Annotated in this window: 40 protein-coding genes and 2 tRNA genes (1 of these 42 running past the window's edge); 19 read left to right on the forward strand and 23 right to left on the reverse strand. The window is 63.9% G+C overall.

The features are described from left to right. Positions 1-73 precede the first annotated feature (73 nt). From NLM15_RS27655 to NLM15_RS27675, 5 genes are all read left to right on the forward strand, one after another. On the forward strand, positions 74-1105 hold the full coding sequence (locus NLM15_RS27655) for an LLM class flavin-dependent oxidoreductase (RefSeq protein ID WP_254120645.1): 1032 nt from the start codon (positions 74-76) through the stop codon (positions 1103-1105). A 443-nt stretch (positions 1106-1548) separates the two neighbouring features. Next, entirely contained in the window at positions 1549-3165 is a 1617-nt protein-coding gene (locus NLM15_RS27660; RefSeq protein ID WP_254120647.1) for a TolC family outer membrane protein, read from the forward strand. A 109-nt stretch (positions 3166-3274) separates the two neighbouring features. Next, the gene (locus tag NLM15_RS27665; RefSeq protein ID WP_256565500.1) at positions 3275-5620 is read left to right on the forward strand and encodes a type I secretion system permease/ATPase; all 2346 of its coding nucleotides are present in this window, start codon (positions 3275-3277) and stop codon (positions 5618-5620) included. A 3-nt stretch (positions 5621-5623) separates the two neighbouring features. Further along, positions 5624-6877, forward strand: a complete 1254-nt coding sequence (locus NLM15_RS27670) for an HlyD family type I secretion periplasmic adaptor subunit (RefSeq protein ID WP_254120649.1) — start codon at positions 5624-5626, stop codon at positions 6875-6877. A 213-nt stretch (positions 6878-7090) separates the two neighbouring features. After that, positions 7091-8128, forward strand: a complete 1038-nt coding sequence (locus tag NLM15_RS27675; protein WP_254120651.1) for a transglutaminase-like cysteine peptidase — start codon at positions 7091-7093, stop codon at positions 8126-8128. 91 nt (positions 8129-8219) lie between these two features. Here the strand turns inward: NLM15_RS27675 and NLM15_RS27680 are convergent, their stop codons facing one another. Continuing rightward, complete coding sequence (locus NLM15_RS27680; protein WP_254120653.1) at positions 8220-29501, reverse strand: DUF5801 repeats-in-toxin domain-containing protein; 21282 nt, start codon at positions 29499-29501, stop codon at positions 8220-8222. 180 nt (positions 29502-29681) lie between these two features. Between NLM15_RS27680 and NLM15_RS27685 the strand changes: the two genes are divergently transcribed. Continuing rightward, positions 29682-30155: a hypothetical protein gene (locus tag NLM15_RS27685; protein WP_375166864.1), complete on the forward strand. Its 474-nt coding sequence runs from the start codon at positions 29682-29684 to the stop codon at positions 30153-30155. Between the two features lie 274 nt (positions 30156-30429). Next, positions 30430-30810, forward strand: a complete 381-nt coding sequence (locus NLM15_RS27690; protein ID WP_254120655.1) for a hypothetical protein — start codon at positions 30430-30432, stop codon at positions 30808-30810. 481 nt (positions 30811-31291) lie between these two features. On the opposite strand, the gene NLM15_RS27695 is transcribed toward NLM15_RS27690, so the two are convergent. Further along, a tRNA-Tyr gene (locus tag NLM15_RS27695) sits at positions 31292-31377 on the reverse strand. A 206-nt stretch (positions 31378-31583) separates the two neighbouring features. On the opposite strand from NLM15_RS27695, the gene rlmB reads away from it, so the two are divergent. Next, positions 31584-32414, forward strand: coding sequence for a 23S rRNA (guanosine(2251)-2'-O)-methyltransferase RlmB (gene rlmB / locus NLM15_RS27700; RefSeq protein WP_254120657.1), 831 nt, complete (start codon positions 31584-31586; stop codon positions 32412-32414). Between the two features lie 62 nt (positions 32415-32476). Here rlmB and NLM15_RS27705 read toward each other — a convergent pair whose 3' ends face one another. Then, entirely contained in the window at positions 32477-32983 is a 507-nt protein-coding gene (locus tag NLM15_RS27705) for a hypothetical protein (protein ID WP_254120659.1), read from the reverse strand. A gap of 44 nt (positions 32984-33027) precedes the next feature. After that, complete coding sequence (locus tag NLM15_RS27710; RefSeq protein WP_254120660.1) at positions 33028-33513, reverse strand: hypothetical protein; 486 nt, start codon at positions 33511-33513, stop codon at positions 33028-33030. 311 nt (positions 33514-33824) lie between these two features. Here NLM15_RS27710 and NLM15_RS27715 point away from each other — a divergent pair, with 311 nt between their 5' ends. Beyond that, positions 33825-34316, forward strand: a complete 492-nt coding sequence (locus NLM15_RS27715; protein WP_254120662.1) for a hypothetical protein — start codon at positions 33825-33827, stop codon at positions 34314-34316. Between the two features lie 157 nt (positions 34317-34473). Further along, positions 34474-34548: transfer RNA gene (locus NLM15_RS27720), tRNA-Thr, on the forward strand. Positions 34549-34567: 19 nt separating this feature from the next. On the opposite strand, the gene NLM15_RS27725 is transcribed toward NLM15_RS27720, so the two are convergent. The 5 genes from NLM15_RS27725 to NLM15_RS27745 form a co-directional block, all read right to left on the reverse strand. Beyond that, positions 34568-34987 carry a GFA family protein gene (locus NLM15_RS27725; protein ID WP_254120664.1) on the reverse strand — a complete coding sequence of 140 codons (420 nt, stop codon included), beginning with the start codon at positions 34985-34987 and terminating at the stop codon, positions 34568-34570. 150 nt (positions 34988-35137) lie between these two features. Beyond that, positions 35138-36970: a PQQ-binding-like beta-propeller repeat protein gene (locus NLM15_RS27730; protein ID WP_254120666.1), complete on the reverse strand. Its 1833-nt coding sequence runs from the start codon at positions 36968-36970 to the stop codon at positions 35138-35140. A gap of 102 nt (positions 36971-37072) precedes the next feature. After that, a complete protein-coding gene (locus NLM15_RS27735; RefSeq protein ID WP_254120667.1) occupies positions 37073-37786 on the reverse strand; it encodes a class I SAM-dependent methyltransferase in 714 nt (237 codons plus the stop codon). An 81-nt stretch (positions 37787-37867) separates the two neighbouring features. Further along, positions 37868-38587, reverse strand: a complete 720-nt coding sequence (locus tag NLM15_RS27740; RefSeq protein WP_254120668.1) for a bifunctional 2-polyprenyl-6-hydroxyphenol methylase/3-demethylubiquinol 3-O-methyltransferase UbiG — start codon at positions 38585-38587, stop codon at positions 37868-37870. A 246-nt stretch (positions 38588-38833) separates the two neighbouring features. Next, positions 38834-40531, reverse strand: a complete 1698-nt coding sequence (locus tag NLM15_RS27745; RefSeq protein WP_254120669.1) for a methyl-accepting chemotaxis protein — start codon at positions 40529-40531, stop codon at positions 38834-38836. A gap of 246 nt (positions 40532-40777) precedes the next feature. Between NLM15_RS27745 and NLM15_RS27750 the strand changes: the two genes are divergently transcribed. Continuing rightward, on the forward strand, positions 40778-40969 hold the full coding sequence (locus NLM15_RS27750) for a hypothetical protein (RefSeq protein ID WP_254120671.1): 192 nt from the start codon (positions 40778-40780) through the stop codon (positions 40967-40969). A 3-nt stretch (positions 40970-40972) separates the two neighbouring features. On the opposite strand, the gene NLM15_RS27755 is transcribed toward NLM15_RS27750, so the two are convergent. Continuing rightward, a complete protein-coding gene (locus tag NLM15_RS27755) occupies positions 40973-41137 on the reverse strand; it encodes a hypothetical protein (RefSeq protein ID WP_254120672.1) in 165 nt (54 codons plus the stop codon). Positions 41138-41239: 102 nt separating this feature from the next. Here NLM15_RS27755 and NLM15_RS27760 point away from each other — a divergent pair, with 102 nt between their 5' ends. Beyond that, positions 41240-41632 carry a hypothetical protein gene (locus NLM15_RS27760; protein WP_254120674.1) on the forward strand — a complete coding sequence of 131 codons (393 nt, stop codon included), beginning with the start codon at positions 41240-41242 and terminating at the stop codon, positions 41630-41632. Between the two features lie 294 nt (positions 41633-41926). Next, positions 41927-42181 carry a hypothetical protein gene (locus tag NLM15_RS27765; protein ID WP_254120676.1) on the forward strand — a complete coding sequence of 85 codons (255 nt, stop codon included), beginning with the start codon at positions 41927-41929 and terminating at the stop codon, positions 42179-42181. A gap of 51 nt (positions 42182-42232) precedes the next feature. Here the strand turns inward: NLM15_RS27765 and NLM15_RS43785 are convergent, their stop codons facing one another. The 4 genes from NLM15_RS43785 to NLM15_RS27785 all read right to left on the reverse strand — a co-directional run bounded on the left by NLM15_RS43785 (position 42233) and on the right by NLM15_RS27785 (position 44877). Continuing rightward, positions 42233-42475 carry a DUF6719 family protein gene (locus tag NLM15_RS43785; RefSeq protein ID WP_038935984.1) on the reverse strand — a complete coding sequence of 81 codons (243 nt, stop codon included), beginning with the start codon at positions 42473-42475 and terminating at the stop codon, positions 42233-42235. A gap of 251 nt (positions 42476-42726) precedes the next feature. Beyond that, complete coding sequence (locus NLM15_RS27775) at positions 42727-43434, reverse strand: outer membrane protein (protein ID WP_254120678.1); 708 nt, start codon at positions 43432-43434, stop codon at positions 42727-42729. 287 nt (positions 43435-43721) lie between these two features. After that, positions 43722-44117, reverse strand: a complete 396-nt coding sequence (locus NLM15_RS27780; protein ID WP_254124442.1) for a hypothetical protein — start codon at positions 44115-44117, stop codon at positions 43722-43724. Between the two features lie 376 nt (positions 44118-44493). Further along, positions 44494-44877, reverse strand: a complete 384-nt coding sequence (locus NLM15_RS27785) for a His-rich protein BRANT (RefSeq protein ID WP_254120680.1) — start codon at positions 44875-44877, stop codon at positions 44494-44496. 251 nt (positions 44878-45128) lie between these two features. Between NLM15_RS27785 and NLM15_RS27790 the strand changes: the two genes are divergently transcribed. Continuing rightward, positions 45129-45671, forward strand: coding sequence for a lipopolysaccharide assembly protein LapB (locus NLM15_RS27790; RefSeq protein ID WP_254120682.1), 543 nt, complete (start codon positions 45129-45131; stop codon positions 45669-45671). A gap of 109 nt (positions 45672-45780) precedes the next feature. Further along, a complete protein-coding gene (locus NLM15_RS27795) occupies positions 45781-47166 on the forward strand; it encodes a serine hydrolase (protein ID WP_254120683.1) in 1386 nt (461 codons plus the stop codon). On the opposite strand, the gene NLM15_RS27800 is transcribed toward NLM15_RS27795, so the two are convergent. After that, positions 47156-48724: a S10 family peptidase gene (locus NLM15_RS27800; RefSeq protein ID WP_254120685.1), complete on the reverse strand. Its 1569-nt coding sequence runs from the start codon at positions 48722-48724 to the stop codon at positions 47156-47158. The two genes, NLM15_RS27795 and NLM15_RS27800, sit on opposite strands and share 11 nt — an antisense overlap. Positions 48725-48972: 248 nt before the next feature. Here NLM15_RS27800 and NLM15_RS27805 point away from each other — a divergent pair, with 248 nt between their 5' ends. Beyond that, entirely contained in the window at positions 48973-49752 is a 780-nt protein-coding gene (locus tag NLM15_RS27805) for an NAD kinase (protein ID WP_254120687.1), read from the forward strand. A 13-nt stretch (positions 49753-49765) separates the two neighbouring features. On the opposite strand, the gene NLM15_RS27810 is transcribed toward NLM15_RS27805, so the two are convergent. Genes NLM15_RS27810 through NLM15_RS27820 form a run of 3 tightly spaced genes read right to left on the reverse strand, consistent with a single transcriptional unit; the run spans position 49766 to position 51155 of the window. Further along, positions 49766-50347, reverse strand: a complete 582-nt coding sequence (locus NLM15_RS27810; protein ID WP_254120689.1) for a hypothetical protein — start codon at positions 50345-50347, stop codon at positions 49766-49768. Positions 50348-50400: 53 nt separating this feature from the next. Beyond that, positions 50401-50655: a helix-turn-helix transcriptional regulator gene (locus NLM15_RS27815; RefSeq protein ID WP_254120691.1), complete on the reverse strand. Its 255-nt coding sequence runs from the start codon at positions 50653-50655 to the stop codon at positions 50401-50403. A gap of 2 nt (positions 50656-50657) precedes the next feature. Beyond that, positions 50658-51155, reverse strand: a complete 498-nt coding sequence (locus tag NLM15_RS27820; RefSeq protein WP_254120692.1) for a DUF2975 domain-containing protein — start codon at positions 51153-51155, stop codon at positions 50658-50660. Positions 51156-51391: 236 nt separating this feature from the next. Here NLM15_RS27820 and NLM15_RS27825 point away from each other — a divergent pair, with 236 nt between their 5' ends. Together NLM15_RS27825 and NLM15_RS27830 are read left to right on the forward strand one after the other, a co-directional pair. Next, positions 51392-51937, forward strand: coding sequence for a response regulator (locus tag NLM15_RS27825; protein ID WP_140981728.1), 546 nt, complete (start codon positions 51392-51394; stop codon positions 51935-51937). Positions 51938-51964: 27 nt separating this feature from the next. Further along, positions 51965-52543, forward strand: a complete 579-nt coding sequence (locus tag NLM15_RS27830; RefSeq protein ID WP_254120694.1) for an Hpt domain-containing protein — start codon at positions 51965-51967, stop codon at positions 52541-52543. Between the two features lie 162 nt (positions 52544-52705). Here NLM15_RS27830 and NLM15_RS27835 read toward each other — a convergent pair whose 3' ends face one another. The 4 genes from NLM15_RS27835 to folE all read right to left on the reverse strand — a co-directional run bounded on the left by NLM15_RS27835 (position 52706) and on the right by folE (position 56377). Then, complete coding sequence (locus NLM15_RS27835; protein WP_254120696.1) at positions 52706-53881, reverse strand: DUF2336 domain-containing protein; 1176 nt, start codon at positions 53879-53881, stop codon at positions 52706-52708. Between the two features lie 193 nt (positions 53882-54074). Beyond that, positions 54075-55130 carry a lytic transglycosylase domain-containing protein gene (locus NLM15_RS27840; RefSeq protein WP_254120698.1) on the reverse strand — a complete coding sequence of 352 codons (1056 nt, stop codon included), beginning with the start codon at positions 55128-55130 and terminating at the stop codon, positions 54075-54077. Between the two features lie 104 nt (positions 55131-55234). After that, positions 55235-55657 (reverse strand): phosphoribosyl-AMP cyclohydrolase, encoded by a 423-nt coding sequence (hisI, locus tag NLM15_RS27845; RefSeq protein WP_254120700.1) that lies wholly within the window; start codon positions 55655-55657, stop codon positions 55235-55237. 27 nt (positions 55658-55684) lie between these two features. Beyond that, entirely contained in the window at positions 55685-56377 is a 693-nt protein-coding gene (gene folE, locus NLM15_RS27850) for a GTP cyclohydrolase I FolE (protein ID WP_254120703.1), read from the reverse strand. 242 nt (positions 56378-56619) lie between these two features. On the opposite strand from folE, the gene NLM15_RS27855 reads away from it, so the two are divergent. Then, positions 56620-57075 carry an iron-sulfur cluster assembly scaffold protein gene (locus NLM15_RS27855; RefSeq protein ID WP_254120705.1) on the forward strand — a complete coding sequence of 152 codons (456 nt, stop codon included), beginning with the start codon at positions 56620-56622 and terminating at the stop codon, positions 57073-57075. A gap of 119 nt (positions 57076-57194) precedes the next feature. Here the strand turns inward: NLM15_RS27855 and NLM15_RS27860 are convergent, their stop codons facing one another. After that, a protein-coding gene (locus NLM15_RS27860; protein WP_254120706.1) for a hypothetical protein crosses the window boundary here: on the reverse strand, positions 57195-57671 show its 3' portion. The gene runs 426 nt beyond the window's last position; 477 of the gene's 903 nt are visible here — the last part of the coding sequence; the start codon falls outside the window, past its right edge; its stop codon occupies positions 57195-57197.

The raw sequence follows: 57671 nt of genomic DNA on the forward strand, positions 1-57671 counted from the left end.
ATTTCCGGAAGCCGACTTGTCGCATCGCGGCCATCCATTAAATCTGAGCGATCATCCCACAGAGATATGATCGATGACCGCACCGCTCGAATTCGGACTGGACACCTTTGGCGACGTCACCAGGAACACCTCCGGCGATATGCTCCCGCATGCGCAGGTGATCCGCAACGTCGTTGACGAGGCGGTGCTCGCCGACGAGCTCGGCCTCGACTTCATCGGGCTCGGCGAGCATCACCGCGCCGACTTCTCGATCTCCTCCCCGGAGACCGTGCTCGCCGCGGTCGCCTCGCGCACCAAGCGCATCCATCTCGGCTCCGCCGTAACGGTGCTGAGCTCCGACGATCCCATCCGCGTGTTCCAGCGCTTCGCCACGCTCGACGCCCTCTCCAACGGGCGCGCCGAGGTGATCCTCGGCCGCGGCTCGTTCACGGAATCCTTTCCGCTGTTCGGCTTCGACCTGCGCAAATACGAGGCGCTGTTCGAGGAAAAGCTCGATTTGTTCGCCGCGCTGCTGTCGCAGAAGCCGGTGACCTGGGAAGGCAAGCTGCGTCCGCCGCTGCGGGATCAGCTGGTCTATCCGCCGGTCGAGAACGGCCGGCTTAAGACCTGGATCGGCGTCGGCGGCAGCCCGCAATCGGTGGTGCGCGCCGCGCATTATGACCTGCCCCTGATGCTCGCGATCATCGGCGGCGATCCCGCGCGCTTTGCGCCCTTCGTCGATCTCTATCACCGCGCGTTCAAGGAGTTCGGCCGCACCGCGCAGCCGATCGGCGTGCATTCACCCGGCTACGTCGCCGAGACCGACGAACAGGCGCGCGAAGAACTGTGGCCCGACTACAAGGCGATGCGCGACCGCATCGGCAAGGAACGCGGCTGGCCGCCGATGGGCCGCGACGAGTTCGTCAACGAAGCCGAGCACGGCTCGCTCTATGTCGGCTCGCCGGAGACGGTGGCCCGCAAGATCGCCAAGACCGCAAAAGCGCTCGGCATTGCGCGCTTCCAGCTGAAATATTCGGCGGGACCGCTGCCGCACGAGAAGCTGATGAAGAGCATCGAGCTTTACGGCCGCAAGGTGGTGCCGATGGTGCAGGAGATCATGGGCTGAATGCGAGATGGCCCGCGCCGGCTCGATCAAGATTGACGAAGTATCGGGAAATGAAGATGGCAAACCTGCAATCCCCGCCTCCAGTAAAAGAGACATGCAATTCTTAAAGGCATCGACGAATGGCTTGTATTCTCATTCGGCGCACGAGAATCGGGCATCCCTGACGGAGGACAAGGTAAACAAATCGTAAGGGCGGGACGTTCTAATCTCTCACAAGAGGTAATATAGAACCTTTCTTCGCAAATAAGTGGCGAAAATGCGACAGCTCTTCTCCATTTGCCCACCTTTTACTCATTCGGCCTAGATTATCATTCCAGTCCTTGCAAAGCTGATCGCTATTTCCGGGGGCCCCGCGTTCGTCGCAACCGACACGGGTGGAGGTTAAATTGTTTGGGCGAATTCTGATTTCTAGTGCTTTGCTTCTCGTTCCGTGCGGAACCGCCATGGCGGAGCCGTTCTCGATCAACGACGCGCTAAAGCAGGCCGTCAAAACCAACCCGGGCGTCGGCGAGGCATCGGCCAACCGTCGCGCCACGGAGAGCGAGCTTCGGCAAACCCAGAGCACGCTGTTGCCGCAGGTGCGTGTCGAAGCACGGTGGGGGCCCGAAAAGTTCGATCAGAGCGCTGCCGTCACGAGCAGCACCGCCCTGCCCATCCCGGTCGCGGGCAATGGCTTGTGGCGGAACGGATCGCAGGAGTCCGTGGTCGTCCGACAACTTCTGTTTGATGGCTTCGCTTCGATCCACGACATCTGGCGGCAGACAGCCCGTGTCAATGCAGCCGCATTCAGAGTGCGCGAACGCACCGAACTGATTGCCCTGGACGCGGCGGAAGCCTATGTCGACGTCGTGCGCTATCTGCGACTGGTTCAGCTTGGCGAGCAGAACGTCACAAATCACGAGAAGATCTTCTCCAACGTCAACACGCGCTTTTCCGGCGGACGGGCCGGCGAAGGCGATCTCGAACAGGCCCGCGAACGGGTTGAAAGTGCGCGTGCGACGCTCATCGAATTCCGCCGCAGCCTGGAGGAGTCGCGCGCCAAGTACCGCAAGGTCGTTGGACTCGAACCCATCAATCTTCGTTTCCCGGCCCCGCTGGCCGGCCTGCCGTCGAGCCGCGACGAGGCGCTCGCGACCACTGTCCGGTTCAACCCCACAATTCAGGCCGCTCAGGCCGACGTTGATGCGGCAAAGCATGCGTATCGCGTGACGGACGGCGCGTTTGTGCCGACCTTCTCACTCGAGGGCCGCGCGACACACAACGACAACACCTATCCCTACCTAGGCGTCACTCACGACGACTACAGCGGCAAGGTCGTGATGTCCTGGGATGTGTTCCGGGGCGGTCAGGATGTCTGGCGTCGGTCCGAGATGGCCGAACGCTATGTCGAGAGCACGGCGCGGCATGCACGCCTCCAGCGCGACGCCATCGAGTCGATCGACAAGGCGTGGGCGGCGCGCACGGTCACGGCGACCAGAATAACGACGCTGATACGTGAGAACGACGCCAGTCGGAAGACGATTGCGGCCTTTCAGAAGGAATATGAGCTTGGCCAGCGCTCGCTGATCGACCTCTTGAACGCGCAGAACCAGTACTTCAATGGGCTGGTCTCGTTGACTTCGGCACGTGGCGTCGTGGTATTTGCCGACTATCAACTCCTGGCGGCTACGGGCACCTTACTCGAATACCTGAAGGCTCCGCCACCGGTTGATGCCGCACCGGTGGATCTCGGGCTACTTGGGACGCCGAGCTACAAGTTGCCTACGCCTCGCTTGAAGTTGCCACAGACCGGCTCTGAGCCACTCAATGTTCCGGTGCCCGCACCTGAAGCGGCGCCGCAACGTCTAGGCTATGCGCGTGAAGCACCCGACGCCGATATGTTCAAGGACAGGTGGCCAAGATCGTCCGCCCTGCCGAGTTCGGCGGGAGCAAACGCGTGGCTTACCCAGCAGCTAAGCACAGACGGCCCGGTTGCGTTGCAGACCTCACCTGTTGCCGCTTACGCGGCAGACAAGAAGCCACATTGGCTGGCGACAGCATTTGACCCGGTCCAGAGATAGTTCCGGTTCCGGAATGTAATCCAGGGAGAAGGGTGCGGTTGGCGGGGCGCCAAACGACGAAAATCTCTTGGACGATTAACCTTTAGTCGGACTTCAACCTATTAACTAAATGATTCCTCGACGTTTTCGGCTATGTTGGAATGACGAACTTGTTAACGAAACACGTCATTTTCATTTTGGGCATTTGCAATTGTTGTTTCGATCAACCGAGCCAACGCGCACGCATGGCCGCTCCGCTGCGGTAACGACAGCCGCGCCCGAACCCGAGCAAGCAGAAGCCGCTCCCCATCAGGGTGACCCGCTCACATCATCCCTGATGTACTTGTCCGCCTATCACGGCCGCGCCGTCAGTCGAGAGGCGCTGCTCGGAGGACTGCCGATCCTCGACGGGCGATTGTCGGTCCCGCTCTACGACCGCGCAGCTCGGCGCGCAGGACTCGAGACCCAAGCGGTCAAGCGCGAGATCGCGGACATACCCGCACTTGTGCTGCCTGCCGTCCTGATCATGAAAAACGGGACGACGCTCATTCTCCTGGAGTTCGAAAACTCCGGACGCGACATCAGGGTCATCGATCCGTCCCTGACGCCGAATAGCCCGGAAGTACACTCCGTCCAAACTCTCTCGCCGGGTTACACCGGATATGCGTTCTTCGTCAGGGCTGCAGCCGAGAGCAACGAGCGTGTCGTAGCCGCCGGCGATCTGCCGCGTAGTCACTGGTTCTGGTCGACCGCCAAAGTGCATTGGCGCAGCTACGGGCACATCGCGCTCGCCGCATTGCTCGTCAACATGCTCGCATTGGCCACGCCGCTGTTCACGATGAGCATCTACGACCGCGTCGTGCCGAACGGCGCCGTTCCCTCGTTGATCGCGCTGTCGATCGGAATGGGCCTTGCCATCCTGTTCGACTTCGTGCTGCGGATGGTACGAAGCAAAATGATCGACACGACCGGCAAGACCATGGATGTGGTACTGGCCGCGAACATTTTCGAGCACGTCATGTCGGTCAAGATGGCGCAGCGGCCATCGTCGGTCGGCATCATCGCCAACCAGCTTCGTGATTTCGATTCGGTCCGTGAGTTCTTCACATCCGGCAGCGTGGTTTCGGCGACCGATCTGTTCTTTGCCATCATCTTCATCGGCGTATTGTTCACGATCGCGGGTCCGCTTGCCTGGATACCGCTCGCCATGTTGCCGATCATGATCGTCATCGGTCTGGGGCTACAGCGTCCGCTGAGCCGTGCCATGAAGCGGCTCCAGGCAGAATCTGCCGCACGGCACGGCGTGCTCGTGGAATCGCTGTCCGGCATGGAGACTGTGCGCGCCACTGGCGCAGAATCTCGGATGCAGACGGCCTGGGAGCGCTCTGTCGCGGCCACCGCCCGCTCGGGCGAGGATGTGCATTTCTGGTCCTCGATGGCTCTTACCGCCACCAACGCAGCCCAGCAGGCAACGAGCCTCCTCCTCATCGTCATCGGCGTGCTCCTCATTCTCGACGGCAAGCTCTCGATGGGTGCGCTGGTCGCAGCCAACATGCTGGCTGGTCGCGTGCTGGCTCCGATCGCCGGTATCGCCTCGGTGATCACGCGCGGCACCCAGACGCTATCCTCGCTGAAGTCGATCGATCGCATCATGTCGCTGGAACGGGAACGGTCACCCCAGCGCACCTATATATCCAGGAAGATCGACCAGGGGCGCATCAGCTTCGATAACGTCAGCTTCGCCTACCCCAATGCGCCGGGCAAGGCGCTCGAAAGGGTCACGTTCAAAATCGAAAGTGGCGAGCGTGTTGGCATCATCGGACGCGTCGGATCGGGGAAAACGACAGTTGGCCGCCTCCTGCTGGGCTTCTACGAGCCGCAGGAAGGCCGGATCCTCGTCGACGGCGTTGACTCACGTCAATACGATCCCGCCGATCTTCGCGCCGGCATCGGCTTTGCCCTCCAGGATACCGATCTCTTTTTCGGCAAACTGCGTGACAACATCGCCCTCGGCAAGCCGGAGGCGACTGACGAGGAAGTGCTTCACGCGGCCCGTCTGGCCGGCGTTGAAACGTTCATTGCCGGCCATCCGATGGGCTATGACATGCCCATCGCCGAAGGCGGTCGCAGCCTCTCGGGCGGTCAAAAGCAGGCGATCGGCCTCGCGCGTGTCCTGATCCGAAATCCGCGGATTCTATTCATGGACGAGCCGACGGCGCATTTCGACGTGCGCAGCGAAGCCGAGTTTCTCGAGCGGTTGAAGGCGATCCACGGCGACCGCATGACCTTGATCATCTCGACGCACCGCCTCTCGCTGCTCAATGCGGTCGACCGGCTGCTGCTGTTCGATAGCGGCCGCCTCGTCGCAGACGGGCCACGCGACAAGGTCCTCGCCTTGCTTCAGGGAAGGCCGAGTGGGCCTTCGGCCGAAAATGCGCCCCACCCCACCATGTCCCGAGCTCAATCGCAGGGCTGAACCATGGCGTCATCCGATTTTGCTTTCGCCAATGATGTCCGCGCTGCCGCGCTCACGCGCACGCCGCGAACTTCGCGCATGCTCCTGATCACATTCCTCGCCATGCTGGCGGTGTTTGTGACTTGGGCGCACTTCGCCATCCTGGACGAGGTCAAGCGCGGCAACGGGCGTGTCGTGCCGGCGCGCCAGATCCAGGTGGTGCAGTCACTCGAAGGCGGTATCGTCGGCGAGATCCTCGTGCAGGAAGGAGCGATCGTCCAGCGGGGACAATCGCTGATGCGCATCGACGATACGAAATTCGCATCCGAATTCGGCGAGATCAGGGAGCGACGCGCCGCAATGGCCGCACGCGTCACCCGGCTGGAGGCCGAAGCGAGGGGAAAGACCGAGCTGGCATTTCCCGATCAACTCGACCAGGTCGTACCGTCGGCCGTGGCCACAGAGACCAGCGTGTTCAAGATGCGCTCGCAGAAGCTGGCGCAGGACGTGGACGTGCTGAACCAGCAAGTCACGCGCCTGACCGGCACGCTCAAGCTGCTGGATCGGGAGTTGGCTCTGACACGGAAGCTGTATGAGCAGAAGGTCGTGCCGGAGATCGAGATGCTGCGCCTCGACCGCCAGGCGACCGAAATGAGGGGGCAACTCGCAGAGGCTCAATCCAAGATCGCGAGTACGGTCTCTTCCTTCCGTTCCCAGGCGGACGAAGACCTTGCCAAGTCGAAGGGCGACCTCGCCGTGCTCGACGAAAACATCAAATCGGCACAGGACCGGGTCAAGCGAACCGATCTGAGGGCGCCAGTGCACGGGATCGTCAACAAGCTGAATATCACCACCCTGGGCGCTGTCGTCCAGCCTGGTGCCAACGTCATGGATATCGTTCCTCTTGACGATACGCTCCTGGTCGAAGGCCGCATTCGGCCGCAGGATATCGCCTTCATCCGGCCCGGCCAGGATGCCGTCGTGAAGATCTCGGCCTACGATTCCTCTGTCTACGGCTCGCTGAAAGGCAAGGTCGAGCGCATCAGCGCCGATACCATCGTCGACGACAAGGCGGAAAAGACGCCGGAGCGACAGGAGAGTTTCTACCGGGTCATGATCCGGACCGATAAGAACCATCTGGGAACGGAGGAGAAGCAACTCCCCATCATTCCCGGCATGGTCACCACGGTCGAAGTCCTCACCGGCCAAAAATCGGTTCTGGATTACATCGTCAAGCCGGCCCGCACCCTGCGCGACGAAGCGCTGCGCGAGCGCTGAGCCGCGGTACGGTTAATAAAGCGCAAAGTCAGGTGCGGCAATTTGGCGGCCGCTCGAAGCATGCGATTGACCGCCTTCGCGACAATCACCCCGCTCCTTCCGCGATTTAACCTCACCTAAGCGTCCCAGGTCGCAGTCTCGATCCAACAACAGGATCGGGGCGTGGATCGACGCAATAGACGTTGACGACGCTCCCGGCAGGGGACGTCGTTTATGGCACTGCAATTGGAATTGCAGCGAGCAGGCTTGCGCGCGCTTGGCGTCGGCCTGATTGCATTGATCGCGACCGGTGCAACATCGCCCTCCCGGGCCGATGAGGCCATTGCTTCGGGCTCCATGGCGTCGGACTCTCAGGAAGCCTTCGCGCCCGGCATTGACGCCGCCTCACGTCCGCCGGCGACGTTCTTCCGCATCAACGATGTGCTCTCCAAGCTCGACGCAATGCGAGGTCGCGGCCCGAAGGCGGTCCGCCTTGCCGCCCTCACGCCTTCCGGTACCGTGACCGACGCAGCACCAGAACCCAAACCGGCACCCGCCAAGGGCGACGAACCGTTCGGCCTGTTCACCTTCCGCGCGCCCGAGGGGCTGCTGTGGCACAAGTGGCGTGGCCTCGAGGCGAAGCTCACAAAGGACGCCGAGACACTCAAACAGTGCCAGGCGGACGCCGCCAATTGCCCCGCTTATGCCGCGCAGTTCCTGCGGCTGATCGCCTCCGTCAAATCAAAATCAGGGCGGGACCGCCTCGATGAGGCGAACTGGGCCGTCAACATGGTCGTTCGCTACGTCAGCGACTTCGCGCAGCACGGCGAGGCCGACCGCTGGAGCTCGCCGCTCGAGACTTTCGCCACGACCAAGGGCGATTGCGAGGACTATGCCATCGCGAAACTGTTGGCGCTGAACGAGGCTGGATTTCCGAGCGAGGACATGCGGCTCGTGCTGGTGCGCGACCGCGCCGTACGCCAGGATCATGCGGTGCTCGCCGCACGCCTTGATGGCCGCTGGCTCATTCTCGACAATCGGCGGAACAGCCTGATCGAGGATGGCGAAGCAACAAGCCTCACTCCGCTGTTCGCCATCAATCATGACGGTGTTCACCTGTTCGCGGCGCCCTACGCGAAACGGCAGCCTCTCACCGGCGAAATCGCGGCCGCACCGGCGGCCGAAGGCACCGACCGTGTCGAATGGACCGGAGAGGAGACACTCGGTAGCGGTGGCCAAGGCGGCCTCGGCTCCTTGCCGCTCCTGCTGTGATCGCCAGCACCGCTCGCGGACAAATGCTATAAAACAAGAAAAAAGGCGCCGGAGGAACCGACGCCTTTCTTTGTGGAGGTTCGTCAGCCCACTACGCTGCGTGCACCATCGCGGCCGCCTGCTGCTGGGCCTGGTTCTCGAGATGGACCAGGACCTGGTTCGCCGAGCCGCCCGTATCGAGATGGAAATCGGACGCCGCATGCTCGCCGGTGAAGGCGATATTCGCGGTCGTCTTTCCATCCGTTACCGTCAGAACACCACCATTGCCCTGCGCGTTTTCGTTGTAGCTCATGGTCGTGCTGCCACCGAGGAAGCCCTCGAGATCCAGCGTGTCGTTGCCGTCGAACCCGGACAGAATCCCGTGGAAATCCGAGGGATTGTCGAGCACGAGCGTTCCGGACGCGGCGGCGTCGAACTTGATCTCGCCGCTGAACGCGCCGGCCAGTTCGAGCAGGCCGTGGCCCGAGATCAGGGCCGAGCCGCCACCGTTGACATCGCCCGACACGGAGAGATCGCCGTCGTTGGCCCACAGCAGGCCTTCGTTGTCGATCGTCCCGTGAATGATCAGGCCGCCTGATCCGGCAGCCTCGAGCGTGCCGGAGTTGGTGATGACGTTCGTCCCCGTGTCGATCACCAGCGCGTTCACGCCGGTCGCCACGATCGTGCCTTCGTTGACGAGCGTGAGCTGACCGTCGCCGATCTCGCCCGCACCCATGATGGTGTTGTCCACGTTGGTGAGCGTGACATCACCCTGGCTGCCGACGATGAGGTTCTCCGAATTGTCGGACAACACGATCGTTCCGCCGCCCTGGAGCGTCGCACCATGCTGGATGATCTCGAGTTCGGTGGTCGAACCGGCCGAGCCGAGCTCGATCCTGCCCGAATTGTCGACGATGCCGCTCAGCGGCAACATCGCGCCGTCGCCCAGGACCATATCGCCGGTATTGTGGATCACCGGCGTCTCATTGAAGGCGAAATCGTCGCCGGTCAGCGTCTTCGCGTCGACGCCGACCAGAGTGATCGTCTGGCCGTCGCCAAGCGTGAGGACGGCATTGCCGGCCGCATCGGTCGAAAGATGCGCCTGAACGTCGGCAAAGCTCGAGAAGCCGTCGAAGCCGATCAGGTCGATCTTGTCATGCGCAACGTCGAACTTGTGCACGACATCGGTACCGATACGGTTGGCGAAGACCAGCGTATCGTCGCCGCTCGACGCAGTCAGCGTGTCGTCGCCGGACCAGGCGAAGATCGGCGCGCCCTTGGCATAGGCCTCGACGTTGTCGAGGACATAGGCCGTGCCGACGCTGCCGTCCGCGTTGGTCCAGCTCTCCATGACGTTGAACACCAGCGCGCCGGTGAAACCATCGGGCGAGGTCACCGACAGGCTGCTGACGTCGTTGGACAGGACAGACCACGTACCGTCGGCATTACGTGTGCCGTCGTTCAGGGTCCAGCCCTCCAGCACGCCGGAGATGGTCAGCGAGACCGGGCCGACATGCGAGGCGGCGACGGTGCTGGCGAGAGCAAGGTTGATCGCCTCGCCGGAGGTGCCGGCGGGGGCGACAGCTTTCAGCGATGCGGTGGCCGTATTGCCGGCCAGGTCGGTCGCCGTTGCTGTGACCGTGTTCCCCGAATTGAAGTTGTTGCTTGAGATACTCCAATTGCCGCTCGGGAAAGACGTGTCGTTCCCTAGCGAGGTACTGTTTCTGGTCACCTCTACAGAGACGGCGCCACTTCCGGAGTCACTGACCGTGCCCGCGATGACATCCGAGGTGGAGTTGGCCGTCGTGATGGCCACTGTCGGCGCCGTATGATCAATTCGCACCAAAAGGCCGCTGCTGGCCACACTCACATTACCGGCCGCGTCAGTCGCCGTTGCCGTGATGGTGTGCTGTCCATCGGGCAACGTGCTGGTGGTGATCGAGTAGCTTCCGCCGCTCGCGGTACCCGACCCGACGGCGACACCGTCAGAATAGATCGTCACGGTGGTGCCGGTCGTCGCCGAGCCGGTGAAGGTCGGAGTTTGGTCGCTGGTGATATTGTCGGAGTTCGACGCTCCGGTATCACTGGCCGTTGTCATGTTGGGCGCTGAAGGCGCGTTGGGCGCCACATTGTCCAGCGCGATCGTCTTGCTGGCCTGGGTCGCCTGATTGCCCACGGCGTCGGACACGTCCGCCTTTACCGTGATGCTGCCATTGTTGAGGCCACTGATATTGGCCCCGGTCGCGGTCCATGCGTTGTTGTTGACCGTAGCGGTCGTGGTCACGGCGGTGTGCACGCCGTCGGACAATGTCACCGTAACCGTCCGGCCGTTTTCAACGCTCGTCGTGGTGCCCGAAATCACCACCGAGCCGTCTTCGGCGGCATTGACGATGTTGTCACCGGCAATCGTCGATGCGATCGAGATCGTCGCCACGTTGTCCAGCGTAATGGTCTTGCTGGCCTGCGTAGCCGCATTCCCGGCGACGTCTGAGACGTCGGCGCGCACGGTGACGTTGCCATTGGTGAAACCGCTGATATCGGCTCCGGACGTCGACCAGGCACCGTTGGACACGGTCGCCGTCTTCGTCACGCTATGCGAGCCGTCGAACAGCGTCACCGTCACGGTCCGCCCATCCTCCGCACCCGTCGTGGTGCCGGAGATCACGAGCGAGCCATCCTCGGCTGCATTGACGACATTGTCTCCCGCGAGCGTCGTCGCGATTGCGATCGTGGGTGCGGTACCGTCGACCGTCACGCTATGCGAGGTCGTATTGCCGACATTTCCGGCAACGTCGATGACACGAACCTGGTAGATGAACGTGCCGTCGGCATGGGTGGCCGGATCCGAGTAGCTCCAGGAACCGAACGAGGCGCTGGCGTTATTCCAGGTCTGCCCGCCGTCTGTGCTCACCTGGATGACGTTGCTGCCAAGGCTCCCGCCGTACGTGCCGTTCAGCGTCAGCGTGCGGTCGCTGGTGATGAAGTCCGACGAGCTTGCACCGGTATCGTTCTGGATGCCGGAGATCGCCACGGTCGTGCTTGGCGCCGTGAGGTCGATATCGACCTCTTCGCTGTCCTGATGGGAACTGGAACTGACGTTCCCCGCGGTGTCGACGACCCGCGCGTAGTAGGTGAAGTCCGTCGTGTGTGTGGCCGGATCGGCATAGGTCCAGTGGGTCGCATCCACCTGGGTCGCATCGACCCAGTTGGTGCCATCACTGCTGACCTGCACCCTGTCTCCCGCGGCAAGCGCATCGTTGGTGCCCGAGACCGTCAGTTGGGTGTCATTGGTGACGAAGTCCGTCGACGAAACACCCGTGTCCTGCGAGATCGACTTGATGCTGACGTCTTCCGTCGGCCGAACCGTATCCACCGTGACATTGACCGTCGCGCTGCCGGTGTTGCCGGCCAGATCGACCTCGGTCGCCTTGTAGGTGTAAGTCCCGTCGTTGATGGAGCTGTCGCCGTCCGCGATGGTCCAGTGGCCCGTGCCGTCTACGGTCGCGGAACCGACGACAGTGCTTCCCCGGGTGAGCGTGACGGTGCCCCCGGCTTCGCCGGTGCCGTTGAACGTCAGCTTGTTGTCGTCATTGGTGATGTAGTCGCTCGACGAGAGACCGGTGTCGTTGACCATGTTGGTGAAGGTCACCACCGGCGCCGTCGTATCGACCGTGATGTCGAGCGGCGAGGACGACGGGCTCACATTGCCGGAGCCGTCGGTCTCGAAGCCGCGAACGTGATGAACACCTTCCGCCAGCGCGACGTCGACGCTGAACGTGCCGCCGCTGACATTGGCGGAGCCCAGCGTGGCTTCGCCGGAGTCCTGGCTGCCGTTGTTGTTGGCGTCGTCGTACAGCGTCACCGTGGTCCCGTTCTCCGCCACGCCCGAGATCGTGAGGCCGGTGGTGTGATTGGTGACGTTGTCGCTGTTGGTTCCGCTGTCATCCGCCGAGGCCAGATCGAGCCCGGTCGGCGCATGCGGCGCATTCTTGATGATGATCGACAGATCCGCGCCGGACTGATCTCCGTCACGATCCACGAGCGTGTAGTGGAAGGTCTCGGTCTGGTTGGCGCTGACTGACGCGGACGTCGAGTAGGAATACGCGCCGGTCGAGAAGTTGAACGTCAGCGTGCCGAGAGACGTCGTTGCCGTCAGGACGGCACCTGACGTTGTGTGTCCCTGCCCGTCATTGAAGTTCGTCCCGTCGAACGTGTAGGTCGTGCTGCCGACCTTGATCGACAGAATCCCCGCGCCGGTGCCGTGGCCGTCCGCGCCGAACGTGTCGTTCGTCAGCACGTTACCGGACGTGGTGTGAACGGACGCCGGGATCGTGTTGAGCAGTCCGTTGGCGTTGCTGCCGATGCCGATATTGTTGCCCGAGCTCGGGTACGCGATCGGCGCGATGTCGGAGTCGCCGCTGCTCGAGGAAACGTTGACGCCGTAGACCACGCTGATGTGATTGGTCGCCAGGAACGAATCCCACGCGGCCTGTTCGGTGCCGTTGATGCCGACGCTGCCCGACGGCTCGTTCGGCTGACCATCGGACAGGAAGTACGCGATGGTCTGGCCAGCGTCCGGCGTCGTGTGGGTGTTGATGTAGGTTTGCGTGGTGCTCAGGGCGAGATCGTAGTTCGTGTCGCCGCCGGCGCTGAGCTGATTGATGTAGGTGATCGCGTCCGAAACGCTCATCCAGCCCGACGCGTGGGCGGAGTCGCTGAAATCGACCACCAGGACCTGACCGCCGTTGATGCCGGCATTCAGGAGATTGACCGCAGCCTGCTTCTCGCGCGCGAGAGCGGTGCCGTCCGTGCTGCCCGACGTGTCGATCATGAACACGACGTTGGTCGCCGAAGCCTCGGCTACGTTCGCCGTCTCGCCTTGCGCCGTCGGAACATCGTCCTTGATGTTGATCGAAACTGTCGAGGTCGACGTATTTCCGAGCGCATCCGTCACCGTAAAGGTGAACACATCCGCGCCATTGACGGTGTCCGTGCTGTTATCGGCAGCCGGGCTTTCCGTGACGGGCTTCGTCAGCGTGTAGGCGTAGTGGCCCGCGGAGTCGATCTCGAGCACGCCATAGGTGCCCTGAACCAGGGTCCCGACATGGCCGCTGACATCGGCACCGCTGTTGCCGGCGGCAACGCCGGTGACCGTGGCACCATCCGCATCGGTGATCGACAGCGTTCCCGTCGCCGTCTCCGCACCCGACGTCGGATGCGAGCCGGTGTAAGTGCTCGACGCGAGATCGCCGGTGTCCTTCGTGGTGTCGAGCGCGGACTCATCGACCGTCGCGACCGCAGCTGCGATCGTGGGCTGACCGTTCGCGACATCAATGGTCAACGTCGCCGTCGACTTGTCGCCGTCACCATCGGTGATGGTGTACGTGAAGTGATCGGTGCCCGCGGTGTTGGTGTTGGCATGATAGCTGTACGAGCCGTCGGTTCCGACCGTCAGCGCGCCGTAGGAGCCGGTGATGGAGCCGCTCGATGCGCCGGTCCAGGCGATCGACGCTATGCCGTCGGCACCGCCGACGTCGTTGCTCTCGACGTTGCCGGAAACGATTGCGCCGGATTCGAGCGATTTGGCATCGCTGTTCGCGGTCGGAACGTCATCCTTGATGTTGATGGTAACCGTCGAAGTTGACGTGTTTCCGAGCGCATCCGTCACCGTAAAGGTGAACACATCCGCGCCATTGACGGTGTCCGTGCTGTTATCGGCAGCCGGGCTTTCCGTGACGGGCTTCGTCAGCGTGTAGGTGTAGTGGCCCGCGGAGTCGATCTCGAGCACGCCATAGGTGCCCTGAACCAGGGTCCCGACATGGCCGCTGACATCGGCACCGCTGTTGCCGGCGGCAACGCCGGTGACAGTGGCGCCATCCGCATCGGTGATCGACAGCGTTCCCGTCGCCGTCTCCGCACCCGACATCGGATGCGAGCCGGTGAAAGCGCTCAACGCGAGATCGCCGGTGTCCTTCGTGGTGTCGAGCGCGGCCTCGTCGACCGTCGCGACTGCAGCGCTGATCGTGGGTTGGCCGTTCGTGACATTGATCGTCAGCGTCGCTGTCGACGTATCGCCGTCGCCATCGGTGATCGTATAACTGAACTGGTCGGAGCCGGTCGGAGCGTTCGGATTGGCATGATAGCTGTAGGAACCATCCGTGCCGACCGTCAGCACGCCATGCGCGCCCGCCACCGTGTGGTTGGCCGACACATTGCTCCAGGCGATCGACGCGATGCCATCGGCGCCGCCGACGTCGTTGCTCTCGACGTTGCCGGAAACAATCGCAGCCGACTGGGCCGAATTGCTGTCCGCATACGCAGCCGGGAGGTCGTCGTTGATCGTCAGCGTCAGCGTACCCGTGACCGTGTCACCGCTGGCGTCCTTCACCGTGACGGTGACCTGTCCGCTATCGGTGTCCGCGCCGATGTCATGGTGATACGCGGCGGTCTGCTTGAACGTGTAGTCGCCCGTGGTCTCGTTGATGGTCAGCGCCCACGACGCGGTCGTGATCGTCGTCACGCCGGCCGCAGATGTCTGCGAGACGGCAGATCCCAGCCCGCCGTCATAGACCGCGGTGAACTTCGGCGAACCCGCTCCGTCCTGGCCGTAGTCGATGTGCAGGGAGCCGGTCACAGACTGGGCAACGAACGCATGCAACGTCGGACCAGTGGCGTGATCGTTGCCGTCGGCATCGTTCAGCGCTGCGGAGTCGGTCGACATGATCGACGGAAGGTTGTTGACGCCGATGTTGGCGTTGATGTGGATCGTGCCAGTCGCAACGTCTCCGTCGGCGTCGCTGCCGGTCAGCGTGAACTCGAACGGGGCAACCTGGCCGCTCTGCGTCAGCTGTGTTCCTCCAACACTCACGATCCTGCCGTGGATACTGTTCGGACCACTGGCCGAGATTTCGAGCGTGTCGAAATGCAGGATATCCGTCGTATTCGGATCGCCGTCGGTTGAAGCATTATTGCCGAGGATGTCGACCGTCAGCGTACCGTCAGCGTTCAACGTCGCTGTGCCGGTTTCGTATTGGTGCGTTGCGCTGTCGATCGCCTTCCAGACGAGGGTCAGACTCCCGCTGCCGTTCAGATTGATGCCGACGTTCGCAACCGTCATCGGGTTGTCGAACGTCACTGTCAGGTGCTCGCCGCCCTCGAGTCCATTGCTGGCGACGCCGACGCCGTTGGCCGAACCGTTGACGTCCTGATCCGACGAGAACGTGAACAGACCAAAATCCTTCACCGGGGTGGGACCAAACGCCCCCAGCGTGCTCACCGGGGCGAGCGGCGTTGTCGACGTCGGAAGGTTGTCGATCTCGAAGCTGTAGGTACCGTTCGGATTGACCGTGAGGACGTAGTAGGTCAGCCCGGTGCCGCTGAACGTGCCGGTGACGGTCGTGACGCCATTGCTGTCAGTGGACGTCGAGACATTGACGCCGCTGATGGTCGGCGCCGTCACGGAGATGTGCCCCGGCTCGTCGGCACCGACGTGGAAATCGAACGTTCCGGTCGTGGCCGTATGGAGCTGCGTCACCGAGCCCGTGCTGATCGTCCCGAAATAGGGCTCGTCGTCGCGGATCGTGACCGAGAAATTCGCGGAGCTCAGCGAGGTCACGTCACCATCGCCGTCGACCGCATTGATCAGTCCACCGAGGCTGACCGAGATCGTATCCTCGAACTCCTTCTCCACCGGCTGCGTGCTGGGATCATCATGCTTCGGATGATCGAGCTGGTCGTTGAGAGCAAAGGTCCACGATCCATCGTCGTTGACGGTGAGCGAGAAGATGTCGCGACCATCCTGGCTTTGCGCCGTGACGGTGTTGCCGGAAACCGTGGCGTGGTCGACCGCCTTGCCCTGGGACGTCAGATGCAGGCCGTTGATCCAGGCCGACGCGGTGGTCTGGTCGACGAGCTGGAACGGATGCGCGCCCGCACCGTCCGCACCGAAATTGACCAGTGCCTTCAGCGAACCGGCATCTCCCGAGACGGTCGCATGTTCGGTGCCGGCGGTTTCACCGGTCCGGCCGGCATCGGCGTTTCCGGTGGACAGATTCGGTGAGGCCAGGCCGTCCTCGTCGACCTCTCCCGTCACGCTGCCAGATGCAATCAGGACCGGGACGTCGTCCACGATGCTGACCGAGAGTGTAGCGGTCTGGGACTGGCCGTCGACATCCGTGACCTTGACGGTGAAATCGTCATGGCCGGACACGACCGCGCCGTCGTTGGCGGACGGATTCGTGGTGACGTTCGTGGTCAGCGTGTAGCTGTAGCCGATCGAGGTCGAGCTGAAGCTCGTGATCGTCAGCGTGCCGTACTGGCCGTCGATCGTATGACCGACGAAGCCCGCATCGATGACGTGGCCGGCAACGGTCACAACCGACGGCGTATCGCCGAGCGAGATTGCGATCGTGCCCGTCTGCTTCTCGCTCTGGTTGCTGTCGTTGTTCGGGTTGCCGTCGGCAGCTTCGGCCGAACCGGCCGGCAGGCCGCCATGCGGCGGAAGGCCAGCCTCGTTCACCGTGATCGAGGACGCCGACACCGTCGGCAGCTTGTCCGTCGGTGAATCGATCTTGATGATGAGCTCACCGGTGCCGAGCGTGACGCTGTCGCCGTCATAGTCGGTGAACTTCACCAGATTCGCGAAGTCGATCTGCTTCTCCAGGCCGCCATCGACCGGCTTGAACAGATCGAACGTGGCCTTGCCCGTTGCCGGGTCGACCGTCAGCGTGAAGATGGTCGCGCCACCGGCAACGCCGGTGATCGTGTGACCATCGGACGTCATCGTGATCTGGGTGCCGTTGTAGCTCAGCGTACCCACGTTCTGCGGCGTCGAGAACGAGGCCAGCGACCAGGTGCCGGGCTGATCCGGACCGACGTCGACCAGCGATGTCAGGTCGACGATGGACTGGGTGTAGTTGGTGGCGGGCGTAGTGGTGGTGTGAACGCCGAGGTCGTCGAGGATCACACGTCCCGCAAATCCGGAGGCCGGATCGACCTCGAGGCTCGTCAGTTGCAGGCCCGCAAACGCCGTGAAGAGAGTATCGGGCGTCAGCGTGTTGTGCAGCGACACCTGGGCAGTGTGCTGCACGCCGTTTGCGTCGATCCCGATGACCGTTGCGGTCGTCGTGCCCGAGCCCCAAAGGCTGAGCTTGACGCTATCCACCGTGAAGGTGGTGCCGGCATCGGCCGTCAGCTTGAACGGCGAGGCGCCGACGCCTCCGGGCGCATCCGGTCCGAACAGGACATGTTGTCCGCTGACATCCGCAACGTAGCTTCCTGTCACGTGCAGATGCGAGGTGCCGAGGTTCGGTGCCTGGTTCACCGTATCGCTGGTGAACGAGAAATTGAAGCCGGTCGTGGTCGGGACCGGAATGTTGGCCTCGTACACCGTGCCGGACGCGGTCTGGCCCGTAAGCACCGGAACGTCGTCATTGACGACGACCGTGAACGTACCCGGCGCCGCATCGCCGTCGGAATCCGTCGCGACGAAGTTGAAGCTGAGAACGATGTTGTTCTCGTTGTTGCCGCTCGCATGGTCGAGGCGATCGAGCAGGATGAAGCGGTAGGAGCCCGTGCCTTCGTCCGACAGCGAAACCTCGAACACCGCGCGTGCGTTCTCGCCGGTGCCTGCGATGCCCGTGAGAACGGTGTGGTCTGCGTTGTAGGACAGCGTGATCGTCTGGCCGTCCGAGGTCAGCGAACCCGACGTCAGGGTGCCGCTGAAGCTGGCGAGCGCGCCGTCGGCAAAGGTGACGCTGCGATTGCCGGCACCGCCGGGATGATCCTGAACGAATGCGCCCATGGCGCCGGTCGTATCGACGCCGGCGTCCGCATTGTCGGCGCCCCACTTGATGCTGAGGAGACCGGTTGCGGTGGCTTCGCTATGGTCGCCATCGGCATCGGGAACGGCAATGTCGCCCGCCGACGCGGTCGGCATATCGTGATGGCCCTTCGTCAGGCCGTCCTCGTCGACGACGGTCGCAGCGATGAGGCTGACATTGTCGATCAGCGCGCCGAGCTGGTTGGCCTGCCCCGTGCCCTGGAATGCAAGCGTGTCTGCCCCGGTGCCCTCAACGAACACCGTGATCTGCTGCCACTGGCCTTCGGTCATGCCGTCCGAGTTGATCGTCTTCACGATCTGCCCGTTCCACAGCACGTTCAGGCCGCCGCTGTCGTTGCCGCCCTCGCCGATGCGCGGGGCGTACCAGAAGGTCAGCTCATAGGTCTGACCATCGGTGGTGCCGTTCACGACCTGCTGGATCGTCGCGTTGAGCTGGCCGGAATCATTGAAATGCTGGGTCGTATCTCCGGGAACGGTGCCGCTGGTGAGGTCGGCATCGAGCTCGACGAGCGCGTTTCCGTGCTGCGCCGGAGTACCGCCGACGCCGCCGACCTGGATCTCGAAAGGAACGTCGCCAGCCGGCCCCTCGTCGCCGATGTCCGCAGTGGTCCAGCCGGGGATCGAATGGAAGATCGACCATCCGCTGGTTCCGAGTTCAGGGTGCCCTTCCTCGAAGCTGCCGTTGACGATCAGGTTCGTCTGCGGTGTGACGGCCGGGCCGTCGTCGCGGAACTGGATCAGGCTCCCGATGTCGGCGGACGCGGCCACCGTGTCGTGATCGCCATCAGTGAGCGAATAAGTGACCTTGAGGACACCGCTCGCGATGGTCTGCGGTGAGGCCGCCTCGTCCGCGTCGCTGTGGTTCGGATGCTGGATCGCCGTGTATTCAGCGATGCTGAGCTGGCTCGTAGCCGCATCGATCGCGATCGCGAACGCAACCTTGCCGGCCGCGTTATCCTCGTGGCCGACCACCAGATTGCCTTCCTGATACAGGAAGATCTTGTGGCCATCGGTAGCGGTCAGGCCGGAATCGGTCCCGCTCGTGACCGACAGACCGAAGGCAGAACCGTTGGCGCCATCGGCGCCATAGGTCGAGCCCGTGGTCGAGAACAGCGCCGCGCCGCTCTGCGCGAACTGGATGATCGGCGAGCTGGAGACACCGGTGAACAGCGCCTGCAAGGCCGGGGTCGACGCCACGTCGTTCGTCCCGCTGTCCTCGCCAGCGGTTTCGTCGACGATCAAAACCGGCGTTGTGGGCGCGGTCACGACCGGTTGCGGCACGTCGTCGGTCACGTTGACCGTCAGCGAGGTCTGGACGCTGTCGCCATCGCTGTCCGTCGCAATGACGTTGAAGTTCAGCTGAGCGACATCGGTGCCGGAGCCCTGATGGTCGATGTTCTGGTACTGAACATAGCTGTAGTAGCCGTGACCCTGCTCGTAGAGCGTGATCGAGAACACCACGTTGGATTGAACGTCGGGGTCCGTGCCATGCTTGTAGGCAATGATCTGCTCGTTGTCGGGCGAGTCGCCGGGGAAGCGGACGACATAGTCGAGCTGCACGCCGTCGGACTTGAGCTGCGGACCGATCACATGGCCTTGGGAATCCTTGGCAAAGGCAAGATGCTTCGCATCGCCGTTGTCGGCGCCCCAGTTGATGTGGAAGAAGCCGGTCGCGGCCTGCGCCTCGCCGGCGAAGCCGCCGCCCGGAAGCGCAACCGGATTTGGATTGCGATCGTCGAGCAGGTTGGCTTCGTTCACATTGACGGTATCGCCCGCGGCGGTCACGACCGGCACGTCGTCGTCGATGCCGACCATGAAGCTACCGGTGGCTGAATCGCCGTCGGAGTCGGTCGCAGTGAAGTGGAAGGTCAGGTCGATATCGTTCTCGGAGCCGTTCGGCGCGTGGTCCAGCCGACCGAGCAGGCTGAATTTGAACGCACCTGTGCCGTCGTCGGACAGCGACACCACAAAGACCTTGTGGTTGAGGTCGCCGACATAGCCGATCAGCGTGGTCCCCATGTCCGCAAGCATGTACTTGACGACCTGGCCATTCGACATCAGGTCGGGGCCCGCAATGCCGCTGGCACCGACCGTGGCGTCAGTGAAGGTCAGGTAGCGGCCGGTGAGCGCGGATCCGTTGTTGTCCTGCGCGAACGAACCATCGGCGTGAGTGCCGTCGTTCGACGGATCGTAATTGTCGGCACCCCAGTTGATGCCGAGCGCGCCGGTAACCGAGGTCGCGATTCCAGCAGTATCGCCTTGCGACGGAGTCGGCAGGTCGTGGTTGCCGGCCGAGAGGCCGTCTTCGTCGACGACATAGGTCGCGACCAGCTTGACGTTGGCGAGGTAAGTGCCCTGGTAACCTTCGTCCTGGAGATTGTGGCCCTGCGAGTCATAGCCCAACGGAGCATTGCCGGTGCCAATTTCACGGAAGGTCAGGGTATCGCCGGCCGTTCCGTTCGCCGTGACGATGAAGTTGTAGGACGTCATCGGTCCGGTCGGATCGATCGTGCCGATCACCTGGCCGTCCCAGATCACCTCGAGCTTGGCCGTCTCCGGGAACGGCGCGCCGGCTTCGAACTGGATCGCGTAGGTCTGGCCGGGCGCGAGCGCACCAGGCTGGAAGTCCTGGGTGATCTGCATGTTGCCCGGCGAGCTGCCGAGATCGACCATGTAACCGCCGGTCGAGCTGTGCAGGCCATAGAGACCGTCAGGCGCCCTTTCGAGATCGACCGTCCCAGGATTGATCGGCGACGGAGCGAGAGCCCAGCCCGTCACGTTGTAGGAGACCGAACCCCACCAATCCGGTGCAGACCAGACACCTTGCGAGAAGTCGCCGTTGACGATCTGGTTCAGAGGAGCCGCGGCCACCGTCGGACCATCGTCCAGGAAACGGATTTGGCCGCCGATGCCGACCGAGGCGACCGAGGTGTCGCCGTCACCATCTGTCACCGTCACGCTCGCCTGGATGGCGTTGGTGGCGATCGAGAGCGGGCTCGACGCTTCGTTCGGATCGAGCGGGTTGTTGTGATGGAGCGCCGTATACTCGGCGACCGTCAGCACGCCGGTCGCGCTGTCGATCGAGATTGCAAAGGCGACCTTGCCGCTTGAGTCAGCCGAGCCATCCGCCATGCCTTCGCGGCCGACGATGAGGTTGCCTTCCTTGTACAGGAACACACTACGCCCGTCGGTCGCATCGAGACCTGAATCGACTCCGCTGGTGGAGACGTTCAGCGCGAACACCGGGGCAGCCCCCTGCCCGTCTGCGCCGTAGCCCGTCGCAGCCGCGGAAACGACGGCCACGCCGCTCCGTGCGATCTCAATCGGCGTCCCCGGAAGCGAGCTGAACAGTCCGGTATAGTCGGACAGATGCGCGACATCGTTGGTGCCGGCGTCCTGCCCGGCCGTTTCGTCGATCGTCACGCTGGTCTCGGTCACGACCAAAGCCGCGGTCGGACCGTCATCGTCGAAGCGGATGTTGGCGGAAATATCGACGGTCTTTGACGCCGTGTCGTTGTCGCCGTCCTTGATGGTCACCGTGACGGAGAGCGTGCCGGTGCCGAGGAACACGCCCTCGTCGTTGCTGTGCGTATTCGGCTGATGCAGCGAGACGAATTGCGCGACCGACAGCTTGCCCGTCGCCGGATCAATCGTGAACGCGAAGGCGGCGGGATCGTTACCATCGACGCTGCCATTGGCCGCGTCGTAACGGCCGACGACATAGCCGACGCCGTTATAGGTTTCGTTGAACAGGTAGATCTCGTGCCCGTCCGTGGTCTGCAGGCCCGAGTCGGTATGATTGACGGCAGTGCTCAGCGCGAAAAGCATCGCGTTGGTGGCCGCCTTGCCGTCGACGCCGTAATCCGCGGTGACGCTGACCGCCGCCGTCGTCCCCTGCGCGTACTGCGCCGCCATGTCCGGATCGGTGCCCTGGAGGGCGACCGCGGCGAACAGCGGAGACAGGGTTGCCGAGCTGACTTCGTTCGAATCCGCCTGGATGTTGGCAGTCTCGTCGATGACAAGGGTGCCGACCGAGACGTTGGCAAGATAGGTGCCCTGATTGTCCGGCGCGCCGGTCTCGCGGAATTCGAGAACATTGTCATGGTTCGGGCCGGACCCGGCCACCACCTGGATCGTGTATTCCTGCATCTGGCCGGTGGGCGAGATGTCGGCAATCTTGACGCCGCCAAACCACACTTCGAGATGGGCCGAATTGGGGTACGGCGCGCCCGCCTCGAACCTCAGGTCGTAGGTCTGCCCCGTCGTCAGCCCGTTGACGACCTGGCTGATCTTGACGTCGTGCGGAGACGCATCGAGGTCGACCATGTAGCTGCCGGTCGACGAATGCATGCCCTGGTAGCCGTCACCGACGCGCTCGAGCTGAACGGTGCCGCCGCCGGGATTGGCGACCAGATCGCCACCGGAATGGCCGCTGTTGGTATCCGAAATGGTCCAGCCGCCGTTGGTGCCGGTCGCGGTCCCGCTTCCCAGTCCCCATTCGTTGTTGTTGAGATTGAACGTACCGAAGTCGAGGCCGTTGATGGCGGCCGGCGCTGTCACAGTCAGGGTCGGACCATCATCCTCGATGACGAGGAACGACGAGCTCTGGCTGGCAATCGTGACGGTTTTCGAGTCCGTTGCGGTATCGCCATCGCCGTCGGTCGCCGACACCGTCAGGGTGACGCCCAGGCTCGCATCGCGATCGTCGAAGGTCAGCGACGCCGGCTCGTCGCTCGAAGCCGTGTTGCTGTGCTTGATCGGCAGATACTGCTCGACCGTGATCTGCGGATCGGCCGAGCTCGACAGCACGATATGCAGCGCGATCGCTCCGTTCGGATTGTCACCGACGCGGCCGATGATCGAGCCGTCGGCCTGCTTGAACAGGTAGATCGTGCGCTGGGCGTCGGTCAGGCCGGCCAGCGAGGTACCGGTCAATGCGGTCACGACCAAATTGGTCTCGACGCCATGCGACGTCGGCCCGTTCACCGTCTGGCCGTTATCGTCCTTCAATGTGAAGCTATAAGTGAAGGTGGCATTCGCCTTGGCGCCATCGGCGCCGAAGCTGACCTGGGGATCGAACAGCTCTTTCACCGAGGTGCCGTCGCTCGACGCCGGCGTCGACAGGATGCCGATCGCCAGTGCGGGATTGAGCGTGGACGTCACGGTCGGGCCCGCGACACCGCTGACATTGTCGGCGGCCGCGTTGGTATCACCGGCGAGCACGTGGATGGACTCGTCCATCTTCACGGCGTCCAGCGTGATATTCTGATGCTGGTTATTCTGGGCCTGATCGACTTCGACCGTGGGCGTATCGTCGTTGACCTTCACGGTCAGCGAGCCGGTGTCCTTGTCGCCGTCGCCGTCGGTCACGGTGAATCCGATCTTCACCGAGATGTTTTCTTCCGTCGTGCTGTTGGTCGGATGGACCAGCGGCTCGCTGACCTTGAAGGTGTAGGAGCCGTCGGCGGCGACGTCGAGCGTGAAGACGACGTTGCCCGAGGAGTGACCCGTCGCAGTCAGGATCGTGTGGCCGTTGCTCGTCGTCGTCGAATAGTCGAGCGTCTCCTGTCCGGCCAGGCCGCTCTGCAGCTTGTAGATCGCCTTGATGTCCGAGGGTGCCGCAAAGCTGATGGTCTTGATGCCGTCCGCACCCGGCGCAAACAGCGAGCCGGCTCCGCCCGTGGTCGAGTTGACGCTCGGCGCGACGTCGCCGTCGCCGCCGAAGTTCACCGGCGTGAACAGTGACTGCGCTTCGTCGTCCAGGACCTTCTGGGAGGTGACATCGTACGCATTCGGAATGTCGTCGACGATGGTCACCTTCAGCTGGCCGGTCATGGCAATGGTGTCGCCATCACCGTCCGTCGCCACCAGCACCGAACCGAAATCGATGCTGGAAATGCTGCCATTGCCCGACTTCAGCGCGGTGTTGGCACCATTGTCGGTGACATGGTCGAGGCTGTCGTAGAGCTTGAACGCATAGCTTCCCGTCCCGGCATTGACCTGCAGCGTGAAGACGGTGTGACCGTTGGCGCTGGCGGTCAGCGTGTCGCCGTTGACCTGATAGGTCAGCGCCGTGCCGTGCGAGGTGAGGTTCAGATTGCCAAGCGTCGTCGCATAGCTCGCCGCGAACGTGAAGGCATTCGCTCCCGGCCCGTCCGCACCGAAGTTCACGTGACCCGCGAGGGTGCCGAAGACGTCGGCCGGACCCGGGCTCTCGTTGTCGGGGCTGTTGGTCCAGGAGCCGTCGCCGTTGCCGTCGTTCGGGCTGGTGCCGTGCGCATACGACGTGTCGATGTCGTTCTCGGCGACCTTCTCGCTGATGGCCGTTCCCGCGATGCTCGGACCGTCATCCTGGAACTGGATCTGGCCGGAGATGTCGACGGATTTGGTCGCCGTGTCACCATCACCATCCGTGACGGTCACGCTGGCGAGTACATTCTTCAGTCCAGTGGCAGCTTCGTCATAGCTGGGGCCACCGGTCGGATTCTGCAGCGAGACGTACTGCGCGATGCTGACCTTACCGTCCTGCGAAATCGCAATGGCAAACGCCGCGGGATCGCTGCTGGTGATGTTTCCACCGTTCGCGTCATAGCGGCCGACGATCAGGCCATTGCTGTCCATGAACAGATGGATCTCGCGGCCATCGGTAGTCTTCAGGCCGGAATCCGCTCCGTTACCCCCATTGATGGCGAGCGCCAGCACCTGCGAATTGGTGAGGGCCTTGCCGTCGGTGCCGTAATCGGCCGTGACGGAGACCAGCGACGACGTGCTGACCGCAAAGCCGATCGCACCATGGTCCTTTGATCCGGACGGAACGTCGTTGTCGACGCCCTTGTTGGAGATGGCGTCGAACTTGGCGAGCACGCCGGTCGGCAGCCCGCTGCTGCTCACGTCGTTCGCGGCGTTCGGATCCGGCGAGGTCTGCACGCCCGGCGTCTCGTCCTCGACGACCTTTGCAGAGGTAGTGGCCAGCGTCACCGTCGGGCCGTCATCCTCTATCTTGATCAGGGAGCCGTCGGAGCCGACCAGCGTGACGGTTTTCGAGTCCGAGGCGACATCGCCGTCGCCGTCGGTCGCGGTGACGGTCAAGGTGACGCCAAGGCTGGCGTCGCGATCCGCGAATGTCAGGGAGGCGGCCTCGTCGCTCGACGCGGTGTTGCTGTGCTCGATCGGCAGGTACTGCTCGATCGAGATCTGCGGGGGCGTGCCGGTGATGACGACGTGCACGGCAACGTAATCGCTGACATTGCCGCCACCGCCGATGCCGATCTTGCCGACGATCGAACCGTCGGCTTCCTTGAACAGGTAGATCGTGCGCTGCGCATCCGTGAGGTTCGCCAGAGCCGTTCCGGCGAGCGCGGTCACGACGAGGTTGGTTTCCACGCCGGTCGAGGAGCCGTTCGAAACCGTGTTGCCGTGATCGTCCTTCAACGTGAGGCTGTAGGTCGATGTCGGATTGGACTTGGCACCGTCGGCGCCGAAGCTGACGTCGGTGGTGAACAAGTCGGCCACGGAGGTCCCGCCGGACGTCGGCGTCTTTACGATGCCGATCGCCTTGGTGGCATCGGCGAGTGTCAGCAGCGAGGGAGCGGTGACCCCGGCACGATCGTCGCTGGTCGCGTTCGAGTCGCCGGCGGTGGTGCCGATCGACTCGTCGAGCGTCAGCGTCGCCAGCGTGATATTCTGATGCTGGTTATTCTGGGCCTGATCGACTTCGACCGTGGGCGTGTCGTCGTTGACCTTCACGGTCAGCGAGCCCGTGTCCTTGTCGCCGTCACCGTCGGTCACGGTGAAGCCGATCTTCACCGAGATGTTTTCTTCCGTCGTGCTGTTGGTCGGATGGACCAGCGGCTCGCTGACCTTGAAGGTGTAGGAGCCGTCGGCGGCGACGTCGAGCGTGAAGACGACGTTGCCCGAGGAGTGACCCGTCGCGGTCAGGATCGTGTGGCCGTTGCTCGTCGTGGTCGTATAGTCGAGCGTCTCCTGCCCGGCCAAGCCGCTCTGCAGCTTGTAGATGGCCTTAATATCCGAAGGCGTCGTAAAGCTGATGGTCTTGACGTCATCGGCACCCGGAGCAAACAGCGAGCCAGCTCCGCCCGAGGTCGAGTTGACGCTCGGAGAAACGTCGCCATTGCCGCCAAAGTTCACCGGCGTGAACAGCGATTGCGCTTCGTCGTCCAGGATCTTCTGGGCGGTGACATCGTGCGCGTGCGGGACGTCGTCGACAATAGTCACTTTCAGCTGGCCGGTCATGCCGACCGTATCGCCGTCGCCGTCCGTCGCCACCAGCACCGAACCGAAGTCGATGCTGGAAATGCTGCTGTTACCCGACTTCAGATCGGAATTGGTGCCATTGTCAGTGACGTGGTCAAGGCTATCGTAGAGCTTGAACGCATAGGTCCCCGTCGCGGCATTGACCTGCAGCGTGAAGATTGTGTGACCGTTGGCGCTGGCGGTCAGCGTGTCGCCGTTGACCTGATAGGTCAGCGCCGTTCCGTGCGACGTGAGGTTCAGATTGCTCAGCGTCGTCGCATAGCTGCTCGCGAAGGTGAAGGCGTTCGCCCCCGGCCCGTCGGCACCGAAGTTCACATGACCCGCGAGCGTACCGAAGACGTCGGCCGGACCCGGGCTCTCGTTGTCGGGACTGTTGGTCCAGGAGCCGTCGGCGTTGCCGTCGTTCGGGCTGGTGCCCAACGCATATTGTGTGTCGATGTCATTCTCGGCGACCTTCTCATTGATCGCCTTGCCTGTGATGCTCGGGCCATCATCCAGGAACTGGATCTTGCCGGAGATATCGACACGATCGCTGGCGGTATCGCCATCGGCATCCGTTACCGTCAGTTGAATGGATACGCTGCCCGTCGCGAGCGAGATCGCCTCGTTGTAGCTGTTGTAGCTATTGGCGGCCGTCGCGTGGTCCGGCTGATTGAGCGAGACATACTGAGCGACCGAGACCTCGCCGGTGGCCGGATCGATCGTGATCGCAAAAGCAGCCGGATCGCTTCCGTTGACAACCGTATTGCCGTCATTTGGTGCGTCATAGCGGCCGACGATGACACCGTTCTCGAGGAACAGGTAAATCTCGCGGCCCGAAGTCGTCTGGAGGCCCGAATCGACGCCGCTCTTGGCCAGCGTCAGTTCATACAGTTTCGACTGGATACCATCGGCGCCATCTGCGCCGAAATTGATGCTGGCGGAAACAAGGCCCGAATTCACGGCATAGCCGATCGCGCCATGGTCCTTCTGACCCGACGAAAAGTCGGGATCGCTGCCCTTGTTTGCAACGCCGTCGAACGCCGTCTGCGCCGCGGTCGAGAGGCCGGTGAATTGGACTTCGTCGGTGCCGGCCTGCTGACCGGCCGTTTCGTCGATCGTGACGGATCCTTCGCTGGCTGACAGGGTCAGCGAAGGACTGTCGTCGTGAATGACGATCGTCGAGCTGATGTCGATGCTGGCGCTGTCTGAATCGCCGTCATTGTCCGTGATCGTCGCGGTCAGCGTGATCGGGACGCCCGTCAGCTGGATCGACTCGTTGCTGTCGACATTCGCTTGAGGAATGAGCTCGTGAACCGAGCGCTCCAGCGTCAGCTTGACTTCGCCGGACGTGGAATCCACTTCGAGCTTGAAAACTTCGGGGCCCGAAGCCGCAGCGGTGGCGTCCGTTCCCTCGCGGGCCGAGATGACACCGTTCACGCTGAACAGGAACACCTTGTTCCCGGTGAGGGAATCCACAAGACCCGTGTCGACACCACCGGCTGCAACGGACAGCGCATAAGTGACGGTGGCGCCGTCAGCACCGGCGGCGTGCGTGAATGAGCCGCTGAAGTCCTGGGTGGCCGTGGTCGGGAACGACGCCGTCTGCGCGCCGTCCGGCAGCGCGCTTTCGTCGACTTCGAGGGAACCAAGGACAGGGAGCTGCGGACCCTCTTCGCCACCCTCGCCCTGCACTACGGCGATGGTCGGGCTATCGTCATGAATGATGATCGTCGTGCCGATATCGATGCTGGCGCTGTCCGTATCGCCGTCATTGTCCGTGATCGTCGCGGTCAGCGTGATCGGGACACCCGAGAGCTGGATCGGCTCGTCGCTCGGGACATTCGCTTCAGGCGCAAGCTCGTGCACCGAGCGCTCAAGCGTCATCGTCACCTGGCCGGACGACGAATCCACCTCGAGCGTGAAAACGACCGCACCATTGGCGTCAGGCGTGGTGCCCTCCCCGCCAACGCGCGCGACGATCGTGCCGTTCTCGTTGAACAGGAACACCCCGTGCCCGGTCAGGGAATCGATCAGGTGCGTATCGACGCCGCCGGCTGTAACGGACAGCGCGAAGGTGATGGTGGCGCCATCGGCGCCATCGACATGCGTGAAGGCGCCGCTGAAGTTCTGCTTGGCGACGGTCGAGAACGATGCCGGCTGCGTGCCGTCCGGCAGCGCGCTCTCGTCGACTTCGAGGGGACCGAGGAACGGGAGCCGCGGCCCCTCTTCTCCGCCCTCGCCCTGCGCCACGTCGATGCTCGGGCTGTCGTCGTTGATTGTGATGTGCGGACCAAGGTCGAAGGTTCCGCTCGTTGAGTTGCCGCTGACGTCGACCGCCGTCGCCGTTACGGAGACGAGACCTGCATCGAGATGAATGCTCTCATTGTTGTCGTGCGGATCGTTCTCGTGAACGCCGCGCAGGTCTGTCATCGTGATGAGACCGTTGCCGTTCACCGTCAGCGTGAAGACCGTGACCTGCTGCCCATCGATCGTGACGACTCCGTCGACTTCGCCGGTCCCGTTCTGGACCAGGACAACGGGTTTGCCGCTGAGCGAGTCGATCAAATTGGTATTCGGATTGTCGACCTTCAGTACATAGGTCAGCGACTGCAGGCCGATCTGCGAGTTCACCGTGAAGACGGCCTGGAGGGCCTGGGTGCTGATGCTGGACCCGGCCGGGCCGGTCGTCGAACCGGCCGAATTCGTGGCGTTGAGCGGAATGAAGCTTTCGTCGACCACAAGTTCGATCGAACCGGTCACGCTGACTGTAGGAGCCGTGACCGCGAGGAACTGCGGATCGCCGGTCTGGAAGGTTCCAAGTTCTTCCTGTCCGAGCAGATCGAGCGGATCGCCGGCGCTCAACGCGTCGACGGTGCTGCTCGTAAAGTTGGCGCCGCTCCCTTGCGCGTTGCCGTTGCCGTCACCGGCAGCGGGCAGCACCGACTGATCGGTTGTAATGGGGAAGAGACTCGCGAATTCCTGCAGGTTGACGTCGCGTCCAGGCGCGAGCTCGATCGACAGGAGTTGCTGGCCGTCGTGCCGGGAGTCGAAGACTGGATCGACGGTGATCGTCGACTTGTTGTCAAAGAGAATGATCAGCTTCTCGCCGACATGGACGAGCGTGATCTTCTCATTGGCAATTGCCGAGAAATCGAGCTTGACCTTCTGATCATATCCGAGGTTTAGCACCACGGCTTGATCGGTCAGCGGCTTCGTTAGTGAGAAGGTTCGAACAGGGGTTGAATTGGTCGCAACAGCCGTACCGGTGGCTTGCGCCACCTGGAATTGAGCATTCATGAATTGCCCCTGCCAAAGACTTGCACTGGAAAAAACAGAAAGTAAGCCGAAAAACTTAGGCATTAAGCTATTGTTAACCGCACGATGGGTCAACAAAATCAACTAGTTAACAAGCAGTTTTCGGCCGAGCGTGGTAAATAGATCAATTTTTGGCCAATGACGCCAAAAAAGGCACGAGAAATGAACACCTTGCGGCGTATCGACTGGAACGGCAAAGCGGGCTCGCGAGCGGCCAAAAAGGTATTATTTTACGCCACGATCGTTGCGCTGAGCGGATTTGGCGGCCCGGTATGGGCTGAGGACACAAATATCCCGGTCGAGCGAATGGTGAAGTCCGCCCCCAACAAGGACACGCGAATCGGCCTGTACCTCAACGTACTGCCCGACTGCACATCCGGGCCCTTGCCCACGATCCGCCTGGTCAATCCGCCAGCGTCCGGGAAAGTCACTATGAAGTCGGCCAAGGTGAAAGCGACCAACTACAAATCCTGTCTCGCGCTGGAAGTACCGGCCTACGTTGCATTCTACAAATCGCAGCCCGACTTTGTCGGCGACGATGTGCTTACGATCGAAGTCAAATACGCTGGCGGGCGAACGGAAATTCAGAAGATCACGGTCAACGTTTCAGGCCCTGGCGCGCAGCAGAAAATCTAGCCGCGGCACTCTTACGTTGCTGCAAAATCAGGCCGATGAAGACGCTGCGCGAAGTGCGCTTTCGCGCCCCCTCGGCACGCTTCCTGCGGCTACCGGGGCGAATTCGCTGAACAGACTCTATATATACTATGCGACTGCGCGGTTGGACGCGCCCGGCCTTGTCGCGACGCAGCGGCGGCTGAAGGACCCTCGCGGCAACGCCGTGGTTTGACGCTGTTTGCGATTTTTGCTCTCTTGGGCCCCGTGATTAAAAAATTTTCTCTTGGGGGCGGCGATGCGCAATTCGATGTTCAGGTATCTGACGGCAGTTGTCCTTTTCGGAGCGGGAGCGGCTGGTGACCCCGGTAGGGCAGTCGCTGCGGACATGGCCTTGCAGGCTTCTCCCGGCGCGATCGGAAGTTGCTCGGAGTTGGTTTTTACCTGCGAGAACGGAAGACAGTATCCGCTGTGCCCGATAGCCGTATCGGTCGAAGGCGAGGTCGTGACTGCGTCGCTGCATACTGGCCGCTCCGGCGGCGTGCACGTGCGCTTGGTCCCGATGGGCGTCGGATATCGCTATGCCGGCGCCGGCGTTTGGGTCGATGGCTTCCGTGGCAATGCGTTGCTCAACTTTGGCAAGCACAGCCAGGTCGCCTGCACAATCGAGAACTACTAGGTGACGTGCCCGGTCGGCGCCCCACAGGGGCGCCGACTGTTCGCCTCGCTTGTTAGCCTTTGGTGCGAACGACGACCGGTCTCGCCCGAGGATACATAAAGGCCTTGGGGTGGACGTAGACGGGGCAATAATTGTCCCACTGGTATTGCTGCCAATTCCACTTCCAGCAACCATTCGCGATCTCTGGATCGGAATACCAATTGAGCCGATATGGCTCATCTCCGAATGGGTACGGACTGGCTTGAGCGCCAGCGGACGCTCCACTCATGCAGATGACGGCGGCAATTGCCATGAAGCATGAACGATACATGACTTTTCTCCGAATACTCCAACAAGGTGCCAAAGCGGAGCATTCTTATCAAGCCTGGAAGAAGTCCGTTACGCGAGCGCCCCTTCAGCCACCGTACGTCCGGGAGCCAACCCTTCGTCCGGCACCGCCGGGCCGATCCCGCGTCTGATTAAAACTCTTGATCAACAAGGCTGGTGGGGGAGGCAGGACTCGAACCTGCGAAGCCATGAGGCGGCTGATTTACAGTCAGCTCCCTTTGCCACTCGGGACACTCCCCCGCTCGACGGCAGCACAATCGGGCCGGACCTTGCCGGCGACCGAAGACGGCCATGGAACGTGAAGGCCGCGACAGCCCGGATGGGGGCGCGACCGGGCGCGTTTATGGGCGAAGCGGTGGGGCAAAGTCAACCGAGGCGAACAGCTAAAATGGCCCCCATTCGCACCCAAATTGCCATATTCCGGCACCCGTGACACAAGCGAGCCCATGAAGGACAAGAAATTCGCCCCGAGGGGCCCCCGCGGCGGGGCTAAGCCCTTCAACAGGCCCGGGAAATCGGCCGGCCGTCCGGCCTGGCGCGACCGTGATTCGGACCCCGGCGGGCCTGTCATCCTCTATGGCTGGCACACCGTCACCATGGCGCTCGCCAATCCGCAGCGGCGGATCCGCAAGCTGACGCTGACCGAGAACGCCGCAAGGCGCCTTGCGGACGAAAACATCGAAACCCGCGTCGCGCCCGAGATCGTCCGGCCCCAGGAGATCGACCGGCTGCTCTCGCCCGACGCCGTGCACCAGGGCCTGCTCGCCGAGGCCGATGCCCTGCCCTCGCCCGACATCGAGACCCTGGCGCAGGAGGGCATGGTGCTGGTGCTCGACCAGATCACCGACCCGCACAATGTCGGCGCCATCCTGCGCTCCGCCGCGGCCTTCGCGGTGAAGGCGATCGTCACTACCGCGCGCCACAGCCCGGAGGCCACCGGCGTGCTCGCCAAGGCCGCCTCCGGCGCGCTGGAGCTGGTGCCCATGGTGACGGTGCAGAACCTCGCCCGCGCGCTCACCGCGCTGAACGAGCGCGGCTTCCAGACTGTTGGGCTGGACAGTGAGGGCAGCGCGGATCTCTCCGAGGTCACTCTGCGCGAGCCGCTCGCGCTGGTGCTCGGCGCGGAAGGCAAGGGCCTGCGGCAATTGACCCGCGAGACCTGCAGCGTCGTGGCGCGGCTCGACATGCCCGGCGAGATCAAGAGCCTCAACGTCTCCAACGCCGCCGTGCTCTCGCTCTATGTCGGCGCAAGCCGCCTGGGGCTGATGAAGCGCTAGCAAACAAAACGCCCGTCCGCATCTCGCGGACGGGCGTCTCGTCAGCTCAGCCGATCAAGCGATCAGTAATAGCGGCGCAGCACGCGGCGGCCGCCGTAATAGTACGGCGCCGGGCGGTAGCCGTAGCGCGGACCGTAGCCGTAGTGCGTGCGCGGCAGATAGCCGTAGCGCGGGCCGTAGCCGTAGCGATACGGACGATAGTAGGGGCGGCGATAGGGATAGGCGCCTGGGGCTGCGATCGCGGCAGCACGATAGCCATAGCCGTAACCGTAGTTGGCCGGCGCAACGACCGCGTCCTCACGATAGGTCGGATACGGCGCGAACGCGCCCGGGCCGGTATAGGTCGGCCCCTGGTTGACGTAATAGTACTGCGTAGCCGGCTCGGCGAGCTGCTCAAAGCCCCAACCGCCATAACCCGGGCCATAACCCCAGCTACCGCAACCCGTGTTGCAGCCGCTATAGACCGGCGCAACCGGCGCGCAGCCGTTGAAGCCGCAAGCCGCGGCCGGCGCGGCCCCGACGAACATCACGGCCGCCGCCGCGACCAGTCCCGAAATCATCTGACGCATTACTCTCTCCTGTTGAATTTCGTATCTTTGGTTTTTGACGTTTCTTAACCCGGCGGCCTGCCGGGTATTTCTGCGTGCGGCCGCGGCCGAGGACGCCGCGGGCGGTCGTTGATCTCAGGCGCGAAGATCACCGGCGGCGGATTGACGGGCACGTCCATCTGCGGCGGCAGCGGCGCCGATTGCGCGCCCCAGCTCTGGTGATAGCTCTCGGCGGGCTTGGGCAATCTGCGGTTCGCAGGCGGCTCGACCTCGAGCCGGCCGTAGCCGGGCCGCAAGCCCAGCGTCGGATAATAATGGCCGACATCTTCGGGCTGCCGCTCGGCGATATAGCGCCCGCCATAGATCGTCGGCTGCACCTGGATGTTCTTCCCGAGGCCCCAGACACCCTCGACCACGGTGTAGGACGCGTCGATGTTGTTGATGATGATGGGCACGCCCGGGCGGCCGGGAACGACGATATCGAAGCCGCCACCGGCAAGCGCCGTCGCGGGCAGTCCGATCAGAAAGGCTGCGAGCGCGAGAGCGCGCATGGAAGGATCCCGAATTGTCCGGGCTACAACCTAACCGATCGCTCCGCCGAGAGAGTTAAGGCCGCTTCACCAATTTCCGGTAAGCCTAACGCGTAAGGATCGGTCGTCTTTCGAATGCACCGAGCGCACTAGCGAAGCGTTAACACTTGGCCCCGCTCGCGATGCCGCCATCGTCCGACAAGCCGCATACATGGCACAAACTGCACATCCTCCGCGTGCTCACAGCGATGTGACCTCGTTTGCGCGAAACGATGGGAACGTCTCCGCGACTGAGGAACTTAGCAACCGTTCCAACCACATGGAGATCTGCCATGACGAGCCTGAAACTGATCGGCGCGGTTTCGATCGTTGCCTCCGCGCTCGCAGGCCCTGCAATGGGTCAAGCATCCATCACCAATCCCGCCGCCTGCGAATCCATGTTCGCCAGCGCCAATTGCCTGAACGCCGGCGCCGGCAGCCCTTACGCCACCAGCCGTCAGCAACGACAATATCAGCGGGCAGCCTATCGCAACCCGAACCGCTACAACGATGTGAACAGAACGAATAGCGGCTTCTGGCCAGCAGCGACCGCGGGCGCGGTTGCAGGCGCCGCCGTCGGCACCGCAGCAGCCGTTGCCGCAGCACCGTTCAGCGGCTGGGGCAACTCGTACGCCTATGACAATTCCGGCGGCTACGGCAACTACAACCGTGGCGAAATGGGCTGGTATGGCAATTGGGATACCTACGCGGCTCGCAACGGCATCGTTTGCCGGCCCGGCACTTGGTATAAGGGCGCGGACGGCCTCCAGCACATCTGCCAATAAGCCACGATCTGGCGAAGCGATTCAGGCGGCCCCAGGGCCGCCTGTTTCATTCCGACAGTGCTTGCACCGGTTCTGGCACTTTCCAACCAAGTCTGATATTGCGACGCGCGGGTGGACGGCCCCGGCACGTGCCGGTCTCTTCCCACATCCCAGCGTGGCCGGCTTAGCTCAGCGGTAGAGCAGCGGTTTTGTAAACCGAAGGTCGGGGGTTCAATCCCCTCAGCCGGCACCATTGCTCGACGCGCGGTCTCTTAGCTCGAATTCTTGTGCGCGCTGCTTTGCCGGAAGTGCTCGACGCCGGCGCCGTTGACCTCCACCCAGCCATGTTTCGACTGCTCGAAAACCGATCTGAGCGGCGCCGGGAAATTCGGGTCCGCGATCGTGCCGACGGCAACGCCGATCATGTCAGGCAGATTGTCGGCCTTCCAATAGAGCGTCGACCCGCAGTCACGACAAAAATAGAACCGGACGCTGCTACCGCTGTCGGCCGCACGAACATACTCCTTCGGCGTTCCCGAGATCGTGACGACCTCAATCGGATAGAAGGCACCGACGCCGAACGGCGCTCCGGTTCGCCGCTGGCACGCGATGCAGTGACAAGCGGCCACAAGGCGGGACGGCCCCGGAAGCGAAAGCGCAACAGCGCCGCAACTGCATCTGGCGTCGAGCATCGAACTCACTCCTCGTTCGTCGACGGGTCTGGTCGCCCGGATGGAGCACTGTTCCTGGAGGGAAGAGACCGCAAAGCTGGCGCGAACTACGCCGTGAGAAGCCGTGCCTGCAACGCGATCTGTCAATCGGGTCGCAACGACGATGAAGCTTCACTCCGTTCGCGCCTCGAACGCCAGCAGCACGTTGCCGGCGACGCCGCTCCATTGGCCATAGCCGGAATTGGTGTAGAGCATGCCGCCGGCGATGACCGGTCCGGGACCATCGATCGCGCCGCCATGGGCGGGGACGCCGTTGACGGCCTTGTAATCCTGCGCGGTGTCGAACTCCCAGAGCAGCTTGCCGTCGGTGGCATAGGCGCGCAGGAAACCGCTGACGCCGCCGGAGAACACGACGCCGGGGATCAGGCTCACCGCCGCCGAAAGCGCGGGGCTGCATTGGGGACGATCGCCACAGGCGACCGGCGGCACCTCCATCACAACCGTCCCGCTGGCGAGATCGAGGCCGAACAGGCCGCCCCCTTGCGTGGAGTCGAGACGTCTGGTGCCGTCACGCAGGAAACGCACGTCGGAGTTCGCGACGTAGATGCGCTCCTGGTCCGCGGCCGAGCCCCATTCGCTGCCGCCGAGCGCACCGCCCTTCCCGATCCGGGTCTGCCACAGGATCTTGCCGCCGTCGTCGGGATCGAGCGCGTGCACGACGCCGGATTTCTGCGCGATAGCAAGCACGCGCTTGCCGTCGCGCAAGGTCACCAGGATCGGCGACTGGCCGAAATCGTGGTCGGGCCCGTGATCGTCAGGGCAATTGGTCCTGTCTGCGGTGAAGCACGCGACGACGAAGGCGTCCTTCGGCGTGGCCTGCTGTTTCCAGAGCAACTTTCCGCTTCCGAGATCGAAAGCGAGGACCGCATCGGCGGTCGCGGCCGGCGGGTTCGAATAGGAGTTGCTGGTCGCGACATAGATCGCGCTGCGCTTCGCGTCGATCGTCGGCGCCGACCAGATCGCGGCACCGGACGGGCCGAAGAGCTGCGTACCCCTGGCATTCTTGTCGGTCGGATGCGGCACTTCGGGGATCGTATAGGCTTGCCAGGCCAGCTTGCCGGTCGCGGCCTCCAGCGCCACCACGCTGCCGCGGAAGGTGCAGCATTCGTAAGAAGCTTGCGAGCCTGCGGCTTCCTCGAGCGATGACACCGGCACGTAGAGAACGCCGGAATGCAGCACCGGCGCCCCGGTGATCCGCGCGGCCGAATGCTCCTCGACCTTGGTCTTCCAGATCAGCGCACCCGTCAGCGCGTTCACGGCATAGGCGTTGGCACGCAAATCACCGAAGAAGATCGCGAACTGATCAGAGCCCGGAAGCTGTGCAAAGGTGATCGCGGCGCGCACGGCGCCATCGGTCGCGAGGGTCCACAGCGTGCAGCCGGTTCGCGCGTCGAGCGCGTGGACCTTGCGGTCGGTGCCGCCGATGAACAACAGGCCCCCGACGATCGTCGGCGGCGCAAACGACACCGAGGCGCCTGGAAATGCGTAGGCCCATTTCAGCCGCAGGTTCGGCACCTGCGCTGGGGTCAGGCCCGCCATGTCGGCCGGCTGGAAGCGGCTGTTGTTGAGGTCCACGCCCCACCCGTTCCAGCGAGGACCGTCGAGCGGTTGCGGAAAGCCGCTGATCTGCTGCGTGCAGCGGCCCTGCGCGTCGGACGCGCTGTTGATCGCGGCCTTGCCGGTGACGAAGGAAGCAATCGCGCGGCGCTCGTCGTCGCTGCGCTCCTTCGCCATCGCGGCCATGCTGCCGGAGGTCAGCGTCCCCAGCACATGATCGAACGACATCGCCTGCATGGCCGAGCGCGCGGGCGCGCGGCTGCGGGCGTCGCCGGCATCGTGACATTGTGCGCAGTGCGCTGCGTAGAGCGCGGCGCCATCCTGCTGCGCCAGCGCCGGCGCGGAGAACCAGATCAACAAAGCGGCCAGGATGGCACTTGCTCTCATGGTGGGCTCCGACATGTCACCGCGCCCCGGGGATGGCGGCACACAACCCAAAGTGTAGCGCTGGAGCGATCCCGGAAGCAATGGACGTTCCGCCCGCGCCTGTCACACATCCGTGGCAATGCCGACGCGATCGGGCAGCTCATCCAGCCGCCACAGGGCGAGGCTCTTGTCGCGCCAGCCGCCACCGCCCTCCTCGCATCGCTCGTTGATCAGGGCGCGCGGCAAGGGCCAGTGGAAAGGCGCCCTCTCCATGTTCAGCGCGCGCCAGTCGCCATCCTCGCAATCGCGATTTGCGTTCCATTCCGGAAATGTCGTCACCAGCAGGAAGCGCGCGCCGCTCTCGCGGAAACGGGCCGTGGCGCGGGCGATGTTGTCGAAGCTCAAATGAACCAGGCAGTCCCGGCACAGAATGACATCGGCGCGCGGCAGCGCATCGCGCGTGATGTCGGCAACGAGAAAACGGCCGGACAACTCGCCGCCGGCCACACGCCGGCGATTGGACTCGATCAGCGACGGCACGATGTCGACGCCGGTGTAATCGAGATCGAGCTTGATGCGGCCGATCCAGCCGGCATCGCCGCAGGGCGCATCGAGCAGCGACCGGGCGCCGAGCCGTTGCAACAGGGGAGGAAGCGCCTCCCGGAGCGCGGCGGTCGCCGGATCCTCCGAGCCGAGGCCCGAGACCGAGCTGGCGGCACCCCACAGGTTCGTCTGCTCGATCCGCTCGAACCGCGCGGCGAGATCGAGGCCTGCGAAATTGTCGCGGTCGGCGACGAAGCGTTCGTGAGCGAGCACGGGTGGACGTTTGGCGATCATCGGGCGGGACTCGCGTCAAGATTCCGTCGCGGGTCCACTATACAGGGCGAGCGTCGCCTCCGAAATCGCCAGCCTCTTCCCTCAAGCCGGCTTCTGCCACTCCATGATGTGGAAGAACGGCACCCGGCGATGACGGGCAATTCTGTCGGGATCACCGCCGATGGGTTGCGGCTCGATGAACAGGCGCAACTGGAGGCCGTGATCGAGCAGCAGCGTCATGTAGGTGCTGAGCGGACGATGCCAGTTTTGGACGCGGACGCCGCTCCAGCTCACCCAGGTCGCGCGCTCATCCATGTAGTGATCGATGGTGAAGCGCAGGGCGCCGTCGCGGTCACGCGTCCAGCCCTCGGGCGGGCCGGCGGTGTTGAAGCTGGTCAAATTGGCGATCAGCAGCGTGCCGCCCGGCCGTAGCGCCGCCGCCATTTTCGCGATGGCCGTCGCGAGATCGGGTATGTCGATCAGGCTGAGATAGCTGACAACCAGATCGAACTCCGCGTCGAAATCCATCGTCTCGGCGCGGCCGACCCGGTAGTCGCCGCTGGGATCGAGCTCGCTGGCGCGCGCAAGCAGCGCTTCGGTCGGATCGATGCCGGTGGTGCGGATGCCCGCGCGCTGCATGATGCGGCAGAAGCGCCCCTCCCCGCAGCCGACGTCGAGCGCGTTGCGAAAGCCGCGCCCTTCGATCCGCGCCCGCATCGGCGCATCCAGCACGAAGCGGCGGCCATAGTCGCCGTCTTCCCCCTGCTCGATGATCCAGGCGGCCGCGGACGCGGCCCAGCCGTCGCTGACATCCTCGTTCATGGGTCGACCTTCGGGAATGGATCGTGGCCGCGCGCATCGCGCGCACCGTTACTGACCACAGATTGGATCGGAGCTCAACATGAGGTAGTCTCCGTATCCGATGCGCCCGACCACCGCCAAAGAGAAGGCCAGGATCGCCGCCGGTGCAGTGACGGCCGTCGTCATGACGGCCGTGCTGCTGGTATTCGCGCTCGGTTTCCTGCTGGCGCGATAGAGGGTGCGACGGGCCGATGCCGTCGCGCCGACTTACGCCGCACGCACGGTGCGGAGGAATTTTCCGACTTCGTCCTTCAACCGGTTGCTGTCGGTCGCGAGCATCTTGGCGGTCGAGAGCACCTGCGAGGACGCCGAGCCGGTCTCGGCCGCGCCGCGCTGCACGTCGGTGATGTTGGTGGAGACCTGCTGGGTGCCGTGAGCGGCCTGCTGCACGTTGCGCGAGATCTCCTGGGTGGCGGCGCCCTGCTCCTCGACGGCGGCGGCAATGGTGGACGACACCTCCGACAGCCGCTCGATCGTCGCGGAGATGTCGCGGATCGCGTTGACGGATTCCTGGGTCGCGGTCTGGATGCCGGAAATCTGCTGGCTGATCTCGCCGGTCGCCTTCGCGGTCTGCTCGGCCAGCGTCTTCACCTCGGAGGCGACAACGGCGAAACCGCGGCCGGCCTCGCCGGCACGTGCCGCCTCGATGGTGGCGTTGAGCGCCAGCAGATTGGTCTGGCCGGCGATGGTGTTGATCAGCTCGACCACGTCGCCGATGCGCGTCGCCGCGACCGAGAGCTCGCTGACGCGCTCGGTCGTGGTGCGGGCCTGGGTGACGGCTTCGCCCGCCATGCGCGCGGACTCCTGCACCTGCCGGCTGATCTCGTTGACCGAGGAGGACAGCTCTTCCGTGGCGGTTGCAACCGACTGCACGTTGCCGGTGGCTTCGCCCGACGCGACCGCAACGACAGAGGTCAGCTCCTGCGCGCGCTGCGCCGTGGTGGCCAGCGTCGAGGACGACGCTTCGAGCTCGGTGGACGCGGATCCGACGGTTTCGATGATCTCGCCGACTGCGCGCTCGAAGCCGTCGGCCAAGTTGACCATGTCGCGCTTGCGCTGCGCTGCGGCCTGCGTCTCGGCTTCGACCTGCGCCGCCTTGAGGCGTTCGACCTCGAGCGCGTTGGTCTTGAACACCTCGACGGTCTTGGCCATGTCGCCGATCTCGTCGCGTCGGTCCTTCTCGGGCACCTCGGTCTTGAGATCGTTGCGGGCGATCCCCTCCATGGCGAGCTTGAGGCGGGCAATCGGCCGCGACATCGCATTGAGACCGATGAACAGCGCGATTGCGATGCCGAGGACCAGGCCACCGGCGCTGACGCCGATCACGGTCCATGTCGCCGACCTGGCGTCGCGGTTGATGGCTTCCTTGCGCTTGCTGACCGTCTGCGCGGTCTCGGTCACAAACTGGACGATGCGTGCGAGGGCCGCATCCAGCACCGGATCGCACTCCTTGTGCGCACGGTCGGCAGCCTTGGCATTCTCTTCCGTGCTGCTCGCCTGCGAGCCGGCCTTCAGCACCGGATCGCAGCCGGCGAACGCTGCCTTCAACTGGTCGCCGATGCTCCTGATCTGGTTCGCGCGCGCCGGATCGTCCTGCTCCGCCGCATCCAGGAATTGACGGATCTCGTCGCGGTTCTGCGTCGCGGTCTTGAGACGGCCGGCGTTGCCCGCCTCCGTCGCCTCAGTGAAGACCGCGTAGAGCGCGGCATGATAGGTCTCGGCACGGCGCTGGGCCCGCGTCAGGTTGAGCGCCGAGGATTGCGCGGCGGAGAGCTCGGCAAAACCGTCGACGGTCGCCGAGAGTTCTTGCGTGCCGAAGCCAGCGACGGCAACCATCGCACAGCCCATCACGGCCACGATCAGCGCGACCTTCCACACGATTTTCAGATTGTTCAAAAAGCTCATCGCAGCCGTCCCAATGATTCCTGCTAACGCATAATCCCAGCATGGTGCATTGGAACCGGCGGACGTTAAGATTTGATACCAAATGCGCCGGGTAGTCTTACGGAAAAATAACTATTTTGGGTGGCGGCGTAAGCTTCACGTAAGCTTCGGCCTGTTTCCGGGGCACGATCCAGGCAAGGCCGGCCGGAACAGGTCGCTGGCCTCAGTCGTTGTCCGCCCATGCGGATCAAGGAAGAAAACCGAAACATGTTTCTGCTGGCAACGGTGACGCTGTGCTGTGTCGCCGTGGCGAGCACCGTTGCGCTGTTCGATCTGGCACAAGGGCCGGCTCCGGCAACGCAAGTCGCCGAACGCGCGCCGATCGACGTGACCGCTCCGACTCCGGTCCGGGTGGTCGGGGCGCCGTTCGAGCCCAACGTCAACCCGCGCGAGCGATAGCGCTCACGTCGGCGACGCCTCCGAGCCCGCCTCAGGCTGGCCTTGGGCCCGCGCCAATTCCTCGACGAACGCGATCACCTCCGCCCGCTTGTCGGGCGGCAGCGACAGAAACGCGCGGACGAGCCTCAGGCCCTGCGCTTCGTCCGACTGGTCTGTTTTGGCGTCCATCTCTCACTGTCGGGCGAGCGGGAAAAATATGCAATCCCCAACCGGACACCTTCTTGATTCGGCCCGCCAGCTTTGCTGGAATAGCTCCAAGAGAGGTGGACCATGAAGTGGATCAGGGAGCGCGACGCACTGATCGCGCAGACAATGGCCTTCGTCCAATCGGTAACCGGCAAAAAGGATGACGTCCATCCGCCGGAGATTCCGACGCCTACACCGGTTGTGCCGGTGGGGATCGTCACGGTCGAGACCTTGACCGTCGAGGCCCTCGCGGTCGAGATCGAGCCGCCGCAAGCCGTCCCGCCGCCCGCGCCCGTCGTGATCCCGCCTGCACGGACGAGCGGCGATTTCCGCTCTGAAATGCAGACCCGCATCGCCAATTTCCGTAAGCACCAGGAGCGGTTCGAACGCGAGCGTGAGGAGTATTGCGCGTCCACCCTGACCAAATTGCGCGCCGCCATCGGCGACATCTCCCCCCGCCCGCCGGCGGAGAAGTGAGGCGGCTTCCGCCTCACAACCAGGACCACACCAGCCAGAGATTGGCCGCACAGGCGCCGAACAATGCCAGCGTCAGTGGCAGCAGCATGTGCCCGCAGCAGGTTTTGAGGTCGGTCGTCATGGCCGGAAACATCCGCTGATTCCGGCAAACGAGTCCCAAGGTTTCTTTTTTTGGGGATTCAGGACTCGTTAAGGACTCAGGGCCCGGCGGCCCTGATCACGCCCCCGTGATCGAACAGCTGGCCGGAACCCCTCGCCCGTCAGGCCGTTAAGCGTTTTTCAGGAGCGGGAAGCATGCCCTACGCCCTGTTCTGCCACGACGCCCAAATCAGCAAGGCCTATCCCAGCGATGCCGATGTCTGGAAGCTCGCGCAACAGAGCGGCCTCGTCGTGGACATCAGCGCCGACGACGAGCGCCAGGGGCCGCGCCGGGTCCTGGACAATGACTACGAGATCAAGCCCTGCCGGGCCGCCCAAGGCGAGGATCCCGCCAGAAACAAGGCCGAGGCCGAACGGCAGTCGCGGATGGAGCTCGAGCTGAATTCTTGAGGTTCGGCAGGAAGCCCAGGCTGTCCCGGGAAGCTATCTCAGGAAGGGATCTCAGGGGGTCGCGGTCGCCAGCGAGGCCTGCTCGCCGGCCAGCACCACGCAGGCCTTGCGGCGGTGCAGCCCGCGGATCGCGCCTGTCACCTTCAGCACCTTGCCGGATGGGCAGGAAGCGTCCTTGACGAAGGCCACCTCATAGGGTGCCAGCATTAGAGGCTCGGATTTGAGGATTGTCTGTGCAGCGCACGGCAGGGAGATGAAGCACGAGAGCACTACTGCCGACACAAAGATACGCATGTCCGTCGTCCCACCAGCCCGGTAATTGTCATATAACGCCTTCCGGAGCGCGAGTTCCGTAAGCGGCAATAATTATTTTTGCTTTACGCCAGTCCCATGACGCGCGTGAGAAGGTGCGCGCCCGACCATTTGCTTGCAAATGACGCGCCAGATGGTTCACGTAAAGCAAACAACAGGCTGGCAAACAACGGGCTGGCAAACGAAAGGCCGGCGTGAGCCGGCCTTTGTCAGATCGTGGTCGCTGCCGGGCGTCAGTAGCGCGAGGCTGCCGGACCGCCCCAGCCGAAGCGGTAGTTCACACCGACCTTGACCGTATGCTCGTCCTCCCGGCCCCGGACGCCGACGATGTCGGCCGGGCCGGAGGTGAAGGTCGTGCTGCCAAAGTTGTAGTACTGGTATTCGGCCTTGGCCGACCAGCTGGGGGCGAACATGTATTCGAGGCCGGCGCCGACGGTGTAGCCGTCCTTGCTGTTACCGGTGGCGGTGAAGGGCTGCGCGACGCCGGCGACGTTGACGCCGAGGCCGCCATTGCGCCAGGCGTAGCCGCCCTTGGCGTAGAGCAGCGTCGGACCCCAGGTATAGCCGATGCGGCCGGTCACCGACCCGAGCTGGTCGGTGTTGGACGTCACCTGCGTGCCCAGCGGGAACGTGACACCGTTGTTGTTGGTCGGCAGCCAGGAGTACTGGGCCTCGATACCCACCACCCAGTTCGGCGCGAACTGGTAGTCGAAACCGCCCTGCACGCCGCCCAGGAAGCGGGCGTCGCTGGACTGGAAGCTGCTGTCGCCGGCAAAGGCGCCGCCGACATGGCCGCCGATGTAGAAGCCGGTCCAGTTGTAGATCACCTGAGGCGGCGTATAGGCCGGAGCCTTGGTGTAGGTGCGCGGCTGCATGTCGGCCGCTGCGGCCGGCGCGGCCAGCGCAAGCAGAGCGACAGCGCCCAGCAAAATCGTCTTCATTGTCATCCCCGTTCTTTCAAAATCGACCCTCAGCAAACAACGTGGCGTGAATTTGGTTGCTTCGCAGCGATGCCGGAACGTTGATCGTTCGTGACTGTGACGGGGTGGCAACAACGCGATTTTGTTCCGTCACACCTGCTTGCGCTGACCAATTTTGTCATTGGCGCAAGGCCTGCCGTAACAATCTGTCGCAAGGCGAAACCGCCCCGTTCAAAGCTCGCCAAAATGTGATCCAGCGGCTCCGGTGGCTTCTGTCCTAGCAGCAAGCGATGAAGGCGGGCTTTGCCCTACCGCGTCATCTTTTCCAGTTCCGGAAAGGGAGCGTAAACCGCACCGGCGCAGAGCTCGCCGGCGCGGTCGACGACGCGGTCCGCCCGGCCGTTGACGAAGATGACCGCACGCTCGCGCGTGCCCTTGTAGCTACCGTCGGTCTCGCGTGGTGTGAAGCGCAAACAGCTGACATAGAACTGGCGGCCGCCAACCTCGCGCTGCGCCGGCTCGGCCATGCTGGCCTCGCGCACGCCGACCGGATTGTTGAGATAGGAGCGCATCAAGGCGAGTGTATCGCTGCGGAAATTGTCGGGAAACGGCTGCGGCCCTCCGGCCTGGGCCCCGCCCATCACGGTCGGGCGGTCACCATCGCTGCCGAAACATGCCGCGAGCGCCAACGGCAATGCCAAAATCACCGCACGTTTCACAAGATGCCCCACAGGTCACGCTCTCCGCTCGATCAGACTCGGAGATGTTCCAGCCCCAAGGTTGCAATGATACACGTCTAGAGGTGTTTTGCCCGACGAGTCAAACGATTCGTAAAATCCGTAGAGCAACGCACCGCCCGTCAACCCATTGATTCATCTATCGGCGGCTACTGTGCATGGGGTTGTTTTCGAGATTTTTGTTTGCGGTCGCGAAACGAATGGAATTCGCTTGCGGCCCGGCATCGGCGCACCGACCCGCCGCCAACACCTCGCGCTTTCGCACAAGGCATGACGACGGGCCTGGCCTGAATTCCGCACGCGGCGGCGGGGCAATGCTGGATGCCGCCGCGCGGGATCAGTCTTAGCTGCGCTTGTCGACGGTCGCCGGCTTGGTCACGTCGGGCTGCGCCTTCAGCGACTTCTTGGCCGACAGATGCTTGTTGTGGTGACGATGCGTGCGCACGGTCTTGTGCTCGTCGGGCGTGACCGCGGCATTGGCGTTCATCGCCTTCGCCTTGGTATCCACCTTGGCATCCGCCTTGACGTCGGTGGCCTTCGCGTCGGTGGCCTTGGCGTCGGCCTTGATGGCGGCCTCGGGTTTCGCGGCGGGGGTCGATACCTTGGTCTGGGCCTGGTCCGCCTTGATCACCGGCGCGGTCGTTGTGGTCTTGCCGGCTTCAGCGGCGAAGGCCGGGGCTGCGATCACGGAAGCTGCGAGCAAGGCTGCGGAAATGGTCTTCAACATGGTGTGTCTCCTCTTGGAAGGATCTTGAGGCGGCGCCCTCTCGCCAGCTCTTCGATCGTGGGTGTGAGCCTAGGCGCGGCGCGCTGAACCCATTCTGAAGCCGGCTGCCAGCTTCCGTTCATCTCGATGACAAGTTTGTCATCTGCCCCTGGGCGAATAGATCGTGCGAAGCTGGAATGTTTTTGCCCGTTGGGTGTTCCGGTCTTCGGGCAATCGTGTAGGATCGCCACGTTCCATACGGGAGAAGATAGATGCGCAGACTTTCCATGCTTCTGGTACCGGGGCTTGTCTCGATGGCGTTGGCCGCCGGACCGGCGCTGACCAGCGCCTATGCCGCGGGCAGCGACGAGCCCTCGCCGCCGCCGAAGTCGGACAGCTCGGCCAAGAAGGGGAAGAAGAAGAGCTCCTCCATCAGCGATCCCAAATTCCTCGCGGCCTATCGCACCGCCTACACCACGATCTACGACGGTCACGACTACACGAGTGCGATCGACCAGCTGAAGTCGCTCAAGCGCGACGACGTCGCCGACGTGGCCAATTTGATCGGCTACTCCTATCGCAAGCTCGGCGACTACCAGTCGTCGAAGGTCTATTACGAGCTGGCGCTGAAGGACGATCCGAACCACGTCCGCACCTGGCAGTATTACGGCCTCTGGCAGCTCGAGCAGGGCAACCGCGAGCAGGCGCAGTATCATCTGAACAAGATCGCCTCGCTCGCCGGCACCGACAGCTCCGAGTATCGCTCGCTCGCCGCCGCGCTCGACAAGCCGACCGGCGCCACGCTCGTCTACTAAGACACGCGCCTTCGAACGAAACGAACGGGCACAACCTTTCAGGTTGTGCCCGTTCCGCTTTCTCGGTTAGCCTCGCGCACCAAATCTTTCCCCGCAAACTGGTAGCGCAATGGACACGTGGCTGCGATCCGCGATCGACTACATCGGCTCCTGGATCGAATTCCAACAGACGACATACCAGCAGCCGGGCGTCCTCGTCGCATTCGTCCATCGCGGCGAGGTCGTCGCCGAGCATGCGTTCGGCCTTGCCAATCTCGACACCGGCGAGAAGCTCACCCCGCGCCACCGCTTCCGCATCGCCTCGCATTCGAAGAGCTTTACCTCCGCGGGCATCATGAAGCTGCGCGAGCAGCGCAAGCTCCGGCTCGACGACCCCGTCGGCCAATATGTCGGCGGCCTGCATCCGCGCGTCGCCGAGACGACGATTGCGCAGGTGCTCTCGCATAGCGCGGGGCTGACGCGCGACGGCGTCGATTCCGGCCAGTTCATCGACAGCCGTCCCTACCTCAACGCCAAGGAGCTGCTCGCGGAGCTGAAACTGCCGACCGCGATCGAGCCCGGCACACGCTTCAAATACTCCAATCACGGCTTTGGCCTGATCGGCCTCGTCATCGAAGCCGTAACGAAGGAGCCCTACCCGCTCTGGATCAAGTGCGAGATCATCGAGCCGGCCGGCTTGCGCGAGACCGAGCCGAACGCGCCGCTTCCCAAGGGGGCGCCTTTTGCGCGCGGCCACACGCGAAAGCTGCCGTTCGGCGAGCGCGGTGTGGTCCCCGGCGACAATCCCGCGCATGCGATGGCGTCCGCCGCGGGCTTCGTCGCCACCGCCGGCGACACGGCCCGCTTCTTCGCGCAGCTCGCGCCCAATGCCAGGAAGAGCGTTCTGTCGGTGGCAAGCCGCCGCGAGATGACACGAAACCATTGGCGCATCCCGCAAAGCTTCGAGGGGTATTACGGCCTCGGCGTCAACGCCGGCAAGACCGACGGCTGGGACTGGTTCGGCCATGGCGGCGGCTTCCAGGGCTACATCTCCAGGACCTGCTCGATTCCCGCTTGCGAGCTCGCGATCAGCATCCTCAGCAATTCCATCGACGGCGCAGCACCGTTCTGGATGGACGGCGCGATGCAGATTTTACGCGTGTTCAGAACACGTGGTGCGCCCGACCGCCGCGTGCGCGACTGGACCGGCCGCTGGTGGACAATCTGGGGCGCGAGCGACCTGGTGCCTGCAGGCAATCGCGTGCTGGTCGCCAATCCGCAGTTCAACAATCCGTTCATGGATGCCGCCGAGATCGAGGTCACCGGCCGCGACACCGGCAAGCTCGCCTGGGCAGCCGGTTACTCCAGCCACGGCGAGCCGGTGCGCCGTATCCGCAACGCGCGCGGCAAGGTCAGCGACATCTGGATCGCCGGCGCCAACGTGAAACCTGCGAGCGTCGTGGCGAAGGAAATTGAGCGCAGATACAAGCCGCGCAAGCGGCGGCCTACTCCCTGATCAACGCCTCCACTTCGCTCCGAAACGCCTGCCGCGAGCCGTCGCGCGAATAGAACATGTGGCCGCCGGGATAGACGACGAACTTGACCCGCTGTGTTGCAAACGCGGGCAACTGGTCGAGCACCCGCTTCGTCCCGAAATAGGGCGTGGCGAGATCGAACAGGCCGTGCCCGACCAGCACGTTGAGCTTCGCGTCGGTGGCGAGGATCTGGCGCAGCTCCGACACCGACTGCGGCGGGTTGATGCCGCGGCCGAAATCCCAGTGGCCCTCGACCGCGCCGTTCAGGACCTCGTAGGAGCCATCGGGCCGCCAGTTGAGCTTGCGCGTCAGCACATCAACCGCGGCACTCGTCAGCGGCGCCTGGAGCGCATCGCCTGAGGGGTCGCCGAACCGCGAGCTGCTCGAATCCGGATAGGGATCGAAGCCGCGCACCGAGGCGTCGTAGCGCCCCGTCACCTTGCCGTTCTTGCGGTCGAACTCGCGGCGGAATTCACCGACGTCGAAGCGGCCGGCGAGCCTGCGGCTCACAGCCTGGTCGATCCCGGTGAGCTCGGCGACCTTGTCGGCGAGACGGTTGGTGGCCTCCTTGTCCGCCTCGCCCTTGATGAGGTCCGCCAGGAACTCGCCGCGCGCGTAAGCCTCGACGTCGGCGAGATCGGCGCGCTTGACCGATCCTTTCGCTTCGCGCGCGACCGCAACATAGCTCGGCAGCGTCGCGACATATTGCAGGACGCTGGTGCCGGTGAACTCGCGGAAATCCAGCAGCGGCGACACCAGGATCAGTCCCCTGACGCCGACGCCATGCTGGAGCTGCAACTGGCGCACCACCTTCGGCCCGCGAATGCCGCCATAGCTTTCGCCCGCGACGTATTTCGGCGAAGTCAGCCGATCGTGCTTCTCGAGCCAGCGGCGGATCACGAGCGCGATCGCATTGACGTCGCCGTCGACGGAATAGAAGGACTTGCGCGCGTCGTCGCCACTCGCAACAAAACGGCTGTAGCCGGTGCTGACGGGATCGATGAAGACGAGATCGGTGAAGTCGAGCCAGGTCTCCGCGTTCGGCTTCACCTCGGGCGAGGCCGACGGCGACAGCGCTTCGCCATCGAGCGGCAGCCGCCACGGACCGGCAGCGCCGAACTGGAGCCATGCCGAGGACGCGCCGGGACCGCCGTTGAACAGGAACGTCACGGGCCGCGTCGCGCGGTCGGCACCATCGAGCTCATAGGACGTGTAGGCGATGTCGGCGAGCGGCTCACCCTTGCCGTCGAACACGCGGATCGAGCCGGCCGTCGCGCTGAAGTTGAGTGCGCGGCCCGGCAGATCGAGCGTCTGCTTCGTGGTCGAATCCGGCGGCAGACGATGCGGCTCGGCGGCGGACGATGAATTCTGCGGCGCGCCTGGCGCGTTGCCGCCGCGCCCACCCTTCTGTCCGGCGGGTGCCGTCGTCTCGGCGCGCGGCTGCGACGGATCGTCCGCGCGCGCAAATCCCGCGAGCGCGAAAGTCGACACCGCCAGTACCAGGGTCGCGCGGCGCAGCGCCGGCAAACGCATGACCATGATCGTTCTCCTTGTCCGGCGATGAGAGCCGGCGAGTATCGAAAGCCTAGCGAGAAATTGCGACGGTTTGGGGGATTGCCGGCCCCTCGGCCCTGAAGAAGCCGGGCGGGCGCAAATCGACCCGGTTTTGCCCTGAATCGGATGGACGCTGTTTGCCTTGAAGAGCGGTCCTTCTCGACAATGGAGGCCCAGGTCGTATAGACGAGCCCGGCGGAACTTTCTCCAGCCAGCGGCCCTGCCCGGAAGCCATGACCAAGCCAGCGCGATACGACCGGATCGCCTTCGTCGCCAGCCCGAGCAGCGAGGCACAAACCGCCTTCAGCCAGCTCTCCCGCGACTACGGCAATTGCGACCCGAAGGACGCCGACGTCGTGGTCGCGCTCGGCGGCGACGGGCTCATGCTCCAGACGCTGCACCGGAACATGCATACGGGAAAGCCGATCTACGGCATGCACCGCGGCACCGTCGGCTTCCTGATGAACGAATACTCGACGATCGACCTTCGCGCCCGTCTCGAGGCGGCGCAGGAATCCGAGATCAACCCGCTCCTGATGCGGGCCACCGACGTCAACGACCGCGTCCACCTGCATCACGCCATCAACGAGGTCGCCCTGTTCCGGCAGACCTACCAGGCCGCGCGCCTGCGGATCCTGATCGACGAGCGCGAGCGCATGGCCGAGCTGATCGCCGACGGCATCATGGTGGCGACGCCGGCCGGCTCCACCGCCTACAATCTGTCCGCGCAGGGACCGATCCTGCCGATCAACGCCGCGCTGCTGGCGCTGACACCGATCAGCGCCTTCCGACCGCGCCGCTGGCGCGGCGCGCTGCTGCCCAATACCGCTTACGTCGTGATCGAGGTGCTGGAGGGCGACAAGCGGCCGGTGGCGGCGGTGGCCGACCATGACGAGGTGCGCGATGTCCGCCGCGTCGAGGTCCTGTCCGACAAGACCATTTCGATGCGCATGCTGTTCGACCCCGGCCACAGCCTGGAAGAGCGGATCCTGCGCGAGCAATTTGGTTCCTGAGCCAAGGCGCGGATCACTGGCCGCAACGCTGAATCGATTCCAGGCCTCCCGCCATTGCGGGATCGCCAAGCAGATCAAAATCCCTGACGACTGGGACGAGGCTCTTCGTCTCCGACGTCATGAGATAGATCGTTACGAGTAGCGATGCCTGCGGCGCCGCGTTGGCGCGACAGAATTCCTTGGCTGCCACGCCGAGCCCCATCGAACCGCGCTTGCCTTTCTGCCCCTGCTCGATCATCGAGGTACGCAGCGCCTCGAAGCGCGCGGCATCTTCTGACGACAAGCGATAGGCGTACATGGAGGAGCCCTGCGGCGAGGCCGGCAGGCCTGGGCGCTCGCGCGCGCTCATCTCCAGCATGGCGAAGCTCGTCCTGGCCTCCGCCTCCCCTACCACCCTGGTGACAACGTCGAGCTTGACGCCGCCCGCGCGTGGCCGCAACGCATCAGGCAATTGCACAGCGACGCGCAGCATCGACAGGTCGGTCGTCTTGGCGTCGATGCGGGCAAGCGGCGGGATCGATGTCAGCGGCACCGCGCTGCATCCGGCAAGCGCGAGCGCAGCCGCGCTCGCAAGAACGCGCGCGAGGCGGTTCATCGCAGGCATCTCCGGTTCAAGATTGAAAGAGGCTTGGATTGAACGAGGCTTGGCTAGGCCGATTTCCGACCGGCCGTGCGAGGCTCCAACGCGTCGTCCGCGCCATCAGGGACGTATTCCAGGATATCGCCGGGCTGGCAGTCGAGCACGGCGCAGATCCGCTCCAGCGTGTCGAAGCGAATACCGCGCACCTTGCCGGACTTCAGCAGGGAGACGTTCGCCTCCGTGAGCTCGATGCGCGCCGCGAGCTCGCGCGATCTGATCTTGCGCCTGGCGAGCATGACGTCGAGATTGACGACGATCGGCATGGTCAGATGATCTCACTGTTCTCGTGCCACAGGCGGACGGCATCGGCCATCACGGTCGCGAAGGCGACGAGCGCCAGGCCGCTCAGCACCGACAGCACATGCGATTGCTCGATCCCGAACATGACCACGAGCTGGCCGGGTTCGTTGGCCCGCGTCAGGTTGATCGTGGTAAGCATCTGCACCAATGGCGACATCAACGCATTGACGATCAGCGCGAGGCCCATGCGACGGATACGCCAGGCGTTCCCGGTCACAAAGACCTCGCCGCGCGCGAAACGGGAGAACAGCATCGAGAGCTGCAACAACGCGTAAATGACGGGCGCAAGGCCGATCAGGCTGATCAGCCCGCCGGCGAAGCGCGTGCCGAAATTGAGGGTGAACGGCCGCGCCCCCAGCGGGGACCCTGTCGCGATCCAGTGCCGAAGCACCTCGTCACTCGACCAGAGCAGCGGCACCGCAAGCACCGCGCCGGCGACGCAGACGAGCGCGCCGACGGCCACGACACGCCCGATCCGCCGGAGCCGCGGCTCGGCCGGGACAGGATAAGGAAAAGCGATCACGCTCATCGAAACAACTCCCGCTCAATCGAATTTTTTATTGTTTTACAATAAAAAATGGCAGAATTACGATATGCTAAATTCCCGTCCTCCGAAGCGCCACCGAAGGCCGCGGCAACCCTTCGTTAACCCCCGGCGCGATATGGTTAACGAAAGTTGACCGCTTCCGCCCGGGCGCCATGTTCCGCATCGATTTCAACAAGCTGCGCTTCCTCGTCTGCGACGACAATCCGCACATGCGCCGCATCCTGCGGACGCTGCTGCATTCCTTCGGCGCGCGCGAGGTCTATGAAGCCGAGGACGGCGCAACCGCGCTGGAAATGTACAGCCATTACGTCCCCGACATCGTCATCACCGACTGGGCGATGCCGATCTTCGACGGGCTCGAGCTCGCGCAGATGATCCGGCAGCCGGAATCCAAGGGCAATCCCTACGCGCCGATCATCATGCTGACCGGTCATTCCGAGAAGCGCCGCGTCACGGTGGCGCGCGATGCCGGTGTCACCGAATTCCTCGCCAAGCCGATCTCGGCCAAGGGGCTCTACCAGCGCATCCTCAACGTGGTCGCCAGTCCCCGCCCCTTCATCAAGACCAAGACCTATTTTGGTCCGGACCGGCGCCGCAACACCAACTCCGCCTATATGGGTCCCGAACGCCGAGTCGGCGAAAAGCACGAGGTGATGCAACAGCCCTCGCTGCTCGACAAGGCGCGGTCCTCCATCTAGCGCAGCGTCTCACGCGAGGCAGGCATCATGGCGAAGAACAGCGCAAAGGACATCGAGGTCACGGCCTTCGCCACGCATCATGTCATCACGCAGCCCAATCCGCTGCGCAAGGTTCTGCGCCGTGTCGAGGAAAAGGACATGGACGATCCGGTCGGCCGCGCCGAGCAGGCGCTGGCAGGCCTCTCCGGCGAGTTCAAGGACTGGATGACGACCGAAGTGAACCGGCTGTCCGCCGCCTACGTCGCCATCCGCAATGACGGCTTCACCAAGGACAGGCGCGACGAACTGTTCCGCGCCGCCCACGACATCAAGGGCGACGCCGCGACATTCGGCTATCCGGCGGCGGCGGGAATTGCGGAGAGCCTGTGCCGCGTCATCGAGCACGCGCCCGATCTCGACAAGGTGCCGGTCGAACTGTTCACGCACCACATCAACGCCATCCTCGCCATCGTGCACGAGAACACCAAGCTCGACAGCATCAGCGTCTCCGCCGAGCTCAGCCGCCGCCTGCGCAAGGTCGCCGACGACTATCTCGCCGACGTCAACCGCGACCGCCCCGAGCATCTCGAAGTGATCCTGGCACCGAGCATCGTGCCGGCGGAGTAGTCTTCCCTCGTCATTGTGAGCGCAGTTCGGGGCTTCCGGCTCTGTCACCACGATCAGCATCGTAGGGTGGGCAAAGCGAAGCGTGCCCACCAATCGAACTTGATCGTGCTGAGAGATGGTGGGCACGGCGCTTCGCGCCTTTGCCCACCCTACAGCATCCCATCACGCCGCGATCAGATCGTCATACACCGGATCGATCGCCTCATCCGCGACGAGCTCATCGCAGAACAGTCGCGCCTCTTCGCGCGCCGACTCGGTCGCAAAGCGCCGCAGCAGGACCATCAGCGGCTCGGTGGCGCCACGGTCGGTCTCGCAATGGGTGAGCACGCGCTCGACCATGCGCCGGCGCAGCCGCGCCGCGCCGTCGTCGCTGTCGACAAAACCTTGCTCGTGGCAGGCATCGAGCGCAACCTGGAACGCCGCAAAGGTTGCCTCCGGCAGCCCGGCGCGGCGGAGCAGCGCGTGCAGGCTGTTGCCGCCGCGATCGTGCAGCAGCGCGGAGACACGCGCGAGCGGCAGGTCCGCGAGTTCGGCGAGCGCCGCGTCGAACAGATCGAGATTGCTCGACAGCAGCGCGCGCAGGATCAGACCCGCGGTGAGCTGGCCCGTGATGCGCAGATGCCGCACCAGACCCTGCATGTCCTCGCCGCGCGAACGCGCCGCGATGTTCATGGTGGAGCGGTCACGCGCCTCGGTCGCAATGCGCTCGGCGCGGTCGGCGCTCAGCCAGTTCCGCGCCACCACGAACTGCGCGAGAGTTTCGGAGAGTTTTGCCACCAGCGCGACACGCGTCGCGGCCGGCAGATCCTCCAGCACCAGCATCGCCTCGCGGATCGCGGCGAGATGGCCGTGACGTTCGACGATGCGGTCCCAGGAGAACGGCGCCAGCTCGGCGTGGGGATTTTCGATCAGCTCGAGGGCCGCCGCCGCGCAGCCGACTTCGGCGATGGCGGCGCAGACCGAGACCGGCAACGCAATGCGGCGCGCGACCGCGCACTGCACCTCGTCATTGCCGGTTGCGACGATGTCGACGAGGTCGGCATCGATCAGGAGCGGAGAATGTTCGAGCACGGGCAGCGCGACGGTCGGCTGGTCCCCCGACAACGCCCGCACGATCGATGCCGGGGCATCGGTGCTGCGTGCAAAAGCTTCGGCCATCGCCTGCCGCACCAGCGGCGAGGGATCGTCGAGCAGCATCAGCAGCGCGCCTTCGGCGGCGACGCGGTCGTCATGGGAAAGGTCTGAGATCAGCCAGGCCCGGGCCAACGCCCGTGTTGCCTCGGCCCGCTCGCCAGCGGGCGCCGTCCTGATCCAATTGATGAACTGCCGAACGATCATGGTGCTTCCGGCTTACGCAACGAAGACGAGGCGGTGACGGCTCGTCACCTGCAACACAAAATAAACCACGACGCTTAACAAAGCGTTCACCATAACCGGCTGGTTTTATTGACGTTTTGTTAAGGGAACCAAATCGGCTGAGCGGCGGGATTCCGCCTCGCGCCGCACCGCGTCCTGGACACGAGCGTGAGGATCAGCTCGAGAACGTGCCGCTGCGATCGCTGAAGAGATCGAGCGGCTGCGGCGGCCGCACCTCGGGCGCCGATGCGACCGAGGTGAGCGAGGCGTTGTTGCCCCACAATTTCTGCACGGTCGTCGAGACCGGCTGCACGTCGCCGGGCTGATAGATCGAGCGGAATGCGGGCGTGGTCGGCGCGCTGTCCGCGACCGTCGTTGACGATGTCGCGCTCACCGGCGTGACGCCGCGCGCATCCGGAAAGGTCTGGAGGTAGGCGGCATTGTCGATGACAGGCGCGGTGGGCTGCACGCCGTTGGCGCTCGCGACCTGCGTGGTCGACGGCGTGCCGCCATACATCGCCATCGCACTGCGGGTCGTCTTCGAATTCGCCGCGCTGGCATAACGCGCGTCGAGCACCGAATAGACCTCGGAGACGCTGCGGGCGCGGCCGTCCCTGGCGTAGAAGATCGAGCGGTTGGCGGATGCCGCATTGGGAAACAGCCGCGCGCCGACCGCTTGCGGATTGTCCTCGGCATTGGCGATCAGTTTCGCGGCGCCGCCGACGCCCATGAAATGCGCCATGTAGAGTTCGCTGTCGGACGGCCTGCGGCCGAGCAGGCCGGTGAGCTTGAAACTGTTCGACTGCGTCAGCGCCGCCGCCATGGTGGAGGCGGCTTCCGGATCGTCGCGCAGCTTCATGATCGACCGCTTCATCACGGGATCATCGACGGTGTAGCCGCCCGAGGGCGTCCTGGTGATGGCGTCGGAATAATTGCCATAGCCAAGCTGGGTGCCCGCCTCCTTCACGGTACCGAGCCAGGTCTGGTCGATGAACTGGTAGAGCCCGTGCGCGGACGACGTGGTGGCCCCCGCCGCCGGATCGAAATCCGATTCCATCTTGGCGGTGGTCAGCATGTACTGGAAGCTGACGCCGCTGATGTTCGAGGCCTGCTTGATCGCACCGGCGACGCGCGCCCGCGACGGATCGAGAACCGCCGTCTGCGAGGCACTGGAATTGTCGACCGACATGATGAAGTGCCCGCCCCGTGCGGCGTTGAGCAGCGCCGGCAATTTGGCGCCTGTCGTCTCACCGTGGGACAGGTATGGTTAACGCGGGGTTAATTTGACCTCGCCGTCATTCCCGGGCGTACCGTGCGAGCCCGAATGACAGAGAGCTACTTCTTGTACACCGCATCCGGATCGAACAGCCTGTCCGCATCGACGAAGACGAGCTTGGCGCCGCCGCCTTCGGCCTCGACCTTGCGGTAGAAGCAGGACCGGCGGCCGGTGTGACACGCCGCACCGATCTGCTCGACGCGAAGCCAGACCGCGTCCTGGTCGCAATCGGTGCGCATCTCGACGACGCGCTGGGTCTGACCTGAGGTCTCACCTTTTCGCCACAAGGCATTGCGCGAGCGACTGAAGTACCAGGCCTCCCCGGTCGCAATCGTCTTGCGCAGCGCCTCGTCGTTCATATGCGCGACCATGAGCACGTCGCCAGTCGCGACGTCGGTCGCGACGACCGTCACGAGGCCCGCGGCATCGAACCTCGGCAGGAAGGCGAGGCCTTCCTCGATCTCATGGGAGTGAGCGGACACGACAAACCTCGCCAGTTGTTTGCGAGGTCAGCGCTGCAGGCCTCGCACCAGGGACAGGAAACGGGCCTGCTCCGCCGGATTGTCGCGGAACATGCCGGTGAAGCGGCTTGTGAAGGTCGAGGCGCCGTGCTTGGCAACGCCGCGCACCGACATGCAGGTATGCTCGGCCTCGATCAGAACGGCAACACCGCGCGGCTTGAGGATCTCGTCGATGGCGGCGGCGATCTGCGCCGTCAAATGCTCCTGGGTCTGGAGCCGGCGGGCGAAGATGTCGGTCAGGCGCGCAAGCTTCGACAGGCCGACGACGCGTTCCACCGGGGTATAGGCGATGTGCGCCTTGCCATAGAACGGCATCATGTGATGCTCGCACTGCGAGGTGAACTCGATGTCGCGCACCAGCACGAAGTCATCGTAGCCGGCAGTCTCGCCGAACGTGCGGTCGAGCACCTCGGCCGGGCACTGGTGGTAGCCCTGATAGAGCTCGTCGAAGGCCTCGACGACACGGCGCGGCGTATCCAGAAGACCCTCGCGCTGGGTGTTCTCGCCGATATAGGCCAGCAGCGTCTTCACCGCCGCTTCCGCTTCGGCGCGCGCCGGGCGGGGCTGGTCGGCGCGAACGGCCGCCGCGAGGAATTCGGCAGGATCAAGCTCCGCCGGGCGGCTCTCGGGCTGGCGGTCGGAAGGCTTGTTAGGGCGGATGGATTTGATGGTAGCGTCCATGTCTACTCCGTTCGACGGCCTTGCGGCCGGAGTGTCACCGGCAGACGGGGCGGCCAAGCCGCCGGACGCCTGAAGAGAACAGTTTTGACGAAAAAGGGCCCCGGGTCATCGCGCCGGCAGCGCAGGTCTGGATCACCGCTGCCGCACCGCTGGACTGTTTTTCCGCCAGTTCCAACCCTATATAGGACCCTGGACGGCGCCCGCCAAGGCCGATCCGGTGCGGAAGTGTTGGACTCCATCACATGCTGAACGACATCTATAACAAGCGGATCATCGAGTTGGCTGGGAATATTCCGCGCCTCGGACGGCTGCAGGACCCCGACGCCACCGCCACCGCCCATTCCAAATTGTGCGGCTCGACTGTGAAGATCGACCTCAAGATGGAGGGCGACAAGGTCACCGACTTCGCCCATGACGTGAAGGCCTGTGCTCTTGGACAAGCCTCTTCATCCATCATGGCAAGTCGCGTCGTCGGCTCGACCGCGAGCGAACTCCGTGAGTTACGTGAAACCGTTCGCAAGATGCTCAAGGAGAACGGCGCGCCTCCTGAAGGCAAATGGGAAGAGATCAAATTCCTTGAGCCGGTCCGCGACTACAAGGCGCGTCACGCCTCGACCCTTCTGACCTTCGATGCCGTGGTCGACGCGATCGGCCAGATCGAGGCCAAGGCCAAGCAGCCTGCCGCGGCGCAGGGCTGACCCCCTCCCTTCATTCCCGGGCGATGCACGGCATCGATCCCGGAATCCAGCCGGTTGCCGATCGAGATTCCGGGTTCGCGCTGACGCGCGCCCCCCGGAATGACCATCAAGGACTTTCGTTACTTCTGCGAGCCTGCGCTCGGCGCCGTGCCCGTCGGCACCACGGCCTCCGCCGTCTTGGTCGACTTGACGGGTTGCGGCTGTTGTTCGGCTTCCGCGCCGAACCTTGCCTGCGTCTTCGGCGCAAGTTCCGCCACCGCAGGCGCCGCGACGTCGACATGCGGCAGCACGTCGGCCATGACGTTGGTGGTCACGAGATTGGTGAGCTTCAGCTCGCCAGCATCCAGCTCGTGCAGATCTTCCCACGGCGGCACGCTGAGCGCGAGCGAGAGAAGGTCGCCGGCGCCGCCCATGTCGAACGTATATTTGGCGAGCCGGCCGATGTCGCGCTCGACGATCATCAGGTCCTGCGCGCTGTAGCTCGCCGCCTTGGCATCGTCGGCACGATCGCCCATCCAGATCTGGTGGACCCGGACATGCGCGGCCTCGGGCACGTAGCGCTTCTTGCCGGCCAGCAGCAGGAACGCGCACATGGA

The sequence above is a fragment of the Bradyrhizobium sp. CCGB20 genome, assembly GCF_024199855.1.
Classification (GTDB): Bacteria; Pseudomonadota; Alphaproteobacteria; order Rhizobiales; family Xanthobacteraceae; genus Bradyrhizobium.

Coding starts and splice junctions, on each gene's coding strand:
- NLM15_RS27730 (WP_254120666.1), bottom strand. CDS start 36,970: ATGAGAGCAAGTGCCATCCTGGCCGCTTTGTTGATCTGGTTCTCCGCG.
- NLM15_RS27835 (WP_254120696.1), bottom strand. CDS start 53,881: ATGATCGTTCGGCAGTTCATCAATTGGATCAGGACGGCGCCCGCTGGC.
- NLM15_RS27825 (WP_140981728.1), top strand. CDS start 51,392: ATGTTCCGCATCGATTTCAACAAGCTGCGCTTCCTCGTCTGCGACGAC.
- NLM15_RS27810 (WP_254120689.1), bottom strand. CDS start 50,347: ATGAACCGCCTCGCGCGCGTTCTTGCGAGCGCGGCTGCGCTCGCGCTT.
- NLM15_RS43785 (WP_038935984.1), bottom strand. CDS start 42,475: ATGCGTATCTTTGTGTCGGCAGTAGTGCTCTCGTGCTTCATCTCCCTG.
- NLM15_RS27755 (WP_254120672.1), bottom strand. CDS start 41,137: ATGGACGCCAAAACAGACCAGTCGGACGAAGCGCAGGGCCTGAGGCTC.
- NLM15_RS27710 (WP_254120660.1), bottom strand. CDS start 33,513: ATGCGCGCTCTCGCGCTCGCAGCCTTTCTGATCGGACTGCCCGCGACG.
- NLM15_RS27660 (WP_254120647.1), top strand. CDS start 1,549: ATGGCGGAGCCGTTCTCGATCAACGACGCGCTAAAGCAGGCCGTCAAA.
- NLM15_RS27705 (WP_254120659.1), bottom strand. CDS start 32,983: ATGCGTCAGATGATTTCGGGACTGGTCGCGGCGGCGGCCGTGATGTTC.
- folE (WP_254120703.1), bottom strand. CDS start 56,377: ATGGACGCTACCATCAAATCCATCCGCCCTAACAAGCCTTCCGACCGC.
- NLM15_RS27745 (WP_254120669.1), bottom strand. CDS start 40,531: ATGAGCTTTTTGAACAATCTGAAAATCGTGTGGAAGGTCGCGCTGATC.
- NLM15_RS27655 (WP_254120645.1), top strand. CDS start 74: ATGACCGCACCGCTCGAATTCGGACTGGACACCTTTGGCGACGTCACC.
- NLM15_RS27790 (WP_254120682.1), top strand. CDS start 45,129: ATGCGCAGACTTTCCATGCTTCTGGTACCGGGGCTTGTCTCGATGGCG.
- NLM15_RS27740 (WP_254120668.1), bottom strand. CDS start 38,587: ATGAACGAGGATGTCAGCGACGGCTGGGCCGCGTCCGCGGCCGCCTGG.
- NLM15_RS27675 (WP_254120651.1), top strand. CDS start 7,091: ATGGCACTGCAATTGGAATTGCAGCGAGCAGGCTTGCGCGCGCTTGGC.
- NLM15_RS27805 (WP_254120687.1), top strand. CDS start 48,973: ATGACCAAGCCAGCGCGATACGACCGGATCGCCTTCGTCGCCAGCCCG.
- NLM15_RS27855 (WP_254120705.1), top strand. CDS start 56,620: ATGCTGAACGACATCTATAACAAGCGGATCATCGAGTTGGCTGGGAAT.
- NLM15_RS27750 (WP_254120671.1), top strand. CDS start 40,778: ATGTTTCTGCTGGCAACGGTGACGCTGTGCTGTGTCGCCGTGGCGAGC.
- NLM15_RS27680 (WP_254120653.1), bottom strand. CDS start 29,501: ATGAATGCTCAATTCCAGGTGGCGCAAGCCACCGGTACGGCTGTTGCG.
- rlmB (WP_254120657.1), top strand. CDS start 31,584: ATGAAGGACAAGAAATTCGCCCCGAGGGGCCCCCGCGGCGGGGCTAAG.
- NLM15_RS27775 (WP_254120678.1), bottom strand. CDS start 43,434: ATGAAGACGATTTTGCTGGGCGCTGTCGCTCTGCTTGCGCTGGCCGCG.
- NLM15_RS27685 (WP_375166864.1), top strand. CDS start 29,682: ATGAACACCTTGCGGCGTATCGACTGGAACGGCAAAGCGGGCTCGCGA.
- NLM15_RS27715 (WP_254120662.1), top strand. CDS start 33,825: ATGACGAGCCTGAAACTGATCGGCGCGGTTTCGATCGTTGCCTCCGCG.
- NLM15_RS27760 (WP_254120674.1), top strand. CDS start 41,240: ATGAAGTGGATCAGGGAGCGCGACGCACTGATCGCGCAGACAATGGCC.
- NLM15_RS27800 (WP_254120685.1), bottom strand. CDS start 48,724: ATGGTCATGCGTTTGCCGGCGCTGCGCCGCGCGACCCTGGTACTGGCG.
- NLM15_RS27785 (WP_254120680.1), bottom strand. CDS start 44,877: ATGTTGAAGACCATTTCCGCAGCCTTGCTCGCAGCTTCCGTGATCGCA.
- NLM15_RS27665 (WP_256565500.1), top strand. CDS start 3,275: ATGATTCCTCGACGTTTTCGGCTATGTTGGAATGACGAACTTGTTAAC.
- NLM15_RS27725 (WP_254120664.1), bottom strand. CDS start 34,987: ATGCTCGACGCCAGATGCAGTTGCGGCGCTGTTGCGCTTTCGCTTCCG.
- NLM15_RS27830 (WP_254120694.1), top strand. CDS start 51,965: ATGGCGAAGAACAGCGCAAAGGACATCGAGGTCACGGCCTTCGCCACG.
- NLM15_RS27765 (WP_254120676.1), top strand. CDS start 41,927: ATGCCCTACGCCCTGTTCTGCCACGACGCCCAAATCAGCAAGGCCTAT.
- NLM15_RS27815 (WP_254120691.1), bottom strand. CDS start 50,655: ATGCCGATCGTCGTCAATCTCGACGTCATGCTCGCCAGGCGCAAGATC.
- NLM15_RS27690 (WP_254120655.1), top strand. CDS start 30,430: ATGCGCAATTCGATGTTCAGGTATCTGACGGCAGTTGTCCTTTTCGGA.
- NLM15_RS27795 (WP_254120683.1), top strand. CDS start 45,781: ATGGACACGTGGCTGCGATCCGCGATCGACTACATCGGCTCCTGGATC.
- NLM15_RS27735 (WP_254120667.1), bottom strand. CDS start 37,786: ATGATCGCCAAACGTCCACCCGTGCTCGCTCACGAACGCTTCGTCGCC.
- NLM15_RS27670 (WP_254120649.1), top strand. CDS start 5,624: ATGGCGTCATCCGATTTTGCTTTCGCCAATGATGTCCGCGCTGCCGCG.